General features: G+C 38.5%; 41 protein-coding genes, 1 tRNA gene and 1 riboswitch. Of the genes, 15 read left to right on the top strand and 27 right to left on the bottom strand.

Annotated elements, in window-relative coordinates:
- Positions 1–133 precede the first annotated feature (133 nt).
- Both AO843_RS20215 and AO843_RS20210 read right to left on the bottom strand, forming a co-directional pair.
- Complete coding sequence (locus tag AO843_RS20215) at positions 134–1,642, bottom strand: alanine/glycine:cation symporter family protein (protein ID WP_054612874.1); 1,509 nt, start codon at positions 1,640–1,642, stop codon at positions 134–136.
- 126 nt (positions 1,643–1,768) lie between these two features.
- Entirely contained in the window at positions 1,769–2,575 is an 807-nt protein-coding gene (locus AO843_RS20210) for an alpha/beta hydrolase (RefSeq protein WP_054612873.1), read from the bottom strand.
- Positions 2,576–2,709: 134 nt separating this feature from the next.
- On the opposite strand from AO843_RS20210, the gene AO843_RS20205 reads away from it, so the two are divergent.
- On the top strand, positions 2,710–3,222 hold the full coding sequence (locus tag AO843_RS20205) for a gamma carbonic anhydrase (RefSeq protein WP_054612872.1): 513 nt from the start codon (positions 2,710–2,712) through the stop codon (positions 3,220–3,222).
- A gap of 176 nt (positions 3,223–3,398) precedes the next feature.
- Here the strand turns inward: AO843_RS20205 and metK are convergent, their stop codons facing one another.
- Positions 3,399–4,595 carry a methionine adenosyltransferase gene (metK, locus tag AO843_RS20200; RefSeq protein ID WP_054612871.1) on the bottom strand — a complete coding sequence of 399 codons (1,197 nt, stop codon included), beginning with the start codon at positions 4,593–4,595 and terminating at the stop codon, positions 3,399–3,401.
- A 293-nt stretch (positions 4,596–4,888) separates the two neighbouring features.
- A riboswitch (SAM riboswitch) is annotated at positions 4,889–5,008 on the bottom strand.
- A 391-nt stretch (positions 5,009–5,399) separates the two neighbouring features.
- Here metK and pckA point away from each other — a divergent pair.
- Positions 5,400–6,986, top strand: coding sequence for a phosphoenolpyruvate carboxykinase (ATP) (pckA, locus tag AO843_RS20195; protein ID WP_054612870.1), 1,587 nt, complete (start codon positions 5,400–5,402; stop codon positions 6,984–6,986).
- Positions 6,987–7,069: 83 nt separating this feature from the next.
- Positions 7,070–8,026, top strand: coding sequence for an alpha/beta hydrolase (locus tag AO843_RS20190; RefSeq protein ID WP_054612869.1), 957 nt, complete (start codon positions 7,070–7,072; stop codon positions 8,024–8,026).
- A 94-nt stretch (positions 8,027–8,120) separates the two neighbouring features.
- On the opposite strand, the gene AO843_RS20185 is transcribed toward AO843_RS20190, so the two are convergent.
- The 10 genes from AO843_RS20185 to AO843_RS20140 all read right to left on the bottom strand — a co-directional run bounded on the left by AO843_RS20185 (position 8,121) and on the right by AO843_RS20140 (position 17,556).
- Positions 8,121–8,897 carry an alpha/beta hydrolase family protein gene (locus tag AO843_RS20185; RefSeq protein ID WP_054612868.1) on the bottom strand — a complete coding sequence of 259 codons (777 nt, stop codon included), beginning with the start codon at positions 8,895–8,897 and terminating at the stop codon, positions 8,121–8,123.
- Positions 8,881–9,348 (bottom strand): NUDIX domain-containing protein, encoded by a 468-nt coding sequence (locus AO843_RS20180; protein WP_054612876.1) that lies wholly within the window; start codon positions 9,346–9,348, stop codon positions 8,881–8,883. Before AO843_RS20180 ends, AO843_RS20185 begins: the two co-directional genes overlap by 17 nt.
- Before the next feature lie 238 nt (positions 9,349–9,586).
- Positions 9,587–10,510, bottom strand: a complete 924-nt coding sequence (locus AO843_RS20175; protein ID WP_054612867.1) for an aminopeptidase — start codon at positions 10,508–10,510, stop codon at positions 9,587–9,589.
- 11 nt (positions 10,511–10,521) lie between these two features.
- The gene (locus tag AO843_RS20170) at positions 10,522–11,283 is read right to left on the bottom strand and encodes an IclR family transcriptional regulator (RefSeq protein ID WP_054612866.1); all 762 of its coding nucleotides are present in this window, start codon (positions 11,281–11,283) and stop codon (positions 10,522–10,524) included.
- Between the two features lie 134 nt (positions 11,284–11,417).
- On the bottom strand, positions 11,418–12,686 hold the full coding sequence (locus AO843_RS20165; RefSeq protein WP_054612865.1) for a M20 family metallopeptidase: 1,269 nt from the start codon (positions 12,684–12,686) through the stop codon (positions 11,418–11,420).
- Positions 12,679–13,632, bottom strand: a complete 954-nt coding sequence (locus AO843_RS20160) for a DUF1177 domain-containing protein (protein ID WP_054612864.1) — start codon at positions 13,630–13,632, stop codon at positions 12,679–12,681. Before AO843_RS20160 ends, AO843_RS20165 begins: the two co-directional genes overlap by 8 nt.
- A gap of 61 nt (positions 13,633–13,693) precedes the next feature.
- Positions 13,694–14,701, bottom strand: coding sequence for an ABC transporter ATP-binding protein (locus AO843_RS20155; protein WP_054612863.1), 1,008 nt, complete (start codon positions 14,699–14,701; stop codon positions 13,694–13,696).
- Entirely contained in the window at positions 14,685–15,707 is a 1,023-nt protein-coding gene (locus AO843_RS20150) for an ABC transporter ATP-binding protein (RefSeq protein ID WP_054612862.1), read from the bottom strand. Before AO843_RS20150 ends, AO843_RS20155 begins: the two co-directional genes overlap by 17 nt.
- Positions 15,708–15,724: 17 nt before the next feature.
- On the bottom strand, positions 15,725–16,591 hold the full coding sequence (locus tag AO843_RS20145; RefSeq protein ID WP_054612861.1) for an ABC transporter permease: 867 nt from the start codon (positions 16,589–16,591) through the stop codon (positions 15,725–15,727).
- 2 nt (positions 16,592–16,593) lie between these two features.
- The gene (locus AO843_RS20140) at positions 16,594–17,556 is read right to left on the bottom strand and encodes an ABC transporter permease (RefSeq protein ID WP_054612860.1); all 963 of its coding nucleotides are present in this window, start codon (positions 17,554–17,556) and stop codon (positions 16,594–16,596) included.
- A gap of 217 nt (positions 17,557–17,773) precedes the next feature.
- On the opposite strand from AO843_RS20140, the gene AO843_RS20135 reads away from it, so the two are divergent.
- The 4 genes from AO843_RS20135 (at position 17,774) to AO843_RS20120 (ending at position 22,325) form a co-directional block, all read left to right on the top strand.
- Complete coding sequence (locus tag AO843_RS20135; RefSeq protein ID WP_054612859.1) at positions 17,774–19,375, top strand: ABC transporter substrate-binding protein; 1,602 nt, start codon at positions 17,774–17,776, stop codon at positions 19,373–19,375.
- A gap of 63 nt (positions 19,376–19,438) precedes the next feature.
- Positions 19,439–20,509, top strand: coding sequence for an amidohydrolase family protein (locus AO843_RS20130; RefSeq protein ID WP_054612858.1), 1,071 nt, complete (start codon positions 19,439–19,441; stop codon positions 20,507–20,509).
- Positions 20,506–21,681 (top strand): amidohydrolase, encoded by a 1,176-nt coding sequence (locus AO843_RS20125; protein WP_054612857.1) that lies wholly within the window; start codon positions 20,506–20,508, stop codon positions 21,679–21,681. Before AO843_RS20130 ends, AO843_RS20125 begins: the two co-directional genes overlap by 4 nt.
- Positions 21,654–22,325, top strand: coding sequence for an AroM family protein (locus AO843_RS20120; RefSeq protein WP_054612856.1), 672 nt, complete (start codon positions 21,654–21,656; stop codon positions 22,323–22,325). Before AO843_RS20125 ends, AO843_RS20120 begins: the two co-directional genes overlap by 28 nt.
- Positions 22,326–22,405: 80 nt before the next feature.
- On the opposite strand, the gene AO843_RS20115 is transcribed toward AO843_RS20120, so the two are convergent.
- Positions 22,406–22,723 (bottom strand): hypothetical protein, encoded by a 318-nt coding sequence (locus AO843_RS20115; RefSeq protein ID WP_025117462.1) that lies wholly within the window; start codon positions 22,721–22,723, stop codon positions 22,406–22,408.
- A gap of 137 nt (positions 22,724–22,860) precedes the next feature.
- Here AO843_RS20115 and ytzI point away from each other — a divergent pair, with 137 nt between their 5' ends.
- From ytzI to AO843_RS20105, 4 genes are all read left to right on the top strand, one after another.
- On the top strand, positions 22,861–23,007 hold the full coding sequence (gene ytzI / locus AO843_RS24645) for a YtzI protein (protein WP_156313999.1): 147 nt from the start codon (positions 22,861–22,863) through the stop codon (positions 23,005–23,007).
- Positions 23,008–23,058: 51 nt separating this feature from the next.
- On the top strand, positions 23,059–23,220 hold the full coding sequence (locus AO843_RS24940; RefSeq protein WP_197278968.1) for a hypothetical protein: 162 nt from the start codon (positions 23,059–23,061) through the stop codon (positions 23,218–23,220).
- Positions 23,217–23,450 carry a membrane protein insertion efficiency factor YidD gene (gene yidD / locus AO843_RS20110; RefSeq protein ID WP_054612855.1) on the top strand — a complete coding sequence of 78 codons (234 nt, stop codon included), beginning with the start codon at positions 23,217–23,219 and terminating at the stop codon, positions 23,448–23,450. Before AO843_RS24940 ends, yidD begins: the two co-directional genes overlap by 4 nt.
- 108 nt (positions 23,451–23,558) lie before the next feature.
- Positions 23,559–24,578 (top strand): metal ABC transporter solute-binding protein, Zn/Mn family, encoded by a 1,020-nt coding sequence (locus AO843_RS20105; protein ID WP_054612854.1) that lies wholly within the window; start codon positions 23,559–23,561, stop codon positions 24,576–24,578.
- Here the strand turns inward: AO843_RS20105 and AO843_RS20100 are convergent.
- The 7 genes from AO843_RS20100 to AO843_RS20070 all read right to left on the bottom strand — a co-directional run bounded on the left by AO843_RS20100 (position 24,572) and on the right by AO843_RS20070 (position 32,546).
- Positions 24,572–25,750, bottom strand: a complete 1,179-nt coding sequence (locus AO843_RS20100) for a transglutaminase domain-containing protein (RefSeq protein ID WP_054612853.1) — start codon at positions 25,748–25,750, stop codon at positions 24,572–24,574. The two genes, AO843_RS20105 and AO843_RS20100, sit on opposite strands and share 7 nt — an antisense overlap.
- Before the next feature lie 143 nt (positions 25,751–25,893).
- Positions 25,894–27,318, bottom strand: coding sequence for an o-succinylbenzoate--CoA ligase (locus AO843_RS20095; RefSeq protein ID WP_054612852.1), 1,425 nt, complete (start codon positions 27,316–27,318; stop codon positions 25,894–25,896).
- 34 nt (positions 27,319–27,352) lie between these two features.
- Positions 27,353–27,712 (bottom strand): hypothetical protein, encoded by a 360-nt coding sequence (locus AO843_RS20090; RefSeq protein ID WP_054612851.1) that lies wholly within the window; start codon positions 27,710–27,712, stop codon positions 27,353–27,355.
- Positions 27,713–27,765: 53 nt separating this feature from the next.
- A complete protein-coding gene (menB, locus tag AO843_RS20085) occupies positions 27,766–28,584 on the bottom strand; it encodes a 1,4-dihydroxy-2-naphthoyl-CoA synthase (protein WP_054612850.1) in 819 nt (272 codons plus the stop codon).
- A 62-nt stretch (positions 28,585–28,646) separates the two neighbouring features.
- Positions 28,647–29,456 carry a 2-succinyl-6-hydroxy-2,4-cyclohexadiene-1-carboxylate synthase gene (gene menH / locus AO843_RS20080; protein ID WP_054612849.1) on the bottom strand — a complete coding sequence of 270 codons (810 nt, stop codon included), beginning with the start codon at positions 29,454–29,456 and terminating at the stop codon, positions 28,647–28,649.
- Positions 29,453–31,168, bottom strand: a complete 1,716-nt coding sequence (gene menD / locus AO843_RS20075) for a 2-succinyl-5-enolpyruvyl-6-hydroxy-3-cyclohexene-1-carboxylic-acid synthase (protein WP_054612848.1) — start codon at positions 31,166–31,168, stop codon at positions 29,453–29,455. Before menD ends, menH begins: the two co-directional genes overlap by 4 nt.
- Positions 31,161–32,546 (bottom strand): isochorismate synthase, encoded by a 1,386-nt coding sequence (locus AO843_RS20070; protein WP_054612847.1) that lies wholly within the window; start codon positions 32,544–32,546, stop codon positions 31,161–31,163. Before AO843_RS20070 ends, menD begins: the two co-directional genes overlap by 8 nt.
- Before the next feature lie 248 nt (positions 32,547–32,794).
- Here AO843_RS20070 and AO843_RS20065 point away from each other — a divergent pair, with 248 nt between their 5' ends.
- On the top strand, positions 32,795–33,712 hold the full coding sequence (locus AO843_RS20065; RefSeq protein ID WP_054612846.1) for a 1,4-dihydroxy-2-naphthoate polyprenyltransferase: 918 nt from the start codon (positions 32,795–32,797) through the stop codon (positions 33,710–33,712).
- 14 nt (positions 33,713–33,726) lie between these two features.
- Here the strand turns inward: AO843_RS20065 and AO843_RS20060 are convergent, their stop codons facing one another.
- From AO843_RS20060 to AO843_RS20040, 5 genes are all read right to left on the bottom strand, one after another.
- Positions 33,727–34,656, bottom strand: a complete 930-nt coding sequence (locus tag AO843_RS20060) for a dipeptidase (protein ID WP_054612845.1) — start codon at positions 34,654–34,656, stop codon at positions 33,727–33,729.
- 45 nt (positions 34,657–34,701) lie between these two features.
- Positions 34,702–35,154: a TraR/DksA C4-type zinc finger protein gene (locus AO843_RS20055; RefSeq protein ID WP_054612844.1), complete on the bottom strand. Its 453-nt coding sequence runs from the start codon at positions 35,152–35,154 to the stop codon at positions 34,702–34,704.
- A 73-nt stretch (positions 35,155–35,227) separates the two neighbouring features.
- Positions 35,228–35,989 (bottom strand): MerR family transcriptional regulator, encoded by a 762-nt coding sequence (locus AO843_RS20050; protein ID WP_054612843.1) that lies wholly within the window; start codon positions 35,987–35,989, stop codon positions 35,228–35,230.
- 125 nt (positions 35,990–36,114) lie between these two features.
- A complete protein-coding gene (locus tag AO843_RS20045) occupies positions 36,115–37,329 on the bottom strand; it encodes a diaminopropionate ammonia-lyase (RefSeq protein WP_054612842.1) in 1,215 nt (404 codons plus the stop codon).
- Between the two features lie 129 nt (positions 37,330–37,458).
- Entirely contained in the window at positions 37,459–38,454 is a 996-nt protein-coding gene (locus AO843_RS20040; RefSeq protein WP_054612875.1) for an ABC transporter substrate-binding protein, read from the bottom strand.
- A gap of 144 nt (positions 38,455–38,598) precedes the next feature.
- Between AO843_RS20040 and AO843_RS20035 the strand changes: the two genes are divergently transcribed.
- Genes AO843_RS20035 through AO843_RS20025 form a run of 3 tightly spaced genes read left to right on the top strand, consistent with a single transcriptional unit; the run spans position 38,599 to position 41,468 of the window.
- Positions 38,599–39,600 (top strand): FecCD family ABC transporter permease, encoded by a 1,002-nt coding sequence (locus AO843_RS20035; RefSeq protein ID WP_054612841.1) that lies wholly within the window; start codon positions 38,599–38,601, stop codon positions 39,598–39,600.
- Positions 39,600–40,655: a FecCD family ABC transporter permease gene (locus AO843_RS20030; protein ID WP_054612840.1), complete on the top strand. Its 1,056-nt coding sequence runs from the start codon at positions 39,600–39,602 to the stop codon at positions 40,653–40,655. Before AO843_RS20035 ends, AO843_RS20030 begins: the two co-directional genes overlap by 1 nt.
- Positions 40,656–40,670: 15 nt before the next feature.
- Positions 40,671–41,468: an ABC transporter ATP-binding protein gene (locus AO843_RS20025; RefSeq protein ID WP_054612839.1), complete on the top strand. Its 798-nt coding sequence runs from the start codon at positions 40,671–40,673 to the stop codon at positions 41,466–41,468.
- 116 nt (positions 41,469–41,584) lie between these two features.
- Here the strand turns inward: AO843_RS20025 and AO843_RS20020 are convergent.
- Positions 41,585–41,656: transfer RNA gene (locus AO843_RS20020), tRNA-Glu, on the bottom strand.
- Positions 41,657–41,680 lie beyond the last annotated feature (24 nt).

Raw genomic sequence — 41,680 nt, 5'->3', positions numbered from 1 at the left:
GGCAGTGATTTACCAAATATTGAAAATGAAAGAGAAAGAAAAATGACAAAAGTCATCGAGAGTGAACTTCTCGATGGCTTTTGTCTACAGTCTGAGGCTAACTAATAGTCTATTAGTTAGCCTTTCTCTTTAACTACTTTTTTTCGCGTTTTTCATTATAGTCAACCCAGAAATCTGCCCCTTTAATGCCTAGTTTACGAGGATCAAAGACAGGATCTTTTCCTTCTTTTTTCTGTTTCTCGTAATCTTTTAAAGCCACAATAGCTGGTTTCATGATAATTAAAATAGCCAGAACGTTAATCCATACCATTAAACCAAGACCTACATCCCCCATTGCCCAGGCCAGTTCAGACGTACGGACTGTACCATAGAATGCTGCACCTAAAATGGCAATTTTCGCAATCCAAATGAAAATCTTTTCGGTACCACCTCTAAATAGATAAGCAACGTTTGTTTCAGCGATATAGTAATAAGCCATAATCGTTGTAAAGGCAAAGAAGAATAGTGCAATGGCTACGAATGGTGCACCAAATCCAGGTAATGATGATTCAACTGCATATTGTGTATACGCAGCACCTTCTTGAATACTTTTAGCAAATGTCATTTGCTCATCACCCGTTAAGCCATCTTTATTGAATTCCCCAACATGAATAAATGGGTCTGTTCCTTCAGCCGCCTTTTCATCTTGTACATTGTACATACCAGTAAATAAAATCATAAAGGCTGTAGCTGAACAAATTAATAATGTATCAATGTATACAGATGCTGCTTGGACAATCCCTTGTTTAGCAGGATGAGATACTTCAGCTGCGGCAGCAGGGTGTGCCCCCGTCCCTTGACCTGCCTCGTTTGAATAGATTCCTCTTTTAACACCCCAAGCAATTGCAGAGCCAATAATACCTCCGAAAATTTCTTGTGCCCCAAATGCACTTGAGAAAATTAAAGCAAAGACAGATGGAACCTCTGAAATATTCATAGCAATAATAATAATAGCCATAATAATGTAAGCTAATGCCATGAAAGGTACAATAATTTGAGCAGCGTTTGCAATTGATTTAACGCCCCCAATAATAATGGCACCTAATAAAACAACAATAATAAGTCCTGTAATCCAAGTTTCAAGACCGAAAGCGTTTTCAACAGCTCCCGCAATGGCATTAGATTGCACTCCTGGCATGAGTATTAACATTGCAATCAAAGCAGCTATAGCAAAAATCACTGCAAACCATTTTTGACCCATTCCTTTTTCTATGTAATAGGCCGGTCCACCACGATATTCAGTATCTTTCTCTTCTTTATAGATTTGAGCTAATGTTGACTCTACATATGCGGTTGCCGCACCAATGAAAGCGATTGCCCACATCCAAAAGACAGCACCAGGTCCCCCCATCCCAATTGCTGTTGCAGTACCGGCGATATTTCCTGTACCCACACGACCTGATAATGCGATAGACATTGCTTGGAAGGAGGAAATCCCCTTTTCTGATTTCTCCCCTTTAAACATTAATACAAACATATCTTTAATATGCCTTACTTGCAGGAACCTCGTAATGACTGAGAAAAAAAGCCCAATCAATAAGATACCATAAATAAACCACGGGCCCCATAAAATGTCATTTATCTTACCAACAACTATATCCATTTTACCCCTCCAATTTGGATTACCTTACTTTAAGTCACTATATTATTACACTTTTCAGAAAATTACAATATTATATTTGAGTAACAATATTTAAGTAGATATCCTATTATTTGGAAGGTTGGGAACCTATTTTATTATATAGCCAATTCGTCTAAGGGCATTGTTGATAAAATCTCGAATATACATAAAAATCTCTTCACGCTCTACTTCATGAAATAAATTGTGATAACAATTTGCCCATTCTTTAAACTGGAACTCCGTCAGCTCCTGTTGATGAAGCCAATTTCGCGTTTGTCGAGTCTCCGTAATTTTATCTTTTTCAGCCGTCATAATTAACATTGGCATATTAGGAAATTCTTCCTTAGGCAACATGACTAAATTTTTCATCATCTGTTGAAGCTCTCGATACCATTTCACTGACACAACAGACATGAACGGTACATCATCCTTCATTTCTTCTCTACCTTCCACACTACGCGTTAATTTCTCAAATGTCAGGTCATGTGTCAATTTAACATTTGCTGTTAATGCACTCAGACTTGTTAGAGCATTTGATAATTTACCTGGTAATAGCTTTAATTGGAGCCAAGGTGATGTCAAAATAATACCTGCGCACTCATACTTTTTCTTTTGCATTATATGAAGAACTAATGTCGCGCCTAGTCCATGCCCTATTATAAAGGTTGGTAAATTATATGAAAATGCATTCTCAACCAGATTTCTTGTATATTTATTGTACAATTTGAAGTCCTCATCATGGACACGGGCAAACCTTGCATTCACGCCATGATTCGGTAAATCTCCCATGACTATGTGGAAGCCTTCCAATCTTAATTTCTCTATAAGCCATCCATACCAACGGTGATTTTCATAAGCACCATGAAGAATAGCAATCACAGCCTTTGCTTGTCCTTCAGCTTCCCATTTCCACATTCACATAGTCCTCCTAAAAAATAATTACACTTTGATTATATCGAAATAACAGCTCATTTTAATTTTATATTTCCTTAAAGTTGCGTATTTGATACGATAATACTACATCTATAGAAAGAAAAGAGGCGATTCTCATGATTTATCCTTTTAAAGATAAAATACCAAAGATCGATCCATCTGTTTTTATTGCTGATTACGCAACAGTTACTGGAGACGTAACAATTGGAGCTGAAACAACTATTTGGTTTAATACTGTTATACGCGGCGACGTTTCTCCAACAATTATTGGTAAGCGAGTAAGTATCCAAGATCTCTGTTGCTTACATCAAAGTCCTAAGTTTCCACTCATTATTGAAGACGAGGTAACGGTAGGACACCAAGTAACTTTACATAGCTGTACAATTCGAAAAAATGCCTTAATCGGTATGGGCTCCATTATATTAGACGGAGCAGAGATTGGGGAGGGTGCATTTATTGGAGCTGGGAGTCTAGTGCCTCCTGGTAAAGTCATTCCTCCAAATAGCTTAGCATTAGGTCGTCCAGCCAAGGTTGTCCGAGAATTAAACGACGAGGATAAAGAGGATATGGAACGTATCGTACGTGAATACGCAGAAAAAGGTCAGTATTATAAATCTCTACAAAAGTAAAAACTTACAAAGAAATTTAATAATCATAAAAAAATCCCTCGCTTCCATGACAATTAATTGTTCAAGGAATAATGGTGAGGCATTTTTGCGAAAAAACAAAAGGGGCAGCAATGCCCCTTTTGTTCATAATACATTAGAATAATTTTCTAACAACTTTAGCACTTTAGCACAATAGTTTACAGACGTGCTTTTACGCGTAATGCGTCAGCTTTATCAATTTGTTCCCATGGTACATTTAAATCTGTGCGACCAAAGTGACCATAAGCTGCAGTTTGTTTGTAGATTGGTCGACGAAGATCAAGCATTTTAATAATCCCTGCTGGTCGTAAATCAAACAGCTCACGTACCCATTCTACAATTTCGCTTTCCTTCACTTTTCCTGTACCAAATGTATCAACAGCAATGGAAACAGGTTGTGCAACTCCAATTGCATAAGCAAGCTGTACCTCAGCGCGTTCTGCTAAGCCAGCTGCTACAATATTTTTAGCTACATAACGTGCCGCATATGCTGCTGAACGGTCAACTTTTGTTGCATCCTTACCAGAGAACGCACCACCACCGTGACGAGCATAACCGCCGTATGTATCAACAATGATCTTACGGCCTGTTAAACCAGCATCTCCTTTTGGCCCACCGATTACGAATCGGCCAGTTGGATTGATAAAGTATTTTGTGTTTGCATCTAATAATTCGCTTGGCACAACAGGCGCAATTACGAATTTTTTCAGGTCAGCTTGAATTTGTTCAAGTGTTGCATCTTCATCATGCTGTGTTGAAATAACAATTGTATCTACACGTACAGGTACGTTATTATCATCATATTCAATTGTTACTTGTGTTTTACCATCCGGACGTAAATAAGCTAGTTCACCGGACTTACGAACTTCTGTTAAACGACGTGCTAATTTATGTGCTAAGCTAATTGGTAGTGGCATTAGCTCAGGTGTTTCATTACATGCATAACCAAACATTAAGCCTTGGTCCCCTGCGCCAATCGCTTCAATATCTGCGTCTGTCATAGAACCCTCACGAGCCTCTAAAGCTTGGTCAACACCTTGAGCAATATCAGGAGATTGCTCACCAATCGCTACAAGTACCGCTAAGTTTTCAGCATCAAAGCCATATTTACCGCGTGTGTACCCGATTTCTGCCACAGTATCACGTACGATACCTTTGATATCTACATAAGTAGAAGTAGTAATTTCTCCTGCTACTAATACTAATCCTGTTGTTACAGTTGTTTCACACGCCACACGTGCATTTGGATCTTCTGCTAAAATAGCATCTAAAATGGCATCCGAGATCTGGTCACAAATTTTATCTGGATGTCCTTCTGTTACACTCTCTGATGTAAACAGTCGACGGTTTGTCATTTAGTTTTCCTCCTATTACTCTTACAAAAAAAGTATTTGTGTTTGAATACGGTACTCATTACCCATGTCAAGTCCGCTCCTAAGGATTGAACTTTCAAGCCGTTGTTGCTGTCATTTCACTTTCGCGAAAAAACAACTACTACTTTTAACACGAGGATTTCGAAAGATCCGCCATTATTATAATAAGGAAAGAACTACATATACTTACCTTTACATTGATTTTTAACAATAAAAAAATCCTTTTCTCACGTTACTATACATGAGGAAAGGAATAATGACTTCTTAACCTTTCACTCTTATCGTTCAAGGGAGTTTCCCCTTGCATCAGGTTGGCACCAACGCATGTCGTGAAATAGTTCATGCAGGTTGCCGGGTTTCACAGGGCCTGACCCTCCACCAGCTCGGGATAAGAGTATCCGTTCATTTTCATGTTACTGAAAAGGTCGAACGTTGTCAAATATTTTCTTATGTATTACTGTATAGAAAGGAAGGAACAATTAATAATCATAAAACTTTTCATACTTGGATGATGATGTAAATAGAAGCAAATTAATCCCTACAACATACCTAGCATCTTGTGGTAACATATGTGTGGTTCAAATTTTAGCCAATTTACTGTAGGATTGAATGTTTTCTACTCGAAAAACATTATTTTTTGTCAGTTTATTGAAAAGTCATAAAAACTCTAAAATAATTTCTTAATTAGTATAGATTATTTAAGCAATTGTGTTATACTATTTTTGAAATTAAGAAAAAATCCCTCTAAATCAAGGGAATACTATAAAAAAGGATGGTATTTAATCGATGAATTCAGTAGAAATTGCAAACGAACTGAAGGAATTATTAAGCGGCGGTAACATTAATGTTCAACTTTCAGTACCACAATTAGCAGAAAAAGCTACATCTCGTGGTGAGGCAATGTTAACAGTAGATGGCGCAGTTCGTGCAGAAACTGGCAAATACACTGGTCGTTCACCTAAAGATAAATATACGGTAGAAGAAGAAAGCACAAAAGATCAAATTGACTGGGGTAAAGTCAATCAACCAATTTCTTCTGAAGTGTTCGATAACCTGTATGTAAAAGTAATAAAATATTTAAAAGAACGTGATGAATTATTCGTATTCAATGGCTTTGCTGGCGCGGACAAAGATTCACAATTAAGCATCCAAGTAATTAATGAATACGCTTGGCACAACCTTTTCGCTCATCAATTATTTATCCGTCCAACTAAAGAAGAATTGACTTCTCATGTTGCAGACTTCACTGTCATCTCAGCTCCTAACTTTAAAGCAGATCCTGCGGTTGACGGTACTGCTTCTGAAACATTCATCATCGTATCACTTGAAAAGAAAATTATCTTAATTGGTGGTACTGAATATGCTGGTGAAATGAAAAAATCTATTTTTGGTATCATGAACTACTTATTACCACAACAAGGTATCCTTTCAATGCACTGTTCAGCAAACGTTGGTGAAGCTGGCGATGTGGCATTATTCTTCGGTCTATCTGGTACTGGTAAAACTACATTATCTGCTGATCCAGATCGTATGCTAATCGGTGACGATGAACATGGCTGGTCTGATAATGGTGTATTCAACATTGAGGGTGGTTGCTATGCAAAAACAATCAACCTTTCTGCTGAAAAAGAACCAGAAATCTACAATGCAATCCGCTTCGGTTCTGTTTTAGAAAACGTAGCTGTTGATCCAGAAACTCGTATTTGTGACTATGATGATGGTTCATTAACAGAAAATACACGCGTAGCATACCCAATCCAATACATCGAAAATATTGTTGATCCATCTGTTGCAGGTCATCCGAAAACAATCATCTTCCTAACAGCTGATGCATTTGGCGTATTACCTCCAATCAGCAAATTAACAAAAGAGCAAGCAATGTACCACTTCTTAAGCGGTTTCACTTCTAAACTTGCTGGAACTGAACGTGGTGTAACAGAGCCAGAACCAGTTTTCTCTACTTGCTTCGGTTCTCCATTCCTTCCACTTCCAGCAACAGTTTATGCTGAAATGTTAGGTCAAAAAATTGACGAGCATGGTGCACAAGTATTCCTAGTGAACACTGGTTGGACTGGTGGCGAATATGGTACTGGTAGCCGTATGAAACTTTCTTATACACGTACTATGGTTCGCGCAGCTATCGATGGCAAATTAACAAATGTTGAAACGACACAAGATGCTGTGTTTGGTTTACACATTCCAACAGCGGTTGAAGGTGTACCTTCAGAAGTATTAAACCCTCGTGAAGCATGGGCAGATAAAACTGCATACGATACAAAAGCTGCTGAACTTGCAGGCTTATTCAACGAAAACTTCAAGAAATTCTCAAACGTTTCTGAAGCCATCACTACACTTGGTGGACCATTAAAATAACGACTAGATAAAAGACAAAGGGAACGATATGATTCGTTCTCTTTTTCTTTGCCATGAATGTAAGCTAATATAGGGAGATACATATGAAAAGAAAATATAAATTACTAGTAACAATCATAACGATTTTATTTGCTTTATTTATAGGTGCTGGTTTTTTTGCAGGCAACTACTTTTATAATCTCGCATTAAATCCTGATACTGATAAAGCAGCAGTTTTAGATGCACCCCATAATGTAATCGATATCAATTCAAGTGAAGCTAAAGAAAAAGAGGAACGTAAGCAATGGTTTAACAAGCATTATGAAGAGTCAACGATTCAATCTTTTGATTCTCTTAAATTGCATGCTTACTCAATCCAAAATAGTCATCCCACTAACAAATGGGCAATTATCTTCCATGGCTATTCAAGTGATGGTACACAAATGACCAAGTATGCTAAACATTTTTATGATATGGGCTATCATGTGCTCATTCCAGATGCGAGAGGACATGGCCAAAGTGAAGGTGATTACATCGGCATGGGCTGGCATGATCGTTTTGATGTTGTTTCATGGATTGACAACATTGTAAGCTTGAATGAAAATGCTGAAATCGTTCTATATGGGGTTTCAATGGGTGGAGCCACTGTAATGATGGCTTCAGGCGAGGATTTGCCCACAAATGTTAAGGCAATCATTGAGGATTGTGGTTATTCTTCCGTATGGGATGAATTTTCCTATCAATTGAAAGCAATCTTTCACTTACCTTCATTCCCAATTATGCAATTCTCTTCGGTTGTTACTAAACTAAAAGCAGACTATACATTGGGTGAAGCTAGCGCAGTGGAACAAGTAGCAAAATCGAAAACCCCCATGCTGTTTATTCATGGAGACAACGATACTTTTGTCCCTTCGACGATGTTGAGTGACGTATATGAAGCAGCAGATGTACCGAAGCAAAAATTAATCGTGGAGGGTGCTGGTCATGGTGAGGCAGAAAGTGTAGCTGGCGAACTTTATTGGGAAACTATTCAACATTTCTTGGAAAGTTACATGAAATAATCATTACCACTTAATAGATGCCCCTTACTTTAGAATATACCTATTTGTCTCAGGACAGTATTCTAAGGTAAGGGGTTTTTATTTTTTCTATTTACTAGTGTTGCTTCATCCATTCACAAAGAGCACGTACTGTTTCACGATTTTTAGCCGGTGGGTATTGATGCGCAAAATGAAGGTCATACCATGTTTCGTATGTCTTATTAGCATCCTCTAAGAAAAATGCCAGTTGTCTAGCATGCTCTATATCCACATTCTCATCACGATAGCCATGAATAATTAACACTGGGGCTGTTATATGTTCTATTTCGAACAGGGGCGTGCGGGCATCATAGGCTTCTGGTACACGGTTCGGTGTTCCTCCGATAACGCGTTTCATCATTCGTCGCATATCTGTACGTTCCCAGTAAGTGGCCGTTGCATCAGAAACGCCAGCCCATGTAACAACAGTGGTAATATCCCTTCTTAAAATAGCTGTCCACAGAGCCATGATACCTCCACGTGAAAAGCCAAAAACATGTATATTGTCATTGCAAAATTGCTTCAGTACATCCACCGCATAGACAGCATCATAACGGTCTGCTCCCGCAAACTCGTCTCGACCTTCCCCACCTCTATTCCCACGATAGTATGGTGCAAAAACGATAAAGCCCTGTGCAGCAAATTGGGCAATACGTGAGGGTCTTACCATACCAATACTTTGCATCCCCCCTCTTAAATATAAAAAGCCATCATATGTACCCTCTGTCCTTGGCTCTGCTAAAAGTCCTTTGATCCGCAAGCCCTGTGACATATAAGTTATTTCTGTTAATCGTATGGCTGGATTGGGTGAAGGATAGGCACGCTTTTCAACGATCTCACCATTGTTTGTCACATTGTTTCAACTCCTCCAGCATTTTCTTCATTCCCTCATCTTTCATATGAAAGCTCAAGTTTGGATGATAGGCGAATTCTTCATCAGATAACCACAGCATACCCGATGTTTCTAAATCAAATTCAATGTCCTCCTGCCCCGCAAACTGTGCAGTAAAAACCGTTTTACAAAATAATATGTCATCATGAACCGCATATTCTGCGAACCATTGAAGATTTTTCACACGGACACCAGTTTCTTCAAATACTTCTCTTATTGCTGCGTCCTCTAATGTTTCGCCTTCCTCTAATTTGCCCCCTGGCACCTCTACGCCACGTCGTTTATGAATGGTACATAGCCACTTATTTTCATGCTTTAAAAAAACAAGGACGTGTTTGGGTTCTACGTCAAATTCACCTCTCGTAAAACTCAAATCGACGCGCAGGCCATGTAAATCTGTAAATGTTAACATATCTTCAACCTCACGTTCTTTCATGTTGAATAACAGAAGTCACTTATTCATTGCTTTTATGTTATGGACATAGTGAATTCTTGATTCCTGTATTAATGGGATTGCATTTTCAGTACAAATCATTCAATTCCCTCTAGGTTATCTATGTTAACTATAGTGTAATCAGACAAAGACAAGCAACTTTAAATACCGTTAGAATCAGCAAAAAAGCGTGCTTCTAATGAAGACACGCTTTTATTTAAATTACTTGCTGACCATCGAAATAAACAATGGGGCTTTTCACTACACAATCAATATGAACATCTGCAGCATTTGCTCCGCCGAACGGAACATTGCTACCAAATGCAATATGGATTGTCCCATAGACTTTCTCATCTTCCAGTACATTGCCACATAAAACGGCACTTTTGTTGGCTCCAATGCCAAACTCTGCAATGATTCGACCGTTTCCTTCACCAAGTAACTCTAGTAATCGAGGACCATCAGGACCGATTGCCTCTATTAATCGCCCGTTGGATATTTTCAATAATAATGGTTCCTGTAAGACACCAATATTAGCAATTGAACCATCCACTACTATTTCACCATTCGCAGATGTTTCTACTGGTGCAATGTAAGATTCTCCCGAAGGAATATTGCCATACTCCCCTGGTTGACGAATAACGCCAGTTGAACGAATTCCTAAACGGTTTTCCACACTGAATGTTAGCTCATGGCCATCTTTGACGATTTGAATACCTGTAGCCTTATCAAGTAGCTGGACATATTTTTCTACCATAACCTCTATCTCGTGCGCATCTGCATGAAGCGCGCCTTGTTCAAGCATCTCCAATGTAACACCTGGCATTGTCGCTACACGTCCACCTTTTTCACAAGCATTTTTGCGAGCCGCTGTATGTGTCAAAGAGTGAGTGGTCATACAAAGTGTGACATCTGCATTTCCCATAAGCGATGAAACTGCATAAATAGGCTCTTGCCCTGATTTTTCCAATAAAGGCATAACCAGAAACATCGTTTTAGCTGTTATCGTTAGCCCCGCCTCATAAAAAATTTTCGCTATATCTTGCTTTTGAATATCTGTCAGAATTAAAAGAGTTTCTGATGATTGAACATTTAAATTACCTTTTAAAATATTGAGTGCAATGTCATGTAAATGTTGCATACTAGTACTCCTTAATTAAAATTTAAATGATATCTACGAATGATTCCTTCTATTTCATTTCTAGCCTCTGTTAAAGGTCCCAAAACTTCTGGTACACGTTGTTCTGTAAATCGATAAATAGGACCCGAAACAGTAATAGAGGCTACGACCTTTTCGTCACTATTAAATATAGGCATAGCAAGTGCCAATACATCAACAGAATATTCACTGTTACTGAGCGCATACCCACAGCTACGAATTTTTTCAAGCTCTGACCTTATTTCATTTGCATTCGTCATTGTATTATTTGTATAAGCAGTTAGTGGTTCATCAATAACCTTGGAAATTTGCTCTTCGCTAAGGAAAGCAAGCATCGACCGATAGGAAGCGCCTACATAAAGTGGAGATCTACTTCCTCTTGAAACCGTAAATTTCACCTTATTCACAGGTTCTGCTTTTAGTAAAGTTAACGCTTCCAATCCATTCAAAACTGTAAAAATGGCAGTTTCACCAGTGACATCCTTTAAGTTATCCAGAACAGGCATACATAGCTGATCTATGTTTAATGAATCATACATATTCATACCAATTTCCCATAATGCAATACCCAAGGAATACTTTTTTGTTACAGGATCTTTTGTAATAAATCCATTATTCTCAAATGTTTCAAGAATGCGATATAAATTTGTATGATTCATGTTCATCGCCATTGCTAACTCTCGACCGCCCCATGTGGGCTTTTCTTTTGTAAACATTTTTAAAACCGCAATTGATAAATTTAACGTCTTTAGCATTTCTCTCATCCTTCTGATCTATTTATCTGCACAAACGGCTGCAAGTCCCTCTCTTAAGGGGGAAATAATTGAAGGATTTAACAGCCGTAAGCACCTGATATCACTTTATCAAAAGTAAGAGAGTAGCTAATCTCTTACTTTTGATAGAGGAAATCAACAGCAGCAGTAATATATACTTTTGCACAGCGTACGATATCCTCAACACGCACTTTTTCATTATAACCATGAATACTCGGTAAATAAGCCGGCCCATACTGTAAAACCGGAATATCATATTGTCTGAAATGCCGAGCATCACTGCTTGCCCATTGCATAACACCATATGCCTCAAGCCCTGTTACAAATGAAATATTTTCTACAATCGATTGGCAAACAGGATTATCAGCAGGGGTATAATTAGCTACACTTTTGAAGCCAAAACGTCTGATCGAATACTCAATGTCCAAGCCATCTAATTTATTCTTCAAAATTTCTGTTACCTCTTCTTGTGTAATGCCAAATGGTAAGCGACAATCGACCTGTACCTTACAATAATCTGGGATAACGTTGGACTTCGTACCCCCCTCAATTGTACCAATATTTACAGTAATTTTCTCTAGTACTTCTTGATATTTCAAGCGATCTTTCTCCACTTCACGCATGTATTTTTTAGATACTTCTATAAGTGGCTGCACCTCTTCAGGAATGGCTATTTCCATATCCCATAGTGTGCGAATTTCTTGTATAGCTCTGATTGCATCGTTAATCGCATTACGACCTGCTAAAGGAGATAAACTTCCATGTCCAGGCTCCCCGTGCACTTCTAATTCAAACCAATAAGATCCCTTTTGGCCAATGGTTGGATTTAATGGAGATGAAGGCTCTGCGATTAAGCAGCCATCGCCTCTCACCAAACCACGCTCTAACAGCCAAGGAACACCATATTCGCCACCTGTTTCTTCATCAGGTACAATGGCTAAGGTTAATTTCCCTGGCAATTCAACATTCATTTCCTTAAGTAGTTTTGTTGCAAAAATAATACCTGCTAAACCCGCTTTCATATCACTTGCACCACGACCAAGCATCCAGCCATCCTTCACTTCCCCTGAGAATGGATCAAAATCCCATTTTGATAAATCACCAACAGGCACAACATCTGTATGACCACAATAAACGAGTTCTTTTCCGTCAGCACTTCCAATAGAAGCTACTAAATTAAACATTTTATCCGCAGCCTCATATTTTTGAAAAGTTATGCCTACATCATTTAAATAATTCTCGATAAAAGCTGTTATTTCGGTCGTATCACCTGGAGGATTGACACTTGGAATTTGAATGAGTTTCGAACAAAAATCAATTAACTCTTCTTGATGATTTTCCACTGCATCTACTAATTGCCTTTTAAGTGCTTGTAAATCATTCATGTGCGTGTACCTCATTTCCTTTAGTTTGTAAGTGCTTCATGCTTCCATATAAATTTTTCATATGACTAAACTGCTTTTCATCAAAGAAGGTGCATTTATGAGCCCCATACGTTTTAGCTACTTCTAAAACAAATCGAACAACATTTTCTACATCTGTAACATGTGTTGCACCCGTTGCACAGCCTGCTACGACAGATTCTGTCGTGATAGCTACACCTACAACAGGACTTGATGTTGCCACAGCGGGTTGTAAAATACTATTGATGTGGAATAAACCATTACCATATGGAGTGATGTCTTGCATTGTAATCGGTAGCACAACTGGTGATATACCTGCTGATTGCGTGTAAATTTGTAGTAAATCATCACTAATTTTTAATATGTAACCTTCTTTGACTGTCGGTGTAATGGCAAATCCTTTATGGTTACATACTTGATTACCTTTCGTTGTATCAATCGAGAGAATGGCATCCATTGATTCTTCCACTTCATTTTCGTTCATTACACTAATATCTACTGGAGAATTCATAAATGGCACTGGCTCATGTGGCAAAGTAGGTGCGGTTGGACAAATATGCGTTGAGAAAATAACATCTCCCTCTAACTGGTCACCTTTTAAAGTCATATCAATGGCTTTTGCTGCGCCAGCCATACAAGCTAGTGCACCATCACCATCCGATACAAAGCCCGTCATTTCAGGACGTGCCCCGATGCCTCCTAAACGACCGATGATTCCTAATGTAGGCGCATCGCCACCTGAAGATTTTCCGTTCTTTCCTTTCACTAGAACGCGGACAAAATCGGTTGAGCCATTTTCACCTTTAATTGTTTTTACTACTACATCTGCAGTTGGATTAATATTGTGTAAATACTCTTTGATAACCTCACCATTTACATAAATACTATCCATTAACTCGTATAATTCAATAACATGCTTCAATGACATAATTAGTCCGCTCCTTTTTCTACTTGAAAATTTTGTTCATTACCATTTTTAAGTATTTCGACTATGTTGTAGATACTTCTTGCTGAATAGCTTTAAATAAGTGACATGAAACTTGATGGGTAGCTGTCACTGTATCGAGTGTCGGTTGTACGTCTGCACATTTTTCTGTGGCGAAACGACAACGTTTGTGGAAGGCACAGCCACTCGGAGGATTCACAGGACTTGGAACATCCCCTGATAAAATAATTCGTTCCTTCGCATCAAAAGGGTTTTCCTTAGGAATGGCCGATAACAAAGCCTGTGTATATGGATGTTGAGGGTTATCATAAATCTCCCTGTATGTGCCAATCTCCACAATTTTGCCTAAATACATCACGGCAATCCGGTCACACATATAATTCACAACATTTAAATCGTGTGAAATAAAAATATAGGTTAAACCAAAATCTTTCTGTAAATCTTTTAATAGATTGATCACTTGTGCTTGTACAGATACATCTAAGGCAGATACAGGTTCATCACAAACAACAATATCCGGTTGGAGTGCGAGAGCACGTGCAATATTGATGCGCTGTCTTTGCCCTCCTGAAAATTCATGTGGATGACGTTTTGCATGATAAGCACTCAACCCTACTGTTTCAAGCAATTCAATGACACGCTTTTTACGTGATGTTTCATCGCCTATACCATGTATCACTAATGGTTCTGCAATTAGATATTCAATCGTTCTACGAGGATCCAACGATGCATAGGGATTTTGGAAAACCATTTGTATAGATTTTCGAGCAGAGCGGATATCCTTCGTATTTAAGCTTGCTAAATCGGTTCCCTTAAACTCAACGATGCCCTCTGTTGGTGAAATTAACTGGTTGATTAAACGAGCTACTGTCGATTTCCCACAACCAGATTCGCCCACAATCCCAAGTGTCTCTCCCTTATATAATTCAAAACTTACACCATCTACTGCTTTCACAAATTGTGTAGTCTTTTTAAAAGGAATTGAACTTTTAATGGGAAAGTGCTTTTTTAAATTACTGACCTTTAAGACCAACTCATTGGGCTGTTGCATTAAAAATCCCCTCTTTCCGTGCGACAATTTGATCTTTTGATTGCAAATGGCAAGCTACAAAATGATTGTCTTGTACTTCCACTAAATCGGGCACTGTCTGTCGGCATACATCCGTTGCTAACGGGCAGCGAGCTGCAAAATGACAACCACTATGTGGCATCGTTAAATCGGGTGGGCTACCTGGAATGGCTGGCAATCTCTGTTGCCCTTGTGTACCCATTGTAATTTGAGATTCTAATAACCCCCAAGTATATGGGTGTAATGGTTTTTCGTAGAGCTGTCTTGTTGTAGTAGACTCCACTGTACGACCTGCATACATGACATTCACTTTGTCACAAAGCTCCCAGACAACCCCTAAATCATGCGTAATCATAATAATGGCTGTATCGTGTTCTTGCTGTAACTTTTTCATCAAATCAAGAATTTGAGCCTGCACAGTTACATCCAATGCTGTAGTTGGCTCATCGGCAATAAGTAGCTTCGGATTACAAGCAAGCGCAATAGCGATCATGACACGCTGACGCATCCCACCTGAAAATTCATGAGGATACATTTTCAAACGTTTTTCTGGCTCTGGAATACCTACCATTTTCAGCATATCAACAGCTTTTGTAGCTGCATCTTTCTTGGATATATTTTCATGAGCTTGGATTACTTCTATAATTTGATTGCCCACCGTTAAAACGGGATTCAAACTTGTAATAGGGTCTTGAAAAATCATTGACATTTCATTACCTCTGACATTTCGCATTTCCTTTTCTGAAATCCCCATTAAATCGCGCCCATTAAAGTAAATATTTCCGTTCGTTATTTTTCCTGGCGGAGATGGAATTAATCGCATAAGAGCAGTGGCTGTAACACTTTTTCCTGATCCAGACTCGCCAACAATCCCTAGTGTTTCCTTCTTATTTAATTGTAAATTGACTCCATTAACAGCTTTCATTGTAGAGCCGCCACTTTTAAATTCTACTGTTAAATTTTCTACATCTAGTAAACGTTCAGTCATGACGCCACCCCCTTCCATTAAACTTTCATTTTCGGATCTAATGCATCACGCAATCCATCCCCTAACAGGTTTATACCTAGAACTGTTAATAAAATACAGATACCTGAAAATGTCGCCATTTGAGGATTTAATACTAAAAAGTCTTTGCCATCTTTTAAAATACTCCCCCATGAAGCTGTCGGAGGCTGTACCCCTAATCCTAAAAAGCTAAGTGCAGCCTCCGAAATAATAGCGCCTGCTGTACTCATCGTTCCATAGACGATTAAGGGAGCTAAGCAGTTGGGTAATATATGACTAAAAATAATTCGTGTATGTGTAGCCCCTAAAGAATGTGTTACCTCAATAAATTCTTCTTCTTTCACACTTAAAACTTGCCCACGAACAAGCCTTGCAAATCCTGGGATATTGGCAATACCAATGGCTACAATAACGTTTACAAGCCCTTGCCCTAACACCGTCATAAGCGTAATAGCTAGCAGAATGAATGGAAAGGCAAAAAGGCCATCCATTGTACGCATGATAATCGAATCGCTACGACCTCCAAAATATCCTGCAACAAGACCGAGTAATGTCCCAAATACAGCACCAAACAACACTGCTGCAATCCCGACAATCATAGATATTCGGGTACCATAAACTAAGCGACTAAACAAATCTCGTCCATAGTTATCCGTTCCAAGCAAATGCCCTTCCGTATTCATAGGTAAAAATGATTTACCAACAATCATTTCATTTGGTGGATGAGTAGCAATCAATGGGGCGAAAATAGCAACAATGGCCATCAAAGATACAATGATTAACCCAATTGTTGCTAATTTATTTTTCAGCAACTTTCGCAACAATATATTTCTTTTTCTAGTTTCATTGACAATTGCTTGCGTCATTGTTATTTCTTCCCTCCATTCGATTCTAGATTGACCTTCGGATTTACAACCTTATAAAGCACATCAACTATTAAATTAACTAGGACAAAGATAAACGCAATGAAAATAACTGTACCTTGTACGACTACAAAATCACGTTTATCAATGGCATCTACAATCAGTCGTCCCATCCCAGGCCAACTAAAAATCGTTTCTGTTAAAACCGCACCACCTAATAAATTGGAAATTTGCATACCTAATACCGTTAAAATTGGTGTTAGAGCATTTTTAAAGGCATGCTTCCCAATAACCAAATATTCTTTAATACCTTTAGAACGAGCTGTTTTAATATAGTCTTGTGAAATTACCTCTAACATACTCGAACGTGTAATACGTGCGAATGTCGCCATCGGAATTGTTGCTAAAGCAAAGGCGGGCAAAATCAAATGCTTCAAATAGGGCCATAAGCCTTCACTGATATTCCCCATCCCGGTCGCAGGAAACCAACCAAGATTGACACTAAAGAATAAAACAAGCATGATCCCCAACCAAAAAATTGGCATGGATACTCCGACTAGTGATACAAGCATGACAACATAATCAACAATTGTGTTTTGCTTTCTAGCTGCCAATATACCTGCTGGGATTCCTATCACGACAGCTATTAACAATGCGGCTAACGCGAGTATGACTGTATTAGGGAATCTTTCGATAATAAGCCCAAAAACAGACTCACTATATGAATAGGAATAGCCCAAATTTAACTGCGCTAAGTCCCCTACATATGAAATAAATTGTGAGGGCATTGACTTATTTAACCCCAGCTCTTCCCTTAAATTCTCTACATCTTCCACACTTGCTTGTGGACCAAGCATGACAGAAGCCGGGTCACCTGGAATCATTCTCGTAATAATAAATACGATGATGCCAACCACTAACAGTGTTGGAATAAGGTTTATTAACCTTTTTAAAATAAATGAGCCCATCCTATTAAGACCTCCTTTTCATTATTAGAATCAGTGGTTCATATTGTGAATAACTAAATACTACACCTAGCTATAATTATTTGTAAATACATTTTTTCTGAATCTTTTTAATTTTTTATTTACTTTCTGTTTACAAATGTGCTACTTTTATTTCGAACCTACCATTTTTGAATCAACGGTTCATATTGTGAAACAATAACAAAGGAGGCTAGCACGGATGAAGAAAATAACCGTAAAAAAATCTTTACTACTATTCTTTTTAACTTTAATGATTGCTGTTTTAGCTGCTTGTGGTGGGAACACAGAGAAAAATAATTCTTCAGATGAAAAAGATGGAGAAGTTACTTCTGGAGGCTCATTAAATGTGGGTCTTTCAGCTAATTCCAAAACATTTGACCCTATCAAATATACGGGGGTTTATGAATCACAGGTAATGCGTCAAATGGGCGATACTTTAGTTGTTTATAACAAGGATCTCTCTGACATTATTCCTTCTTTAGCAACAGAATGGAAAGTTTCAGATGATATGTTAGTCTATACATTCAAATTACGTGAGGGTGTAAAATTCCAAAAAGGACAATACCAAGATGGTCGTGAAATAACAGCTGAGGATGTAAAATATTCACTAGAACGTTCCGCCAAAGAATCGGCTATGAATCGGCTAAGTGGTGTGACAGAGATTAAAGTACTGTCAGATTATGAAGTAGAAATTCATTTAGCTACTCCTAATGCTGCCCTACTTGCGATGCTGACAGATGCTGGTAATATCATTATTCCAAAAGAAGAGGTTGAAGGTTGGGGCGATAAGTTTTCTGAGCATTTCATTGGTACTGGTCCATTCCAATTAACTGAATGGAAAAAAGACCAAGAAGTAAAACTAGTACGCAATGAAAATTATTGGGGTGAAAAGCCACATGTCGACGATTTAACAATGAAGTTTATCTCCGATCAAAATATGATGACTAATGCATTACGTTCAGGTGATATTGATATCGCAATGGATGTAAAAGGCCAAAACCGAGAAATTATCAATCAAGATAGTAATCTTGAGCTTTTAACGAATCCAGGCTTATCCATTGTTTACCTTGATCTTAACAATAAGGTAGGACCAACTGCTGATAAACGTGTACGTGAAGCAATTTATATGGCAACAAACGTTGAGGAAATCATTTCTGGCGTTAACCAATGGGGTGGCGGTGATGTATCTTATTTACCATTACCTCCGGGTTCTTGGGGTTATGATAAATCTTTAATCGACATGGTACCGAAATATAATCCAGAGGAAGCTAAAAAATTATTAGCAGATGCGGGTTATCCTGACGGCTTCAAAACCGAGATTTATGTGTCAGAGGCACGTGTCCCTTACGCAACGATTTTCCAAAGTCAGTTGAAGAAAAATTTAAATATTGATGTTGAAATTAAAGTGCTTGAATGGGGTACTTACAGTGATACAGTAGCAAAAGGAAATGCCCCTATGAATATTGGTGGTTGGACTTGGTATCCTGATCCATATTTCTTCCTATACCAATTATTCCACACAAATCAAATTGGCGCTCTAGGTAATGGCAAAGGCTACAGTAATCCAGAGGTTGATAAATTATTGGAACGCGCTGTATCGGAAACAGTGGTACAAGAAGAACGAGCAAAATTATACCAAGAGGCTTTAAAACTAATATTAGCGGATGTTCCACGTATTGAGTTAGAAGCAACTCAAACAGTTGCAGGTGTAAACAAAAAAGTACAGGGCTTTGAAGTTTCTGCTGATAACTCTGTTCAAATTGTTCATCCAAACGGCACGAACGTATCAATTTCAAAATAATTCAACCAGAAAAGTGGAGATCCTTGTCTCCGCTTTTCTCTTCATAAGGAGAGATCTAATCTGATGACTCGATATATAAATGGGCTTGTATTTAACTCTGAAACTCGTAGCTTTAATAAACAGTCGTTTCAAGTGCAAGGGAAATACTTCGTACAAACAACAATCACTGCTGAGAATGAAATAAATTTAGATGGCTATTTTATTACTCCTGGCTTAATCGATAGTTGTTCACAAATTGGCTTAGCAGAAATAGGAATTCGTTGGGAAGGTGATGATAGCTATGAATTTGATTCACACTTACAATATTCAGTTGTCGATGGCATCTACCCGTTTGATGTAGCTTTTCAAAAGTCTATCTCACATGGGGTTACTGCATCTCATATTGTTCCCTCTCCCAAAAGCTTAATTGGTGCCAAAACGGCTATCATTCATCATACACATACAACGGTAGATGAAATGGTTATTGCAAAAGATATGGCATATTCCTTTTCTATTGGGCATCAGGCAAAGAGTACATTTTTTGCTGAAAAGAAAAAACCACTGACACGTATGGGTATTGCCAAAATCTTAAGGGAAACACTACATCAAATTCAACAGCAAGAACCCTCAATCCAGAAAATTGTAGTGCGGGCACATAAAGCAGTTGATATTGAACTGATTAATCGACTCCAACAAGAATTTCATAACGCTTTTGACTTTCATATTATTCATGGCACGGAAATTCCACTTCTTGAAGAGGCTTCTTTCCATACAGTGATTGCTGGACCGACATTCCGTTATATTGAGCATAATGAGATGATGGCGCTATCGCCGAAACTTTATAGTCAGCTATCTACCCTAACTATTCCATTTGTTTTTTGTACGGATCATCCTGTTAGTAGCACATCCCATCTAACTTTAGAGGGCTGTTTAGCTGTAAGAGAAGGTATGGCGCGCTCAGATGTTCTTTATGCATTGACAACGGGGGCTGCTAATTTTCTTGGCATTTCTCATAAAACAGGTGCTATTCATGATGGACTTTATGCTGATTTTGTAATATGGGATAAACATCCATTAAATTTAGATGCACAAGTAATTGCTACTTTTATTAAAGGAAAAAAAGTTTATGCAATGGAAGAGGGTATGTCAAAATGATAATTTATCACCATGCAACGTTTCTCACAGTCAATGAACATAATGATATTTTTGAACAGCTATGGGTTGAAGATGGTCGCATTGTGTATGTAGGTCCGTCCAAAGAAACTCCCCCACATGCGCAATTAATTGATCTACAGGGGGCATATGTGACACCAGGATTAATTGATATCCATGCACATGTCGGAACATGGGCGGAAGTAACCGAAGACATTAATGATGCCAATGAATATAGCGAACCATTTACGCCACTTATGCATGCACTAGATAGTGTTGATATTCGCCACTTCTCCTTTCAGCATGCACTTGAGGGTGGCGTGACGACGGTTCAAACTGGTCCGGGTAGTGCCAATGTTATTGGCGGTATCTGGAGTATCCTTAAAACAGCAGGTCCTACCCTTGCTTCTCGTGTCTTAGTAGAACGTAGCGGATTAAAAGGTGCGTTAGGTGAAAATCCAAAGAACGTCTTCGGTAATCAATATAAACGAAAGCCTATGACTCGTATGGCGATTGCTCAGCTGCTACGTGATGGGTTCCAGCGTGCTAGCCAACTCAATGAACAGGAACAAGCTGAACAAGTATACCAAAATTCTGAGTTGCGTCCATTTATTGAGGTACTCCGAGGTGAAATGCCCCTTCGTCTTCATTGCCATAGAGCAGATGACATTATGACTGCTATTAGAATTGCCAAAGAATTTAATGTGAAGCTCCATTTAGAGCATTGTACAGAAGGCTATCTGATAGTTGATGCAGTAAAAAATAGTGGATTCCATGCAACGCTTGGCCCTTATATGTTAACACCATCTAAATATGAAACACGCCATTCTACACCAGCGATTGCTGCCATTTTTAAAGAGCACAGCATTCCCTTTGCTATCATGACTGACCATCCTTTTGTACCGATTCAGTACTTAAAGTATTGCGCCACTGAAGCAATTCGTTATGGTTTAGATGAACAAACAGCTTTAAAAAGTATTACTTTAAATGCAGCTAAACTCGTACAGCTTGATCATCGTATTGGTAGTTTAGAGCAAGGCAAGGATGCTGATTTTGTTGTTTGGTCACATCCTATTTTTGAAACTGAAGCAAAGGTGCTACAAACTTATGTAAATGGAGAAAAATATTTCGAAGCGGAGGGAGCACATTGGAAAACTCAAAAATTGCCGTTGTAACCATAGGTCAAGCACCTCGCAAAGATATGGAGGAGGATATTCAGCAATTAAGACAAAGCGGTCTTCATGTACATGAATTTGGTGTCCTTGATTTCCTTTCACCAGCTGAAATTGCTGCGCTTTCTCCTTCACAGGAAGACACTGATGTTTTAGTGACTCTCCTTACAAATGGTCAACAGGTCAAGTTAAGTAAACAAAAGCTCATGCCCCATATTCAGCAATGCCTTCGTGATCTTCATGAATTCACTTGGGTTTTGCTGATGTGTACAGGAGATTTTACCAATAAACTAACCTTTAAAAATCTTTTACTACCTGATCGTATGATGACTAACTTAGTGAAGGGTTTACATACGGAATTAGCACTTGGTTTAATAGGTCCTGAGCCTGAACAACAAATAACAGTTGCGGAAAAATGGCAAAAAGCGCACTTTGACGTGAGCTTCTCGGCAAGTTCACCTTACTGCTTTAATGCACAAGATTTATTAGCAAAGGCACAGCAATTACAATACAATGGAGCTGATTTGCTCATTCTTGATTGTATGGGCTACTCCACGCACATGAAAAATATGATTAAAAATAAACTCAATATACCCATTCTCGTCCCACGGGAAGCTGTTTTTACGATAGTAAAGGCAATATGTTAATACCCTATGCAGAGGTGATTGATTTTCACCGAGAGTGGTGACACTCGAAGTGAAAATCAACCTTTGCTGATTTTACCTCGTTAGACACGCTTGTTAAAATAGGGAAGCTGCTCAACGAATGCCTTCGTTTCCTCATCCCCATACTCATGAACTAATGCATAAATTTTCATCAATCTTAAATCGATTTCATCATTTTCTCTATCTAAATGATATTGTATATACGGTAACTGTGCACGCCATGCATTGGAGATCTCTAACAACTGCATTTGCTGAAAAATTCTCTCAAAAACATCTAGTGCTTGTCGATCCACATTGAGTTCAAAATTCCACGGTCCTGCATATGGATTAGTATAATAGGTTCTATTGGCAAGGGAAAAATACACACGTTGACGATCCATCTTTACGATTCACTCCTTTTCCCATAGTATGGAGAGAAAGGTGTTGTTTTATTCCCTGGAATGTCAAACTTCCTTCACAATTAGAATGACCATATAATTTATAATAGGTATGGTGAACAAAGAACGGAGTGAGTATTATGAATTTAACTACGCTCTTAATCGTCGCAATCATCATCGTTATTATTATCACCATTGCGACAGTTATCAGTGTCAACCGTGCCTATGCCTTTAAACATACCGTTGATGAAAAACCGAAACAAAGCTATCATCAAGAGGAGAACTAGCAAGTCATTCATTATTTATAAATTTTATTAATCGAATTTGGAGTGAAAGCAATGGGTGTACCATTACCAATTATCATTATGATTGCTATGATGATGTTAATGTTCGGTCTTTCTGTCATTTTCATTATCAAGAAAAAAAATAATATCTTCACACAAACAATTGACGCAAAGTCAGAACCAATTACATCGGAGCAAAAGGAAGAACAACGATGAAATATCCCTTTATTTGGCTCATTCAGTTTTACAGAAAATTCATCTCACCTATGACGCCACCTACTTGTCGTTTCCATCCTACATGCTCTTCTTATGGCCTCGAAGCTTTTCAAAAGCATGGAGCACTAAAAGGGTTCGTTTTAACCATTACTCGTATATCCAAATGCCATCCATTTCATCCTGGTGGCTTTGATCCTGTGCCTGAAAAATGGCCTTCGAAAAAGAATTAACTTTCGGAGGTCATTTTTTCTTGTACTTTTTGAAGTTGTGCGTTATTATAATAAATGTTCTAAAAAATAAATCGTAATGGTTACTATTTAAGAAAGGAATCTTATTATATGAAAAAAGTTTATGTATTATTACTAGTCACAATTCTTGCCCTATTTACCGCTGCTTGCGGAGACAAATCATCCACTTCTCAAAAATCTTCAAATGAGAAGGATAAGTTAACAATTTATACAACTGTTTATCCTTTAAACTATTTTGCACAGCGTATTGGCGGTGATTTTGTCGATGTCTCTTCTATTTATCCGGCCGGTGCCAATGAACACACATTTGAACCAACTCAAAAAGATATGATGAAATTAGCAGATGCCGATATCTTTTTCTATATTGGCTTAGGACTAGAGGGCTTTGTTGAAAATGCTAAAAAAACATTAGCGAATGAAGATGTCACAATGGTGGCAACTGCCGATGAAGTTTCAGATGAAAAATTAGCTACAAGTACAGGTCATGTTCATCCAGAAGAAGATCACCATGATCATGCTACAACAGAGGAAGAACACGATCATGCGGAAGAAGAACATGGACACGATGATCATGAGCATGGCGATATAGATCCTCATGTTTGGCTGTCCCCAACAATTAGTCAGGATTTAGCTCTTGCTATTAAAAACACGTTAGTGGAAAAAATGCCTGCTCAAGAATCTACTTTCAATCAAAATTACGAAGCATTGGTAAAAGAGTTACAAGATTTAGATAGTGATTTTAAAGCAATGGCTGGTAAAGCACAAAATAAAACATTTTTTGTATCCCATGCGGCATTCGGCTATATTGCAGGTCAATATGGTCTAACGCAAGTACCTATTGCTGGCTTAAATTCTCAAAATGAACCATCGCAAAAAGAACTAACAACGATTGTAGATAAAGCTAATGAATTGCATATTCACTATATTTTATTTGAGCAAAATGTATCATCTAAATTAGCAGAAGTCATTCAAAAAGAAGTTGGTGCAGAATCACTTGTATTGCATAATTTGAGTGTGTTAACAACAGATGATGAAAAAAATAATGAAACGTACTTCACATTAATGAAGAAAAATATTCAAACGTTAGATAAAGCTCTAAACGTTCAATAATACGAGGAAGGAGGTGCCCCGAAATAATGGGACACCTCCTTTATTATGACGTATTTTTCTTGCGGCATTCGTTTTTCCGTTCGCTCAATAGTTATTAACCGCTTCGTTGTTTCGGATATAGTGAGATGAACGCCTTTTGAATGAGGCACTAAGGAAGTCACTAAACTTTCTACTAAAATCATTGCCCATTCATTAAAGTCAAACCGGACTATAGTGTTTGGATCATTTTGTTTTTGTGTGACAACCTTTGTAGGCTGCTCAATTAATGATCTGATGGCCTGCCTATTTTCTTGAATTATGGATATACCCATATTTGAATTGAAACTATCTCGTAAAGGTGTTGTTAAACTTTGACTTTTTGTTATTTCCTGTATCTCAGAAAATTTCTCGCTTGTTGCAGCAGGGAAGCTTGCATAATCCCAGGTATGGTCTTGCGATAGCTGGCGATCCGATACTAAGAAATATTGATAACGCACTTCCCCCTTACGATCAGGTAATGGATCATCCCACGTCACATCAATATGATACCAAGCACCATCAAGTTTCACTAATACCCAGGCATGGAGCTGCTCGCCTACTGTTCCAGGTACATATTGCACCTCAAAGCCCAACATTTCTAACATTCGATAAAGCACTAATGCATATGCTTGGCAGACTCCCTTATTTTCCGTCAGTAGGGTATAAGGGGAATATTGACTTCCTTCCGTTTCCTTGGAGTATTCCGCAGTTAAAACAATAAAATCATGTGCAGCCTGTAATTTTTGTATGTCACTTAATCCATGCATTGGTGCAATAATATTCGTCAATGTTTGCTCTACAAATGCTTCCTCTGTTTGTGAAATATGATAGGTAAATGTAAAGGCAATAACAATATTATTGTTATAACCATCATACTTCCATTTAAAACTAGAAATATTAGTATAAATATAAGAGTTTTGAATCGCACCTTTCGTAATGTCTGTTAGTTCATCTTTTATATCAGATATGTCACCCGTATAGTGAATAGAAAATTCAGTTGATAGCTGCATAACTTCTTTATTTATGAGAGATTGTAGTGTATTAATTGAATGAGCAGTTGCTACATCATCTTTTTCATAGTTTGCAAAAACTTGCACATGACTCATTTGTAGAACAAATAATATAATGACAACATTATATATATATTTCCTCATATGAGTCATTCTCCTTTACTAAATAGTTTATGCCTCTCTTTGTTTATTATGTTAATGAATGATTAATTTCATGCTAAAAGTTCAAATATTTTCAAAATAAAAAGAAGCCCAGTTTTTCATGAAGGCTTCTTTTTTTAAGTATTTTATTGTAGTAATTTTCGTCTAAGCAGCTTGTCGGCTCCGTTACGTGGGAGACTGTTTGTAATAATAATTTCTTTTGGCATTTTATATTTAGCCAGCCTCTGTTGACAAAACGCTTGTAATTGTTCGACCGTTACTTGTCCATTTAACACGACAAAGGCAAGCGGTACTTGGCCCCATTGCTCATCATCGACACCACATACACCCGCTTCCTTAACAGCCGGATGTGTGAGTAGCACATTCTCTATTTCTGCAGGATAAATATTTTCTCCCCCAGAAATTATCAAATCTGCTCTACGATCTATCACAAATAAATACCCATCTTCATCTAGATAACCAATATCTCCCGTGTGCAACCAGCCATCTATCGTGGTGCTTTTTTGTACAAAGCGTCCAATATATCCAGGTGTAACATGAGGGCCTCTGATACAAATTTCTCCTTCACCTTGGGCGTTTGGCTCTACAATTTTGATTTGATTAAAAAATAAGGGCTTTCCGGCAGAACCAATCTTCCGTATAGCATCCTCACTTGCTAATGTGGCTGTTTGTGAGGAGGTTTCCGTCATACCATATGTTTGGGCTACAGCTAAGTTTAACGAATGCGCTCTCGTTAAGTAATCAGCTGGCACTGGCCCCCCACCAGCTAACATTAATTTAAAACGTGATGAAACTTTAGCTTTGTGCTGCTCCAACGTATGTAGGATTCTCTCCAACGTCACAGCTACAACTGACATATGGGTTACTTCACCATTGATAATATTTTGTGTAATAGCTTCTACATCAAATTGATCATATAAATAAACTTGATTGCCATATAACAGTGAACGTACTAAAATCGAAAACCCACTAATATGGAATAATGGCACAGCACATAGCCAAATATCATCAGCCTGTAAGCCAATATTTAAAACTGAGGCCGTTGCACTAGCCTGATGGTTGCCAACAGTTTGACGGACTCCTTTTGGAAAACCAGTTGTTCCAGAAGTATACATAATCGTTGTTGTTTGATGCAGTGGCCATTCTCTCACAATATCGAACATACCCTCAGCACTCTCTTCAATCGTTGAAAATATATAATGAGTAGTATTTGAAGGCAACTTATTTACATCCTCATCTGCAATCAACACGGCAACTGCCTCTGAATCCTCTAGCTGGTAAGCAAGTTCACCCTGTGACAGCCTACGATTCAGCATCACCATTTCACATTGCAAATGCATGCATGCGTACATAGTAATCACAAGTTCAGGCTTACTTGGCCCCATAATGGCGATTCGATCCCCTTGCTGAATTCCAAGTCCCACTAATTGGCGGGCACGCTTTATCGATAAATCATTTAATTCTTGAAAAGTCCAGCTTTGCTTTTTATAAGCTAACGCCTTGCGTAACGGTGTTAAATAGGCTCGCTGTAAAATCCAATTCGGATACATATTTGTCACTCCAATCACCCTACATCTTAACGCTTTATCCTATCGCTTGTCTATTCATGATATATTGGCTTCTATCCATCACATTTTTGTTCCTATCCGTCAGTTCTTTTGTTCTATCCGTCACATTCTTTGTTCTATCCGTCACATTCTTTGTTCTATCCGTCACATTCTTTGTTCTATCCGTCACATTCTTTGTTCTATCCGTCACATTCTTTGTTCTATCCGTCACATTCTTTGTTCTATCCGTCACATTCTTTGTTCTATCCGTCACATTCTTTGTTCTATCCGTCACATTCTTTGTTCTATCCGTCACATTCTTTGTTCTATCCGTCACATTCTTTGTTCTATCCGTCACTTTCTTGTTTCTATCCACCACTATCACTTTCCCAGGCATACAAAAAAGCTCGTATCTCTAAAAGATACGAGCTTTACAAGCACCCTAAAGAATCAAGGGAATCTTGGGAATTGACCAAAATCTGGTTGACGTTTTTCTTTGAAAGCGTCGCGACCTTCTTTTGCTTCATCTGTTGTGTAGTAAAGAAGTGTAGCGTCACCAGCCATTTGTTGAAGACCTGCTAAGCCGTCTGTATCTGCATTCATCGCTGCTTTTAAGAAGCGTAAGGCAGTTGGTGACATTTGTAGCATTTCTTCACACCATTGAACAGTTTCATCTTCTAATTGGTCATAAGGAACCACTGTATTGACTAAGCCCATATCAAGTGCCTGCTGTGCATCGTATTGACGGCAAAGGAACCAAATTTCACGAGCCTTTTTATGTCCAATAATACGAGCAAGATAGCCTGAGCCATAACCAGCATCGAATGAACCTACTTTTGGACCAGTTTGTCCAAAGCGAGCATTGTCAGCAGCAATTGTTAAATCACAAACAACATGTAATACGTGTCCTCCACCAATTGCATAGCCTGCAACCATTGCCACTACAGGTTTTGGAATTACACGGATTAAACGTTGTAAATCAAGGACGTTTAGACGTGGGATTTCATCGTCTCCTACGTAGCCACCATGGCCGCGAACTTTTTGATCTCCGCCTGAGCAGAAGGCATGTTCACCTTCACCAGTTAAAATAATTACACCGATATTTTTGTCATCGCGTGCACGTGAAAATGCGTCTATCATTTCCATAACCGTTTTTGGGCGGAATGCATTACGCACTTCGGGACGGTTAATCGTAATTTTTGCGATACCGTTATAGAACTCATACTTAATGTCTTCATAAGTATGTAGTGTAGTCCATTGACGTGTCATTGAATTGCCTCCTATATTCTAAATTCGTCTCGTTACTATCGAGGCGCTAACGTAAAATAGTATTACGTTAAATACTCCTCTACTATTGTAGCAAACTCCGCGGGATTTTCCACATGAATTGCATGTCCTGCGTCATTTACTGTTATATGCCTAACAGTTTTTAATAGCGCTTTCATTTCTAGTGCAATTTGACAAAATTTCTCATCCAAAGAACCAGTAATGAGTAGCACAGGTAATTCTAGTTGGTCCAGACAATGCCAATTCGACGGTTGGGTTCCTGTCCCAATACCTCTTAAGCTTCCGGCTAATCCTTCTTCCTTCTGCGAAAGTCTTTCTGTGCGAATGGCTTCTCGCACAGGGTCAGATAGATGACGCTGCGAAGCAAAAAGCGGTATATTCTCCCATGCATTCACAAAAGAGACTAACCCATTTGTAATAATTTTTTGTGCTAGTATGTCATCTCGCTCAGAGCGTTCATTCCGTTCCTCTATTGTTCGTAAACCAGGAGAAGCACTTTCTAAAACAAGCTTTTGAACACGGCCAGGGAACGAAATGGCATATGATAGTGCGATTCTTCCTCCCATTGAATAACCCAACAGTGTAAATTTCTCTACATTGAGCTGGCAAAACAGTTTCTCTAAGTCTTGTAATTGTTCCCCCATTGAAAAACGCTGGGTCTGCTCTGGAGTAGCTGTTTTCCCATGTCCAATTAAATCAATCGCAATGACGCGGACATTCGGAATGGCTTGTGCTAGATTGTGCCATGTAGCTGTGCTACCTGTGAATCCATGTAAAGCAACTAGTGTGTGGGTACCATTTTCATTCCACACCTCAACATGGGTTTCAAGACCTCGAATCATCAAATTTGTCATGCTTTTAACTCCGAATTAATACGATTCCATAACTCTCGATGGGCCTGAACGTTTTCTGCTCTGTCTGTAAATATTTCAATCAAACGTAAAGGACGTTTTTTGCCTGAAGTAAATTTCTCAGACAGTTCAGAGATTGAATCTACACGTACATAGTCCATATTATACATCTTGGCAATATCACGGAATTCAAGGGCAGTTGGTGTGCCAAAAAGATCCTCATAATGTGCTTCCACTGTTGACTGAGGTAAATAAGAAAAAATACCTCCACCATCATTATTCATCACAAGAATGGTTAAGTTACATTCTTGGTATCTAGAAGCTATCAGACCATTTACATCATGTAAAAAGGCTAAATCACCAATCAATAAATAGGTTTCTCGGTCATTTCCTTGACTGAAGCCCATTGCTGTTGATACTACGCCATCAATCCCATTCGTTCCCCGATTGGCAAAGATACGTAAATCCTTCGGTGTTGCCAATAAAAATGTATCGATATCACGTATTGGCATACTACTGCTAACGAAAATATCGCTACTATCAGGAATCATTTTTAGTAAACGACCGACCATCGCCCCTTCATCTTTTTCTACTTCTGTATACTGTTCAATATAGTTAGAAGCAAGCTGATTGGCTTTTTGCCATTCGGCTAAGTATGACTCCTCCAGTGTTGTGCCCGTGATTATCAATTGTGTCAACCATTGACCAATATTAGCATGAATAAAATGTGTAGATACGCCCGTAGCATCTCTAAACATAGGATCTTCATCAATAATCACGTAAGCGTTTGGCTGTGTTTTTGTAATAAATTGCATGATAAATTTTGAAACAGGCTGCGCCCCAATGCGTAAAACTGTTTCCGGCTGTACAAGTGCTTTAAAATCCTCACTCTTCATAATGGCATCATAGGCTGTCACAAGATATGGCAAACAATCTTCTGGTACAGCGGCACGCATATTCGACAAACTTTCCACTATCACTGGCCATTTCAACTGACGTACAAATTCCCACACAAATGCTAAATCAGTGCCAAGTGCTAATTCTCCAACAATAACAAAGCCTCTTTTAGTCGATTGTAAAATAGAGGAAAGCTCTTGTATAGCAATGCTTGTTGGGATTAATTGTCCCATACTACTGTGCTTAAATGTCATGGCTGGCAGTTCATCCTGAAAATCAATTAATAAAGGCTCACGGAAAGGAACATTAATATGCACTGGTCCAAAAGGTGCACTTGTAGCAATGGCTACTGCCCGAGCAATATGACGCTCAATAAAGGGCAATGTTGGGGCAGCACCATCTGCTAATGGGAAATCTACACTCCATTTCACATGTGAACCATATAAATGAGACTGATCAATTGCCTGTGGTGCGCCAACCTCCCGTAATTCATGTGGTCGATCAGCTGTAATAACAATCAGTGGCACACGCGCATAGCTTGCTTCAACAATTGCAGGAAAATAATTTGCAGCTGCTGTACCAGATGTACATAAGAGGACAACAGGCTTAGCAGTGGCTTTAGCAAGACCTAAAGCAAAGAAAGCAGCCGAGCGCTCATCTACCTGACGATACATTTTTATTTGTTTTGTAGAAGCAACCGCATAGGCAAGAGGTGTTGAACGTGAGCCTGGGCTAACGACAACATTTTCCACACCAGCTTGTACTAGCGATGCGACCATTTTATATACATAATCTGTTAAAATTTTCCGTTCACTCATGTAATTGTCCCCCTAGCGCACGAAGCATTGGACGGAATTTTACTAATGTTTCTTCATATTCAGATTGTGGTTCTGAATCTGCTACGATACCGCCACCCGCATATAAATAAGCTTTATCTTTTAGTAATGCAGCTGACCGTATAGCGACTGCAAATTCACCGTTCCCCTCTGCGTCTAACCAGCCTATTGGCGCAGCATATAGACCACGATTCATTGGCTCGTACTTACGAATAGCTGCCAACGCTTCATTACGTGGCACGCCTCCTAATGCAGGAGTTGGATGTAAAGATTTTGTTAGTTGTAATATCGTAGCATCTTTATTGAGCTGACCTTCGACAGGTGTATATAAATGTTGAATGTCTCGTATCTTTAATAAGCGAGGACTTTCAGGAATGGACATTTCCACACAATTTTTGCGGAATGTGTCCGCGATCATATCGACAACATATTGATGTTCCCCACCGTTTTTTGGATCGTTTAACAAGCTTTGTCCAAAAGCTTCATCTTCTTCTGCTGTCTTTCCTCGCTTGATTGAACCAGCAACACATGATGAAAATGCTCGCCCATCTTCCACTTTTACAAGACGTTCTGGTGATGCCCCGAAAAACAAAAGATCTTTATGCTCTAAGCCGAATAAATAACTTTCTGGCTGTTCATGGATAATTTGCGATAACACTTGTGGGGCAGTTACTAGCTCTTTAAATTGCAGCGCAAGCGATCGTGCAATAACCACTTTATCTGCTTTTTTTTGTTTAATTAAAGCTGTAACTTGGTCAATAGAAGCTAGATAAGGGTCCTTATACGGCTCAAAGTAACTTGATATTTCAGGCTTTGAATACGTTTTCACTTCTTTAACCTGTGCTGCATGAATTAAATGATCTCGTTCTTTTCTCAATGCCTCAAATTTGGCCTCACCTTGCTGATCCTCCGTCAAAAGATGAATGCTCACGTATGCTTTATCATCGCGTATTACAAGTTGAAACGTCGCTAATGCAAAATAAGCTTCTGGGAAATCCGTCCATTCTCCAGCAACATTATTTTGTGGATCAAATGTAAAGCCGCCAAACAAAATAGGTTGTAGCTCACTTTGTCCTTTTATACAGTTTTTCGTTAAACTTTTCCACTCAGCTTCTACAGCATCAAAACGTTCATTTTTTGCATTGTTTTGAATGGTATGGGCATGTCCTAGCCCAACTAATGTCATTGTCTTTTCTCTATTTTGCCAATAAAATCGTTCACCTTTATAACACTCTTCACCTGCTGCATAAAACGCCAGTGCAGATAGGCAACTCACTTCCATTGTTTCCATATAAAAATGAAGGCTTTGGCCCAAAGAGTCCACTTTTACTTCTGTGGCTTGGTACCACTTCTGTTGCATGAAAATTACCTCCGTTGTTGCAGTGTACATAATTAATGATGGCGAAAACACATCATTTTTTGGGTTAGCAACCGTGTCATTTGTACTGTTGCTATTCACCCTATTTTTATTTTCAGTTCATAAATGCATGTTCTATTGTATCACTTTTTTTCATTTAACAGTATGTAATAAGCTGTGAACCTACCCATTTTCTCAATCTTCGTTTAAAATAAGAAGAGTCGACAACATTTGAAGGAGAGAAAGACCTTATGACCAAAGTCATTGAAGCTGATAGGGGTTTTAAAGTTTGGTGGCATTTAACACGTCCACACACTTTAACCGCTTCATTTGTTCCAGTATTCCTAGGAACAGCGATTGCACTAGCAATTGAAAAAGAAACAATTGATTTTGGACTATTTTTTGCTATGCTCATTGCAAGTATGCTTATTCAAGCAGCAACGAATATGTTCAATGAATATTATGATTACAAATTAGGATTAGATAACGAGCATTCTGTCGGAATTGGCGGAACGATTGTCCGTCATGGTGTAAAACCAAAAACAATTATGACGATTGCGCTAAGCTTTTATGCCATTGCCATGTTACTTGGCATTTATATATGTGCCTCAACATCTTGGTGGTTAGCTGCAGTTGGACTAGTTTGTATGCTTATTGGTTTCTTATATACAGGTGGGCCATATCCAATCGCCTATTCACCTTTTGGAGAAATTGTTTCTGGGGCAGTAATGGGAATGGGAATTGTTTTAATTGCTTTCTATATTCAAACGCTTACAATAACACTCGATGCCGTGTTACTTTCAGTTCCAAGCATGATTTTAGTTGGTGCTATCATGCTATCCAATAATATTCGTGATATTGTTGGTGATACAGAAGGTGGACGCAAAACACTAGCTATTTTGGTTGGACGTGATAATGCGATTTCTGTGCTATCAGGCTTTTTTATCGTATCTTATTTATGGGTGATCGCCCTTGTTGCAATTGATGGCATTACTTTTTGGGCTTTAATTATCTTCTTAAGTATTCCTAAGCCATTACGTGCCATTCAAATATTCAGAGACAAAAAAGAAGCCAAAGAAGTGATGCCTGCGATGAAATATACAGCGCAAACCAATACAATCTTCGGCTTCCTATTAGGAATCGGTTTATTAATTGATTATTTCTTATAAAAGTTGCGGCAGCCTTAACGGGTTGCTGCTTTTTTTACATAGCGTTTAAAATTTTGACTAGCGATGCCATGTACTTCTTCCGCTGAAAAGCGAACTCGTAATGCCTCTAATAAATTTTGAGCCTCTCCCGCATGAGCTAAGCCTTTTACCGTCACACCAATACCATCAAAATCTGAACCTAAACCTATATGCTCGACACCTACTAAGTTGGCTAAATGCTCCACATGATCTACCAACTGATCTAGTGTTGCATCTTGTTCACTAATAAAGAGTGGATAATAAACAACATGGATATGCCCCCCTTGTTTTACAAGAGCCTTCGCCTGTGCATCTGTTAAATTACGTGGATGGTCACATAGCGCACGTGCATTACTATGACTTGCAATAATATGTTTTGCTAACGGTAACACATCCCAAAAGCTTTGTTCATTTAAATGTGAGACATCAATAATGATATCGCGCTCATTTAGTAATTGTATGACTTCTTTACCAAATGGCTTCAAACCAAGACTTGCATCTTGTTCAGCTCCATGAGCTACAGCATTTTCTTCATTCCACGTTAAACCTACTAATTTTACGCCTGCATCCAGTACGGCAGTTAGCTTTGTTATATCTTCACCAATTGCACTACAACCTTCTAAGCTTAAAATGGCTCCTATTTCGTGTGGAGCTAATTGTTCTAACTGTGCCCAATCTGTAATATGCACCATGCCCTCTGTTTGTAAAACATGGGTATGAAATGCTTCCATTTGGCGCATGACTTCGAGAAATTGCTGATTTCGAGGGATATCTGGGTCAATAAAGATGGCGAATACTTGAGCTTTTATTTGCCCTAACTGCAATCTTTTTTGATTGACGTGTATACGCACATCCTCTGCAAAACTGGCCGCTTCAAGGGTTGTTAATTTCAAAAGTGCATCACAATGTAAATCAATAATGTTCATATTCTCACCTCTACAGTTATTATACTGCTTTGGTAAGGAAAATACTTACTGATTTTTGTCTTGCGGTGTATCAGAGGAGCCAAATTCTTCAAGCTCTATAAAATCATCCGACCTTGGTGTTGAAGAAAGCACATCCTCTTCCACTGGTCGTAATTGATCTTCCTTCTTTTCTGCATGCTCGACACACGTCAAAGCTTGCGGCATAGCCTCTAAACGTCCAATTGGAATTTCTTTACCACAAACAGCACATTTGCCATATGTTCCGTCTGCCATTGCTTGAAGGGCTTCTTTTATTTCCTCTGCATTGTCACCACGATGCTCATCAATAGCCATTTCTGTAAGCTGATCCGTTAAATCACTGGCATTATCAGCTGGATGATTATCATAATTAGACAACTCTGTCGCTTGGGGACGCTCTGACTCATCTATTCGCTTTTCGATATCTTGTAATTCTTGTTCTAATTGTCTTTTCAATTTTTGCATTACTTGTTGATCCAAAAAAATCTCCTCCTTATGCTTTTATTTTTTCCTAATTTATTATTTCTAAAACATCAGCATAAGGAAGGATTTTTTATTTATTCGTATAAGCTACGATTGCATCATGTAAAAACTGTGCTGCTCCCACTACACTACGCTCGTCGTAATAAGCTGTGAAACGTTCATCCGCTATATACATTTGAGCGAGTCCTACATGTGCCTCTTTAGAATATTCTTTCCATGTAAAGCTCAGCCATCGTTTATGCAACTCCGCGACTTCCATCGCAATATCATTTGTTGCGTCCCCCAGTTCCATTGCCTCTGTTAGACGCTCAAACATTTGCTGCTCTAATTGCTGCATCGCCTGAAATTGTTCCTCCGTCATATTCATAAGCTTAGCATTCGAAGCATCTACAGTTTTATCTCCATATTTGGCGCGAATCTCTTGACCATACTGATTTTCATTATCCTCGATTAACTTTTCTTTAAATCCTTTAAATTTTTCTTCGTTTGACATAGTTTCTTCCCCCTCAATGGATAATATCGTTTTTTCTACTGTCTGTAAGATCATCTCTAGCTGTTCTTTTCGTTTAAGCAAAGCAGCTTTATGTGACTTTAGCGCCTCGGAATGTTGAAAATGAGGTGCCTGAATAATATCCTGAATTGTTGCTAGCTTCATATCCAATGCTCGGTAAAATAAAATCTGCTGCAGCATATCGACTTCAAATTGACCATAAAATCGATAGCCTGCTTCATTAGTTCTAGCTGGTTTCAATAGCCCAATTTCATCGTAATAACGAAGTGTTCTTGTACTTACACCAGATAATTGTGCAAGCTCTTGAATTGTATATTCCATGTTTTCACCTCCACTAATGCTACTGTAAACTTTGACGCAACGTTAAGGTCAATAGGTTTTTTATAATTTTTGCAGGATTAAAAAATGGGCTGCCCATTCACATTTTGGCCAGCCCACTTCCTTTGCTACAATGTTGCATATTTTCCATGCCACACTATTTGTCGATAATTCTCTTTATCCGTGTCACCCTCTGTATTAACCAACAATACTCTTGCATCGCTATCTAACTGCAATGTATCCTTTAATTGGCCGTGTCGCCCATTTGTCATTATTTCATAAAAACAACCAAATGGAGCTGCTCCTGATTCTCCTGCTACAATGCGGGCATCTGTGTTCAATGGATTGCCAAGGATGCGCATACCTGTTGCTGCCACTTCCTCCTCACAACTAATACTTACTTTTGTATAGGCTTTTAAAAGTTGCCATGCCTGAGGATTCGGTTCGCCACAAGCTAACCCTGCCATTATGGTTTGCATGTCGCCACCAACGCTTACAAATTCATTGGTTCCCGCTTTAAAGCTTTCATAATAACAATTAGCTACATGTGGCTCCACTAATACAAACGTGATGTCATGCTCATAGTATTGTGTTAAAAAGGCGACAACTGCTGCTGCAAAAGACCCCACTCCAGCTTGCAAAAACACATGGGTTGGCGCTTGCTGTATCTGTTCAACAATCTCTTGTATAAGTGTTGTATAGCCCTGCATAATCCATAATGGGATTTCCTCATAGCCATTCCACATTGTATCCTGAACTAAAACCCAACCATTTTTTTGTGCAAGCTGTGAAGTATATCGAACAGTGTCATCATAATTCATTGAAGTGATTTCAGCATAAGCTCCCTCATTTTTAATGTTTTGTAAACGTTCCTTGGCACTACCAGCAGGCATATAAATTCGTGCTTGAAAACCGAGCTCTCTAGCAGCCCAAGCTACGCCACGACCATGATTCCCATCTGTCGTTGAAATAAAAGTTAACTCTCCCAACTGCTCTTTTATTGTTGGTGACTTTAACTGTTCAAACGAAAGCTCCTCTATATTTTTATTGAGCTTTTTGGCAACATATTGAGCGATAGCATAAACGCCTCCTAATACTTTAAAGGCATTCAAACCAAATCGTGACGATTCATCTTTTATCAAGATTTTTTCTACACCAATAAATGATGCCAGTGATTCTAAATAATGAAGAGGTGTCTTTTCAAATTTTTCATATGTACATTGGAATTGACCAACTTTCCTTACCTGTTCCAGTGTAAAATGCGAAAGTAAGTCTGTTACTTGGTTGACATTGTCTTTCCCTAGATAATGCTGATTAAGAACCCACTTTAATTTTTCATTCATACCTATCCCCCTCTCTCCACATCTTAGTCGATCTCACTATAAAATACAAAGTACCATCAGCGTGTAGCATAGAAAATAAAAAAAGCTATACACTCACCTTACTCGGTGAATGTATAGCTTATCCATTAATTATTTCGTAAAGATTTCTTCCACTTGATCTAACATAATATTGGCAGCTAGAATTCCTCCAGCCGTATTCCAAATGACATCATCCACTTTATGTGCGTTGCCTTTTTGAACAGCCGTAAGGTTTTTCCAAAGTGGATCTTGTGTCCACTCTTGTTCGGTTGCTAATGCTGAGTCATCACCAGTTGGCATGTATGTGAAGTAGAAAATAACATCCCCATCCATTTTAGGAATTACTTCTTTTCCTACCTCTACAGCTAAGTTTCCTAGTTTTGCATTATCTTTAAATAACTCTGCTTGCGCTGGTACACGTTTAAATCCTAAAGCTTCAAAAATAATACCTGAAAATGAATCTGTGTAATAGATACGAGATTTATCTGCCATAAAGCGAACAAATGAAATTTCTTGGTTTGTTTGATCACCAAGTTTTTCTTTTAGCGCTTGTACCTTATCATCGTAAGCTGTTAATACTTCTTCACCTTTTGTTTCTTGATTTACTGCTTTTGCGTATAATTTAAAATTCTCTTTCCAATCACCACGTAATGTATCTGAAAACACGGTAGGCGCAATTTTACTAAGTTTCGCATAATCTTTTTCTTGTCGTAATTTATTACCAATGATTAAATCCGGTTTTAATGAAGCAATTTTTTCCAAATTAATTTCATGTTCAATGCCGACTACTTCCACACCGTCCATTTGATCTTTAATATGATCATACCATGGATCGCCTGTCCAAGATTGTACCGCACCAACTGGCTTAATACCCAAAGCTAAAAGCGCTTCTGTTCCTTCATTTGTTAGTACAACGATACGTTTTGGTGTATCTTTTACTTCTGTTGTCCCCATGGCATGCTCTACACTGTATGCATCGCTTTCTTTTGGGCTTTCTTCTTTTGTATTATCTTTAGAATTACCGCATGCTGCCAGAACAAAAATAGCAACAATAGCTAGCAATACTAATAGTTTTTGAAATGCTTTTTGCACCTTTTCTTCCCCCATTGTATATGATAAAATATTTAAGCATAATTGACGAGAATGAAAATCACTTTCATTTGTCATTTGAACGATATTAATCTTATTGTATGTACTTATCAGTGTCAATACATAATTTAATAATCATAAAAGAAAAGAGTATAGTTAAACATGATTTTAAAAAATAATTATTCCAAAACGTTTTCTTTAATAGTTGGCGTATTGCTCTTACTTCTTTGTATGGGCATTAGTATTGTCTATGGCTATGCAAATACCTCTATTCAAACGACCTATGAATCTTTTATACATTTTAACAATTCAAATGAGCATATCATTATTCAAAATGTTCGTATTCCTAGAGCGCTTATAGCCAGTTGTGTCGGAGCTTCCTTGGCCATTACTGGTGTACTTATGCAAACTTTAACGAAAAATCCTTTAGCCTCTCCTGGAATATTGGGGATTAATGCTGGAGCAGGCTTTGCAGTTGTTTTTGCCATGATTTTTTTCCATATTTCAGGTTTGCAATCATTTGCATGGATTGCCTTTCTAGGTGCTGCCATCGCAGCTTTATCTGTTTATGCAATCAGTTTTTCAGGAAGAGATGCCGTTACACCAGTGAAAATAACTTTAGCTGGGGCTGCCATTAGTGCCCTTTTTGCATCATTTACACAAGGATTACTTGCCACAAATGAAGCAGAGCTAGAGCAAGTATTGTTTTGGTTAGCTGGCTCTGTACAGGGTCGAAAGCTTGAAATTCTGCTATCTGTACTCCCATATTTAATCATAGGGTGGATAGCCGCTATAGTCATTTCTCCTAAAATGAATATTCTTGCGCTGGGAGATGATGTGGCAAGAGGACTAGGATTACGTTTAGGGCTAATGAAAATATTAGTAGGTCTTATTGTTATTTTTTTAGCAGGAGGAGCTGTTGCTATCGCAGGCCCCATCGGTTTTATTGGCATTGTAGTTCCTCATTTTGCGCGCAAGTTTGTTGGCACTGACCACCGTTGGCTGATTCCCATGGCTGCGTTACTTGGGGGTATTCTATTATTGTTAGCGGATGTGGCAGCTCGTTATATTATCATGCCACAAGAAGTTCCAGTCGGTGTTATGACCGCTATGATTGGCACACCATTCTTTATTTACCTTGCGCGAAAAGGTGGAAAAAAATAATGAAAAATGTAAAAACAATCCGTTTATTTCAGCAAAAAATATCGTTTTTATTAGATGTACAAGCTATGAAAAAATTACTGGTAATTAGCTTTCTAACACTAGCTGTTTTCTTTCTTAGTGCATCATTCGGTGATTCTTTTATCAATCCATTAAAGGTTTTACAAACTATTTTCGGCCAAGGCTCTGATTTTGATCGGTTAATCATAATTGATTTTCGAATGCCTCGAATTTTTATTGCTATGTTCGCTGGCATGGCGTTAGCCGTAGCAGGTGCCGTTTTACAAGGAATTATTAAAAATCCACTTGCCTCTCCTGATATTATCGGAATTTCTGCTGGAGGCGGTGCAGCAGTTGTTGGTTTTCTAGCCATTTTTAGTGATTCCAACCACTCTTTAACGGTTAGTATAGAGTGGATGCCATTAGCAGGCTTTATTGGGGCAACTGTTGTTGGGTTTTTTGTTTACCTATTTGCATGGAAAGATGGTGTCACACCAAATCGTCTTGTCTTAATCGGTATTAGTGTATCAGCATTAATGCAAGCGATTACGACCATGCTAATGATTATTGGTCCAATCTATCAAGCAAGTGAAGCCAATAAATGGATTACTGGAAGCGTTAAAAGTGCCGATTGGAATCAAGTTCAAATCGTTGTCCCATTAATCCTAATACTCCTACTTGTCACATTCTTCATTACACGACAGTTAAATGTCCAAGAATTAGGTGATGACACTGCAGCAGGCTTAGGACAATCCGTTCAGAAAACCCGTCTTTATTTAATTCTTTTATGTTGCTGCTTAGTAGCAAGCGCCATTTCTTTTGCAGGGGCAATTGGATTTGTAGGATTGATGGCCCCTCATATTGCCCGTCGTATCGTTGGTTCATCGTTCGGAGTACTTGTTCCAACATCTGCAGCCATTGGAGCATTGCTTGTAATGATTGCAGATGTTATCGGTCGTACTGCATTTAGCCCTTTAGAAGTACCAGCTGGTGTCTTTACTGCTGCCATCGGTGCTCCTTATTTCATCTATTTATTATTTAGAAACCCTAATAAATAAAGGAGTCCATACTACATGACTGAATCCTTATTAACCAAATCCCTAACATTAAGTTATGGTGATTCCAATATTATCGAAGATCTCAATTTATCTATCCCTTTGAATGAAATTACTGTATTGATTGGCGCGAATGGCTGTGGCAAATCCACACTATTACGCTCAATCGCTCGATTACTAAAACCAAAAAAGGGATCGGTTTTATTAGATGGCGAAGATATTTTTAAATTATCTACAAAACAAGTAGCCAAAAATCTTTCTATTCTTCCTCAAGCACCAGTAGCGCCAGAGGGATTAACGGTCCTACAGCTTGTTAAACAAGGACGATTTCCTTACCAAAGTTGGCGTCAGCAATGGACGGAGAAAGATGAAGAAATTGTGTTAAATGCCTTAAAAGCGACAGGTACTGATCATTTACAAGATAGACCGGTGGACGAGTTATCTGGGGGGCAACGTCAACGTGCATGGATTGCTATGACACTTGCTCAAGATACAGATATTATACTTTTAGACGAACCTACGACATATTTAGATTTAACCCATCAAATAGAAGTTTTAGATTTATTATTTGAATTAAATCAACAGCAAAAGCGAACAATTATTATGGTCTTACATGATATTAATCTCGCTTGCCGTTATGCCGATCATATAATAACTGTGCGTGATCGAGGAGTTTATCGTCAAGGTAAGCCTGAGGAGATCATGACGACAGAATTAGTTAGTCATGTATTTGATCTTGAATGTCAAATGACGTCAGATCCAATCTTTGGAACGCCCTTATGTATTCCTTATGGAAAAGGACGAAATATTTCTTAATGTCATCGAAAAACAACAAGCCTTCGCAGCGTCATTTTTCTGCGAAGGCTTTATTTTTATGTTTTCAATTGATAAAAAAAGTGCAGTAGATGTAAATTCATCTACTGCACTTAGTATGACCCGTACGGGATTCGAACCCGTGTTACCGCCGTGAAAGGGCGGTGTCTTAACCACTTGACCAACGGGCCAATGGCGGAGAAGGAGGGATTTGA

This window comes from Lysinibacillus sp. ZYM-1 (assembly GCF_001308875.1).
Lineage (GTDB): Bacteria > Bacillota > Bacilli > Bacillales_A > Planococcaceae > Lysinibacillus.
This window is presented reverse-complemented; position numbering and strand designations above follow the sequence as displayed.

Excerpts from the sequence above, each read along its gene's own strand:
- AO843_RS20215 (WP_054612874.1), bottom strand. The coding sequence starts at position 1,642 with ATGGATATAGTTGTTGGTAAGATAAATGACATTTTATGGGGCCCGTGG.
- AO843_RS20210 (WP_054612873.1), bottom strand. The coding sequence starts at position 2,575 with ATGTGGAAATGGGAAGCTGAAGGACAAGCAAAGGCTGTGATTGCTATT.
- AO843_RS20205 (WP_054612872.1), top strand. The coding sequence starts at position 2,710 with ATGATTTATCCTTTTAAAGATAAAATACCAAAGATCGATCCATCTGTT.
- metK (WP_054612871.1), bottom strand. The coding sequence starts at position 4,595 with ATGACAAACCGTCGACTGTTTACATCAGAGAGTGTAACAGAAGGACAT.
- pckA (WP_054612870.1), top strand. The coding sequence starts at position 5,400 with ATGAATTCAGTAGAAATTGCAAACGAACTGAAGGAATTATTAAGCGGC.
- AO843_RS20190 (WP_054612869.1), top strand. The coding sequence starts at position 7,070 with ATGAAAAGAAAATATAAATTACTAGTAACAATCATAACGATTTTATTT.
- AO843_RS20180 (WP_054612876.1), bottom strand. The coding sequence starts at position 9,348 with ATGTTAACATTTACAGATTTACATGGCCTGCGCGTCGATTTGAGTTTT.
- AO843_RS20175 (WP_054612867.1), bottom strand. The coding sequence starts at position 10,510 with ATGCAACATTTACATGACATTGCACTCAATATTTTAAAAGGTAATTTA.
- AO843_RS20170 (WP_054612866.1), bottom strand. The coding sequence starts at position 11,283 with ATGCTAAAGACGTTAAATTTATCAATTGCGGTTTTAAAAATGTTTACA.
- AO843_RS20165 (WP_054612865.1), bottom strand. The coding sequence starts at position 12,686 with ATGAATGATTTACAAGCACTTAAAAGGCAATTAGTAGATGCAGTGGAA.
- AO843_RS20160 (WP_054612864.1), bottom strand. The coding sequence starts at position 13,632 with ATGTCATTGAAGCATGTTATTGAATTATACGAGTTAATGGATAGTATT.
- AO843_RS20155 (WP_054612863.1), bottom strand. The coding sequence starts at position 14,701 with ATGCAACAGCCCAATGAGTTGGTCTTAAAGGTCAGTAATTTAAAAAAG.
- AO843_RS20150 (WP_054612862.1), bottom strand. The coding sequence starts at position 15,707 with ATGACTGAACGTTTACTAGATGTAGAAAATTTAACAGTAGAATTTAAA.
- AO843_RS20145 (WP_054612861.1), bottom strand. The coding sequence starts at position 16,591 with ATGACGCAAGCAATTGTCAATGAAACTAGAAAAAGAAATATATTGTTG.
- AO843_RS20140 (WP_054612860.1), bottom strand. The coding sequence starts at position 17,556 with ATGGGCTCATTTATTTTAAAAAGGTTAATAAACCTTATTCCAACACTG.
- AO843_RS20135 (WP_054612859.1), top strand. The coding sequence starts at position 17,774 with ATGAAGAAAATAACCGTAAAAAAATCTTTACTACTATTCTTTTTAACT.
- AO843_RS20130 (WP_054612858.1), top strand. The coding sequence starts at position 19,439 with ATGACTCGATATATAAATGGGCTTGTATTTAACTCTGAAACTCGTAGC.
- AO843_RS20125 (WP_054612857.1), top strand. The coding sequence starts at position 20,506 with ATGATAATTTATCACCATGCAACGTTTCTCACAGTCAATGAACATAAT.
- AO843_RS20115 (WP_025117462.1), bottom strand. The coding sequence starts at position 22,723 with ATGGATCGTCAACGTGTGTATTTTTCCCTTGCCAATAGAACCTATTAT.
- ytzI (WP_156313999.1), top strand. The coding sequence starts at position 22,861 with ATGAATTTAACTACGCTCTTAATCGTCGCAATCATCATCGTTATTATT.
- AO843_RS24940 (WP_197278968.1), top strand. The coding sequence starts at position 23,059 with ATGGGTGTACCATTACCAATTATCATTATGATTGCTATGATGATGTTA.
- yidD (WP_054612855.1), top strand. The coding sequence starts at position 23,217 with ATGAAATATCCCTTTATTTGGCTCATTCAGTTTTACAGAAAATTCATC.
- AO843_RS20105 (WP_054612854.1), top strand. The coding sequence starts at position 23,559 with ATGAAAAAAGTTTATGTATTATTACTAGTCACAATTCTTGCCCTATTT.
- AO843_RS20100 (WP_054612853.1), bottom strand. The coding sequence starts at position 25,750 with ATGAGGAAATATATATATAATGTTGTCATTATATTATTTGTTCTACAA.
- AO843_RS20095 (WP_054612852.1), bottom strand. The coding sequence starts at position 27,318 with ATGTATCCGAATTGGATTTTACAGCGAGCCTATTTAACACCGTTACGC.
- AO843_RS20090 (WP_054612851.1), bottom strand. The coding sequence starts at position 27,712 with ATGCCTGGGAAAGTGATAGTGGTGGATAGAAACAAGAAAGTGACGGAT.
- menB (WP_054612850.1), bottom strand. The coding sequence starts at position 28,584 with ATGACACGTCAATGGACTACACTACATACTTATGAAGACATTAAGTAT.
- menH (WP_054612849.1), bottom strand. The coding sequence starts at position 29,456 with ATGACAAATTTGATGATTCGAGGTCTTGAAACCCATGTTGAGGTGTGG.
- menD (WP_054612848.1), bottom strand. The coding sequence starts at position 31,168 with ATGAGTGAACGGAAAATTTTAACAGATTATGTATATAAAATGGTCGCA.
- AO843_RS20070 (WP_054612847.1), bottom strand. The coding sequence starts at position 32,546 with ATGCAACAGAAGTGGTACCAAGCCACAGAAGTAAAAGTGGACTCTTTG.
- AO843_RS20065 (WP_054612846.1), top strand. The coding sequence starts at position 32,795 with ATGACCAAAGTCATTGAAGCTGATAGGGGTTTTAAAGTTTGGTGGCAT.
- AO843_RS20060 (WP_054612845.1), bottom strand. The coding sequence starts at position 34,656 with ATGAACATTATTGATTTACATTGTGATGCACTTTTGAAATTAACAACC.
- AO843_RS20050 (WP_054612843.1), bottom strand. The coding sequence starts at position 35,989 with ATGGAATATACAATTCAAGAGCTTGCACAATTATCTGGTGTAAGTACA.
- AO843_RS20045 (WP_054612842.1), bottom strand. The coding sequence starts at position 37,329 with ATGAATGAAAAATTAAAGTGGGTTCTTAATCAGCATTATCTAGGGAAA.
- AO843_RS20040 (WP_054612875.1), bottom strand. The coding sequence starts at position 38,454 with ATGGGGGAAGAAAAGGTGCAAAAAGCATTTCAAAAACTATTAGTATTG.
- AO843_RS20035 (WP_054612841.1), top strand. The coding sequence starts at position 38,599 with ATGATTTTAAAAAATAATTATTCCAAAACGTTTTCTTTAATAGTTGGC.
- AO843_RS20030 (WP_054612840.1), top strand. The coding sequence starts at position 39,600 with ATGAAAAATGTAAAAACAATCCGTTTATTTCAGCAAAAAATATCGTTT.
- AO843_RS20025 (WP_054612839.1), top strand. The coding sequence starts at position 40,671 with ATGACTGAATCCTTATTAACCAAATCCCTAACATTAAGTTATGGTGAT.